We start from the raw sequence: 52,827 nt of genomic DNA on the forward strand, positions 1-52,827 counted from the left end.
GCTTCTTTCAGCGCTTGCCGCAATCACGCGGCGCATCGGTCTGGTCGGCACGGCGTCGACCTCGTTCAACGAGCCTTATCACATCGCGCGCAAGTTCGCGTCGCTCGATCACATCAGCGGCGGGCGCGCGGGCTGGAACCTGGTCACGTCATCGAGCGAGCATGAAGCGCGCAACTTCGGCTTCGACGAGCATCTCGCGCATGCAAGGCGCTACGAGCGTGCGGACGAATTCGCGGATGTGGTGTCGGGTCTCTGGGATAGCTGGGACGAAGACGCCTTCCTGCGCGACAAGGCGTCGGGGCGTTACTTCGATCCGGACAAGCGCCACGTGCTCGATCATCGCGGGGCGTTTTTCAAGGTGCGCGGGCCATTGAACGTCGCGCGCTCGCCGCAGGGACATCCGGTGACCGTGCAGGCGGGCTCGTCGGAGGCGGGCAAGGAACTCGCCGCCCGCACCGCGGAAGTGATATTCACGGCGCAACAGACGCTCGACGACGCCGTCGCGTTCTACGCCGACGTCAAGGGCCGCATGGCCCGCCACGGTCGCCATCCGGACTCGCTCAGGATCATGCCGGGCGTCATGCCGATCGTCGGCCGCACGGAGGCGGAGGCGCGCGCGAAGTTCGACGAGCTGCAGACGCTCATCGATCCTGTCGTGGGCCTCGCGATGGTCTCGACGCTGACGGGCGGCTTCGATCTGTCGGCGTATCCGCTCGACGGACCGATTCCCGAATTGCCCGAGACCAACGCAAGCAGAAGCCGGCAGACGCTAATGATCGAACTGGCGCGCCGCGAGAATCTGACGATCCGCGAGCTATATCGCCGGATCGCCGGCGCGCGCGGACACTGGCAACTCGTCGGCACGCCTGCGCAGATCGCGGATGCGCTGGAAGAGCGGTTCGTGCACTACGGCGCGGACGGATTCAACGTGATGCCCGCGCTGCTGCCCGATTCGCTGAACGATTTCATCGAACTGGTGCTTCCGGAGTTGCGGCGGCGCGGACGTTTTCGCAGTGAATATGAAGGCCACACGCTGCGCGAGCATCTCGGTCTAAAGCGGCCGGTGTCGCGTTACGCGAGGCGGGATGACCCTCTTTCACGTCGGCCGGAGACTGACGACAGGCTTCACGCCGTCTGACCTACCGAAGCATCGTCGGCGCGCGTCCTACTTGCGGGAACGATAACGCCGATCGAGAAAACTTCTGACCAGTGCCGCAATCTCGTTCGGTTTATCGTTGAGCGCGAAGTGCCCCGCCTCGATTATGTGAACGTCGGCGTCGGGCAGATCGCGCTCGTAGGCGGGAACCTCGGCGAGTTGAAAGGACGGATCGTACTTGCCCCACACGATCAGAGTCGGCGGCTGATGCTCGCGCAGCCACGCCTGCCATGCCGGATAACTCGCGACATTGGTCTGATACGAATAGAACAGATCGGTCTGGATATCGGCCTGGCCCGGACGGCTCAGGAACGCATATTCATCGGTCCAGCGATCCGGATCAATCTGCTCCGGATGCGGGTTCGTTCCCACATGACGCTGGCGCGTCGCTTCGAGCGAAAGAAAGTTCTTGCGAAGCGCCGCCTCGTTCGATACGCGATCCTTCCAGAATGCCCGACGCGGTTCCTACAACGGACCGAGCCCTTCTTCGTGCGCGACGGCGTTCTGAACGATCAGCGCATCGACGCGCTCCGGATTGCGCACGGCGAGGCGCATGCCGATCCGGCCGCCGTAATCCTGCACGTAGAGCGTGTAATGCGTGAGTCCGACCGCTTCGGTGAAATGCGCCGTGATCTCGGCGAGATGATCGAAGGTATAGGCGAAAGTCTTCGCATCGGGTGCATCGCTGTGGCCGAAACCCGGGTAGTCGGGTGCGATCAGATGGTAGCGATCCGACAGGCGCGACAGCAAAGGCTCATACATGCGCGACGACGATGGAAAGCCATGCAGCAGAAGCAGCGTCGGCGCATCGGGATTGCCCGCTTCCCTGTAGAAGATCGAAAGCCCATCGACCTGCTTCGTTCGGTAGAGGATGGAGCGGTCGGTTGCCGTGCGCTTTGCAGCCGACGATGCGGCCTCGCTTGCCGGGCTGATCATGGCAAGCATCGCGCAAAGCGCAGTTAGTTTGAGAGCACGGTACATATGAAGTCCCTTGAAGGATGATTGAAACCTGGACCGCCTCGAGTCCATGCGCCAACCGCTCGCTTCGCCCAATTCAGCGTAGCGTCGTCGCAGGCGTAATTCGATCGTCGCACGCCTCGCGGCCGTCGTGCAGCGGTCCCGCAAAACTCTGATTCGGTGCACGCATTGATAGCCACGGAACATCAATAGTTGAAAAAATTGCACTTTTGGTTTCAGCCGGTTTGCGTGAGTATCCGTACTCAAGATTCCAGCGAAATTGGAACGTAAGTAAAACGCATCGGAGACACGCCATGCACGTCGCACGACACATTCAACGCGGCTAACGATTGCCGCTCGAGGCCGCCCGGTCTCGCGGCCCAGCCTTAACGCATACCAGACATCCGAACCCGAGCGTCAAATGGCGCGGCGGCCGCGTCGTCACGTCTGGCTCTCGTCCAAACACCCGTTTCTTTTCTATCGCAATGCCTTCAGGAGACAAACTTCATGCAAATTACCGGAATGTTGCACGGCGCGCGCCTGTTGCAATTCGTCGGATTCCCGGCGAGTGAAATCCTCGGTCCGAGCGCCAGCGAAGAGGAGATCAAGACGTTGATCGATCGTCATCGGCAGATCTTCATCAAGCCCGTCTTCAAGGGAGGCGTCGGAAAGAAGGGCAAAGCGGGCTTGCTCGGCCGCGCTACGGATCTCAAGACCGCGTTGAGCGAAAAAGAACGGTTGTACTTCGCCGAACACACTGTCGGCCATCTGAAAGCGAAGGCAAATGGTGTGACGTTCGAAGCCGGCGTGCCGGCCGAGCACGAAGTTTATTTCTCGATCACCGATTCAACCCGCTTTCGCGCACCGACGATGACCCTCTCGCACAAGGGCGGCATGGACATCGAAGAGGTCGATCCGAAGCATGTGGCGATGGTGCCTTTCGACGCGTTGACGGGCCTGAAGGCGTTCGTCGTGGCAAATGCGCTGAGCGAGATCGGCGCGCCGAAGGAGATCATCTCGCCGCTCGTGCAGCAGTTGCCGAAACTCTGGGAGCTCTTTCACGACTTCGGCATGACGACGCTGGAGCTCAATCCGATCCGCATGCGCGAGGACAGGAACGGACGCCTGACGCCGGTCGCATGCGACTTCAAGTGCGGCTTCGATCGCGACGATCCGCGCTGGACGCGCCTTGGACTCCCGCAACACCTGTTCGCCGCCGACTACTCCGACTTCGAGCAGGAGATCAATCAGTTGCGCACGCATCAGGGCCAAAGCGATGTGTACGTGATCAACGACAAGGGAACGATCCTCGCGCCGACCTTTGGCGGGGGCGCCAACTCGCTCGTCACCGAAATGCTCGGCGACGCCGCGATCATTTCGTCGGATTTCGGTGGCAATCCACCTTACGCGAAGATGAAGGAAGTGGCCCGTATCTGCTTCAGGCATTGGCTCAGGCAATCGAACGTGCTTTTCATCATCGGCGGCAAGTCGAACAACACCGACATCTTCGAGACGTTGCGAGCGATGGCCGATGCCCTTCGCGAACACTTCAGCGAGCATGGACCGACGCCGCTCTACGTGGTGCTCGGCCGTGGCGGGCCGAACCTTGTGCGCGGCATGGCGGCGTTGAGAGACACCTGCGACTCGCTCGGGTTGCCTTACAGACTTTTCGGATTCGACTCCGACATCAGCGAAGTCATCCAGTACGCCCGAAAGGCGGATGCGTGGATGCGTGAGGGTGGCCGGGCCGAGATCGCAGCACGGATCGGCGCGACCGTGAAGACAGCCGAAACGGCTCAGGCTTGAGGAGTACGACATGCATAAGCAACACAGCAAACCGTTCAAGTATTTCGTCGGCGTCAACTCGCTCGCGCAGATCGCCACACGCGACGATCGCGTGTGCGTGCTCAACATTCTGGGGGGCGAGTCGTCGGACGTGACGCCCGTCAGCCACGCCTTCTCGGGCGGCAATATCGTCTTCGGTACGGCACCGGGGAAGGGCGGGAAAACGCTCGCGACACCGATCGGCGATATCCCGGTGTACAACAACGTCCGCGAAGGGCTGGAGGCCGGGCACCGTTTCAATTGCGGCGTGGTGTACCTGCCGCCATCGGCTGCGCGCGACGGCGTCGCCGAACTGATTCGCGTCAATCCAGAGCTTAAGAAGATTTTCATCATCACCGAGAAGATCGCTGTGCACGACGCCCGCGAAATTCGAGCGATGGGCCAGCAAGCCGGCATCGACATCTTTGGGGCGAACGGGCTGGGGGTCGCGGACTCGTGGAATCGCGTGAGGATCGGCGGAGCGCTCGGCGGCGACAATCCGGACGATTCGCTGCGCAAAGGGTCGATCGCGATCTTCTCCAACTCAGGCGGATTCAGCACGACGATCGCGCAATATTTGCGCATGAGCGGCTGGGGCACATCGACCGTCATTTCGAGCGGCAAGGATGTCTACATCCACTACGCCGCGCCGGAGTTTGCATTTGCACTCGCCAACGACGCGCGCAGCAAGGCCGCCGTGCTCTATTGCGAACCGGGCGGCTATTACGAAGCCGACGCGACGTTCACGAAGCCGGTAGTCGCCTGCGTGGTGGGCCGATGGAAGGGCCGCCTGACGCGTGCGGTCGGTCATGCAGGCGCGATGGCCGGCGGTTCCGATGACGCGCAGGCGAAAGAACGCTGGTTCATGGAGAAGTTCGGCGTCGACCGGCTCTTCACGCCTGACGATCCTTGCTGCTCGGCAAAAGGCGCGGTCGTGACGAACATCGCGCATATCCCGGCGGCGCTGACGGCCGTCATGCGCGCCAACGCGACGATGCCCGACTTCGAGCCCGAAGGCAGCCTCGCGCTCAAGCCGTGGTTCGGCTCAGACCAGGGCATCGAGCTGCCCTCCGGTCTTGCGATTCCCGTGGTCGGTGCGGTCGCTCCGTACGACGAGCAAGTCTTGCAGGTCAACAGCCAGATCGGGGCGGTCGCGCCGCGTCAATCGCTCAAGGACGCATCGGGCGCATCGCAGATGGATGCGAAGACGCAAGTCAGCAGCCTGCACGGAACGTCGATGCTCGACGCCGCGACGCGCTCACTCGAAGCGAACGTGAATCTCGCGCTGCTGCACGAACCCGGCGGCGAGAACGACGAAAAGCTGATCAACGTGGCGGTCGCGGCATCGGTCAATCTGCATGGAACGCCGGAGCTCGTCGCGGCTCAGGCGGCGCGAGAGGCGGGCAATGCACCCAACGCGATTCTGGCGGCTGCGGCATCGATCGTCGGGCCGAATCGTCAGCGCGCCGCGCGCGATGCCGCCCAATGGTTGATCGACCACTTCTCGGCTGCGGGCCTCACGAATGCGCTCGACGACAGCTTCGATATCGGCCAGATCGACGGCACCGGCAGCGAGCCGCTCTTCACGGACGCTCGCGATCCGCGCGCCGAGGCGATGCTCGCGGGACTTGCGAGGCGCGGCGCCAAGTCCGTATTGATCCGCTGGCTCACGTCGCAGCCGGCGCACCCGACGGCGGACGCCGTGCTCGCCGCGATCACGACCACGCTGGCGTGGGGGCCGCTCATGCGCAAGCGCGTGTCGCGCGTGACCGCCGAGAGCCTGCCTTGGTGGACCATGTTGTTCGGACGATTGATCGGCGCTTCGGCCGATGCATCTCGTCACGCCCCGGGAGGCTTCTGCGGCTTCACCACCGAATCGCTCCTGAACGAACGCAGCCTCACCGAAATTTGCTTCGCCGCATTGCTCGATCTCGAACCCGGCCCCGACGATCTGTTCGCCTTCAAAACGCTCGCGGGGCTGCTGCTCACCAACGGTCCCGGAGCCATTTCGGCGCAAGGGGCGAAAGGCGCCGTATCCGCCGACGGTCCCGAAAGCCCCGAGCGCGTGCAACTCAACAAGGCGCTCGTCGGCTTCCTTTCGCATACCGGCTATACGCATGGCGGCAACGGCTACGAGGGAATCGCCTTTTTGATCGAAGCGTTCCGCGACACGCCGCTCAGCGATCCGTCGGACGCCGGCCACGGCGTGGATCTGCGCAAGCTGGCCGCGCGCGCGGTGGAGCATTACGCGCAATACAAGGCGCGCAAGAAGAACGCGGGCAGCCTGGACATCGCGAAGCTGCCAGGGGTCAATCATCCGGTGTTCAAGGACAGGCCCGTCAATCATGACCCGCGCGAAGTGTTCATCGCAAATCTGTGCGAGCAACGCGGGGAATACAACGCGTTCCATGCGTTCTATCGCGAGCTCGTGCAGGCGCTGTTCGATGCCGGCGTGTCGCGCAACGTGTATTGCGTGAACGTCGATGCGGTGATCGCGGCGCTGCTGCTCAAGATGCTGTGGCAACCGCTGCGACGCGGCGATCTGGCGGAGTCGGATCTGGAAACTGCCGCGTTCACGATCTTCCTGTATCCCAGGATGCTCGGCTGCGCGGCGGAAATCGACGATCACCTGAACCGTGGACGCAACATGGACACGCGCACGCCCGCTTCCCAGTGCCGCTTCGTCGCCTGAACGGGAAGCCGGCAGCGATGCGTGCATTGATAACCAGCGCACATCAATCGTTCCGAAAATAGCACTTATCGTTTTGCGCCGTTCGGGCGAGTATTCGACAAACAATAAATCGCCCGGACACCAAGTCGAAATTTCTGGAGACACCTCGATGCATCCCTCTTCAACCACCTCTGCCCCCGGCCAATCGAAGACATCCGCCGTACTGCGCGTGACGGCCGGCAACTTCCTGGAGCAGTTCGATTTCTTCCTGTTCGGGTTCTACGCCACGCAGATCGCCGCGGTCTTTTTTCCCGCGGGAAGCGAGTTCGCTTCGCTGATGATGACGTTTGCCGTGTTCGGCGCCGGTTTCCTGATGCGTCCGCTGGGCGCGGTCATTCTCGGCGCGTATATCGACGATGTGGGCCGGCGCAAGGGCCTGATCGTCACGCTGTCGATCATGGCGAGCGGCACCATCCTGATCGCGTTCGTGCCCGGCTATGCGACGATCGGACTCTTCGCGCCGGCGCTGGTTCTGATCGGCCGTCTGCTGCAAGGCTTCTCGGCGGGTGCGGAACTGGGCGGCGTATCGGTCTATCTCGCCGAAATGGCGACACCGGGACGCAAGGGCTTCTTCACGAGCTGGCAGTCCGCCAGCCAGCAAGTTGCGATCGTGGTGGCGGCAGCGCTCGGCTTCGCGCTCAATCAATGGCTCGACACGGCGACGATCGCCGCGTGGGGATGGCGCGTGCCGTTTTTCGTCGGCTGCATGATCGTGCCTTTCATCTTCATTCTTCGGCGCAATCTCGAGGAAACGCGGGAATTCAAGCAGCGCCAGCATCGACCGAGCATGAAGGAAGTCTTTGCGACGCTCGTGCAGAACTGGACTGTCGTGATCGCCGGGGTGCTGCTGGTCGCAATGACCACCACGAGCTTCTATCTCATCACCGTCTATGCGCCGACCTTCGGCAAGACGGTCCTGCATCTGAGCACCGCCGACAGTCTGCTCGTCACGCTGTGCGTGGGCATCTCCAACTTCATCTGGCTGCCGATTGGCGGCGCGCTGTCAGACCGCATCGGACGCCGTCCGCTTCTTCTTGGAATGACGATCCTCGCTATTGCGACCGCCTATCCGGCGCTTTCGCTCCTCGCTCACGCGCCGAGCTTCGTCAACATGCTGCTCGTGCTGTTGTGGCTCTCGTTCATGTACGGCATGTACAACGGCGCGATGGTTGTCGCGCTCACCGAAGTGATGCCGGTCGACGTGCGTGTCGCCGGATTCTCGCTTGCCTACAGCCTCGCGACGGCGGTTTTCGGCGGCTTCACGCCAGTCATCTCGACCGCGCTCATTCACATGACAGGCGACAAGGCCGCGCCCGGCTACTGGATGAGCTTCGCCGCGGTGTGCGGACTCGGAGCAACGCTGGCACTGTATCGTCGCCGTTCCGTTCCGCTGCATGCGGCGTCCTGAATCATCGCATCTCTTCCAGACATGAAATCCATCCTTCTGAAATTCTGCACCGCCGCGCTGCTCGGCAACGCCGTCGCCGCGGCGAACGTACAGGCCGCCGATCTGCATGTGATGAGTTCGGGTGGCTTTACCGCGGCGTACAAGCTGCTCGGACCGAAGTTCTCGGCATCGACGGGCGATACCCTAGACACCGCGCTCGGCCCGTCGATGGGCAAGTCGCCGGAGGCCATTCCAAACCGTCTTCAGCGCGGCGAGCCTGCGGACGTGGTGATCATGGTCGGCTATGCACTCGACGACCTGATCAGGCAGGGCAAGGTAATGCCCGACTCGCGTGTGGAGCTCGCGGACTCGCGCATCGGCATGGTTGTGCGCGACGGTGCGCCGAAGCCTGACATCGGGTCCGAGGCGGCGCTCAAGGAGACCCTGCTGCGCGCCCGGTCGATCGCGTATTCGGACAGCGCGAGCGGCGTCTATATCGAGCGCGAGTTGTTCAAGCGGCTCGGTATCGAAGAGCAGGTGAAGGCCAAGGCGAAGATGATCCCGAAGATCCCGGTGGCCTCCGTGGTGGCGACCGGCGATTACGAAGTGGGCTTTCAGCAGGTGAGCGAGTTGCTTCCGGTGAAGGGCGCCGCGTACGTCGGCAAGATTCCGGAGTCGATGCAGTCCGTCACGCGCTTTGCGGCCGGCATTCCCGTTGGCGCGCAACATCCGAAGGAAGCGAAGGCGCTGCTCGACTATCTCGCGTCGCCCGCCGTGCAGCCGGAGGTGATATCGACCGGACTCGATTCCGTCGCCGCGCATTGAGAAGAGCGCAACGATTCAGCCCGGCAGGTCGGCGGGCTGATCGAAGTCTTCTTCAGGCTCGTGCGCGAGGCTCAGTGCTTCTTTCAGGCGCGCTCGGTCGCACGCGCGCTCCCACATCGATACGAAGATCACCGCGCACGCGTTGCTGATCACGCTCGTCAGGGCGCGCGACTCGGACATGAACCGATCGATGCCCACGAGCAGCGCGACGCCCGCCAGCGGCAGGTCCGGAATGACGGCGAGCGTCGCGACGAGCGCAACGAGTCCGCTGCCCGATACGCCTGCCGCGCCCTTCGACGTGAGCAGCATGACCGCGAGCATCGTCGCGATTTGTCCGCCGGAGAGGTGGACGTCGCATGCTTGAGCGATGAACATCGAAGCGAGCGTCAGGTAGATTGCCGTTCCGTCGAGGTTGAAGGAATAGCCGGCGGGCAGCACGAGCCCGACGATCCCCTTGTCGCAGCCAAGCGCTTCCAGCTTGACGATGAGGCGCGGCAACACGGGTTCTGTCGACGACGTCGCGAGCACGATGATGAGTTCCTCGCGAATGTAGCGCAGCAGCCGCCAGAGCGAGAAGCCGTGCAGGCGCGCGAGCGGGCCGAGCACGCAGACGACGAACAGCAGGCACGCCGCATAGAACGACACCATCAGCATGCCGAGCGAGCCGATCGAGCGGATGCCGAACCGGCCTACCGTGAAAGCCATCGCGCCGAATGCGCCGGCCGGCGCGAGCCGCATGATCAGCGCGAGAATGCCGAACAGCACGTGCGCGATTCCATCGATGAATTCCTGTACCCGCCGCCCCGTGCCTCGACTGGCGTTCAATGCGAAGCCGAACAGAAGGGCGAGCAGCAGGACCGGCAGCACTTCGCCTTTCTCGAACGCGCCGACGAGCGTCTCCGGAATCACGTGCAGCGCGAATTCCACGAGTCCGTGCGGCTGTGCGCGCGTCGAATACTGGGCGAGGACGGCCGTGTCGAGATGGTGCGGGTCGATGTGCAGTCCTGCGCCGGGATGCAGCGCGAAGGCGGTTGCGAGCCCCAGGACGAGCGCGACGATCGTGAGAAAGTAAAACAGCGCCAGCGCTTTCAAAATGGCGCGGCCGATCTTCGAGCCGCTCGACAGCGACGTGATGCCGGTCACGATCGTGCAGAAGACGATGGGCGCGATCATCATGCGCACCAGCGCGACGAATGCATCGCTGAGCGGCTTGAGCGACGCACCGGCCTGCGGCCAGAAGTGCCCGACGATCACGCCGAGCCCCATGCAGAGCAGGACCTGGACGTAGAGCAGATTGAAAGGCCTCGGCAGGGTCATTTCGCGGTCTTCTTTGCTGCAGCGGCCATGCCGCTGCGCTTGGTGTCGAGGATGGTTTGATAGAACTGCTGCGCGGCCGGCGCGAGCGGACGCCCCCTGCGCCGCACGATGCCGACTCGCCTCGTTACGACCGGATCGACGAGCGGCACGCTGGTCAGGATCGGATGGTCGCGCATGGGCATTGCCATCGAAGGCACGGCGGCCACGCCGAGGCCCGCTTCGATCAGGCCGAGCATCGTGGTGACATGGCGTGTCTCGCAGATGCTCGGCACAGCCGGCGCCACGGTGGTCAATGCCTGATCGAGCAGCAGGCGGTTGCCGGAAGTCTTGTCGACGGATACGTATTCGTGTTCGTACAGCTCGCTCCAGGACACACGGGTCTTTCGGGCAAGCGGATGATCGCGGCGGCACGCGGCCACGAACTTTTCCTGCAGCAGGACCTTGAACTCGACCTCGGTCTCCTGGCTGCCCATGAAGCTGACGCCGAAATCGGCTTCGCCGCTGATGACCGAGCCGAGGACTTCGTTCGCGCTCGTGTCGAGCAGCTTGACCCGGATGCGCGGATAGCGGGCGTGGTAGGCAGCAACGACGCTCGGCAGGAAGTAGTAGGCTACCGACGGCACGCACGCGATGGTCACATGGCCCAGGCGGCTGGTGGACACGTCGCGGATGCCGAGCAACGCGACATCGAGATCGTCGAGAAGCTGTTCCGCACTTGGGGCGAACACGCGGCCTACGGTCGTGAGTGTCACACTACGGGTGGTGCGCTCGAAAAGTCGCACGCCGAGCGCCGCTTCCAACTTCTCGATGCGCCGGCTCAGTGCCGGCTGCGAGATGTTGACTGAGTCCGCAGCCTTGCGAAAGCTGCCCAACTCCACGACGGCTCGAAACGCCTGCAAATCGTTCAGATCGAAGTTGACGCCCACAAGCTGTCTCCGCATATCAGAAGCGGGTATTTTGCATGACGTGGAGCCAGGCGCCCATCGAGGAGAGTACTCGTTGCTCGTGAAGATACATCAGAGTGATTGCCGCGAGTAGGCGCAAAGTCGCCTGAGACATTCGGGCGGATTGAAGCGCTGCTCGGGATAGCGAATGCCGCGCCGGACACGAGCAGCATGTTCCCTGCAATGGAAGCGCTGCGTGCAAGGCGACGAAAGCGATAATCAACTCCGCCGCGTTGCCGAACGTCGCATCAAGAACTCGGCCGTTCGTGGAGCATCAGAAGCGGTGCCTCAGGCCGACGGTCGCTTCAACCTGAGTACTCGTGGAAGACGGCGCGGCGACGCCGTTGATCCATGCCACGCCCAATGGCGAAGTGCCGCTTGGACTCGACCGTTGCCACGCGCTTTGAATGTAGATATCGGTGCGCCGCGAGAAGCGATAGTCGGCCATCGCGCTTAGCTGGTTCCAATGGGGAATGCCGCCTCCGCCGTTTCCGCCGGCGCGCGAATAGGTGTACGCGCCCGATAGTTCGACCGCCGGTGTCAGCGCATAACGAAAGTTTCCTTCGAAGTTCTGGAAAGTGCCGCTCAGCCCGGACTGAAAGAATTGGGTGAGCTTGGTGTGCGAGTAGACGAAACCCGCCACAGCCGGACCGAAGGTGTAGTTCACGCCGGCGCCGAAGGTCTTCTGATTGCTCGCCAGCACGCCTAGAGGCACACCCGTCGGCGCGAGCGCGCCCTGCAGGGACGCGCCGGTCGTATCGGTGACTGCGCCGCCCGTATTCAACTGTGCCGGCGTGCGCGCGGAACTGCTGAGCCCGAGGTAACCAGCACCAAAATTCAGCGCTCCCCAGGCATAGGACATACCAAAGCTATATGCGCGATTATTCGTGAATCCGCCAGCCTGATTGGAAAAGCCGTACAGCGCACCGATCCTGAGGCCGCCGAAATTCGGACTCAGATACTTGACCGAGTTATTGATCTGAAACGAATCGTTCAGGTTGTCATTGTCCAGCGGATGCGCGAAGTGCGTGCCGCCGAATTCCGTACCCGTCAATGAAAGCGGCGCGACGAAATCGACCATGCTGTCGGTTTGGCGGCCCAGCGTGAGCGCACCGTAATCGCGGCTCGACAAGCCGATATACGCTTGGCGATTGAAGATGCGGTTGCTCGACGAGAACTGCCCGTTGTTCAGATTGAAGCCGCTCTCCAGGGTGAAGATGGCCTTCACTCCCGCACCGAGGTCTTCAACTCCGCGCAAACCCCAGCGACCGTACTGGACCGCGCCGCTCGTCATCTCCCAGTTGCTGTGGCCGCCGCCCGTTCCGCTGATCTGGTTGTTGGTGTAGGTGAGGCCTGCGTCGATCAGGCCATAAAGCGTGATACTGCTTTGCGCATGCGCTACTCCGGCAACTGTGACAATCGCCGTCGCGCCGATTCCAAGCATCTTGTTCATTTGCCTGCTCCAGCCAAGACCGAGAGATTCAATTCTCCCGGAACGCTTTCTACACAGACCTCGATGTCTTTCAGGCGCGCAGCCGTGCGAATCATCGACACGAAAAGGCGCGATGTGTTCCTCTCACTTTATGCGACCGCAGTCGAACCCGCCAACTTCAAATGGGCATTGCGAACATCGGGGTGAGGCAAAGCCTGACGAGCCTCCTCGAGGTGAAGGAACAACGCAGCGGTTCAAGGCGCCTCCTTTTCCCACCCCGCTCCGGGATCGAATGACTTCATCGCTGCGACCTTTTTGTCACCGTCCGGGCCAAGATCGCGCTCATAGACCTGTCCGTCGTGACTGACCATAAAGCTCTTGATGCCCGTTTCGCCATACTGGGCGGGCCATGCGACCACGGCAAAGCCGCCCAACAGACGGCCGTTGACCATGTAGTCGTATGCGCCACCCGGTGCATGAGGCCCTTGGGCGCGTAGCAGCTTGTAGTGGTAACCGTAGTAGCCGGCCTCCGATCTGGCGCGAGCGCCAGCCGTCATGAAGGCGGGACCGAGCGGGCTCGGTTCTTCATCCGCGCCGGTCGGCCAATACAGCCCGTCATGTTTGCCGTCGCTGCTGACGAACTTGTCTGCATAGACGTAAACCTTGTTGCCGTCGTGATACTTCGATGCGTACTCGCGTTGTGCATCGTAGATTGCGAGCATCGTCTGAATCACGGCGAGCTCGTTGCGCCCGATCTGCCGAAGGCGCATTTCGTCGGCGCCTGCGCGCATGTCGAATTCCCAGCCTTGCTGCCTTTTCACGAGCGGGATGGGCAGCGTCCAGCCGTCGTTGCCGACGACGATTCGGGCGTGCTCGCTGTCGGTCGTCTGAATCGCGTGGGAAGCCTTCCAGGCGGTCAGGAACTTGTTCCGGAGCTCGGCGCCGACCGAAGGAATCACGTTGCGGAAATCGGCGCCCAGCAAAGCCTTGAGTTCGCCTTCGTCGTTGTCGGCGACGGCGGTCCCGAAGGCGTTCATCGCCGCTTCAGGTGTCTGGAAGAACTTCTGTGCGCTCAACGCCGGAACCGGAATGACGGCGAGCGCGAGCGCGACGGTCATCGTGCTTCCGGCCACGGCGAGGAGCGCGACAATCTCCGATAGTCTCTTCATGGTCGCTCTCCTCAACGCCGTCCGCCGCCGCGTCCACCGCCACCACCACCGCCACGCGCGCCGCCACCGCCGCCACGGTTGAAGTTCGACGACTGAAAGCTCGACTGGCCACGGTTGAAATCGCGTTGCGCCGCGCCACCGCCGCCGACGCCCTGGAATGCGGTATCGCGCGCGCCGCCGGCGTACGCCCCCCGATTGCCCGCCTGCGTGCTCCCTGCGTTGCCGCGGGCCGGTGACTGAGCGCGGTCTGGCATTTGAGCCGTCCGATTGGCGGTCTGAGGACGATTGCCCGCGACCGCATTGCGGTTCGCCGTCTGCGCTCGATCGCCTGCTGCCGCCTGACGATTGGGCGCATTCGCGCGATTGCCGGCGCCGGTGGCATTCGCGCCTGCGCGGTTGGCGACCGATGCGTTGTTTGCGCGACCCTGCCGGCTGGCCGTTCCCTGGTTGCGTGCCGCCGTCCGATCGGCCGTGCTCACGCGCTCGGGCGTGGCGCCGTTGCGTCCGCGATAGTCGCGCCGGGAATCTGCGCCTTGCACGCCGCGTGAGTACTTGTCGCGCGTCGCGTTGTCGCGATAGGCAACTCCCTGGCGGTGCCGCGCGTCATGCTGCCACTTGCCGCTCTCGACCTTGGTGCGGTCGAAGTTGCGATCGATGTTCGTGGCCTTGTTGATGTTGACGTTGACGTCGTTGCTGTTCCAGTTGCAATCGCTAAAAATCGCGCCCGCCGCGGCGATGCCGAGGCCCCATGCAAATCCGCTCGCAAGGGCGGCTCCGGGGTAATAGGCCGGTGGCGGCGGCCAGTACGTCGGCGGGTAGGCCGGCGCGGGCCAGCCCCCATAGACGACGGTCGGATTGTAGGAGGGCACGTAGATGACCTGCGGGTCGGCCGGTTCGATGCGCACGATGCTCTGCGTGGGAGGCGCTTGGCCCGGCTGGCCGGTCTGGCTCGTGGCGGAACGTGCTTCGACGCTCACTTTCTGCTGCGGAGTCGACTTCAGATGTCCGGTATCCTGCGCGCGAATCCTCAGACGCTGCACGGCGGCCAGCACGTCATTCGGCTGAGCGAGAAACGCATCCCCGAGTCGTTGGGTCGAGTCGAGCTTGTCGTTCATGGGTACGAGCACTTGGGGAAACGCCACCAGGGATTTGACGCTGACGTCCCATGACTGATCCTGGACAGCTATCACCGCGGCGTCGCCCTTCACATTCGGATGCGACTTGACCCACCGGGCGGCGTGCACGATCTCCAGCGGATACGTCGACGCCATCAGCACCTGCGACAACAACGAATCAGGATAAAGCGCGACCGGCGCGACCAGCGCCTCCAGTTCTTCGGGCGGATATTGCTGGGCCGCAGGCTGCGTCGCAGATGCGGGCAAGGGAGGCAAGGCCGCAACGGACGCGGGGGCCGCTGCAGAGGCAAGAGCCGCGATGGAGGCGGGAGCTGCTGCTGAAGCATTAGCGGGCGCCGACGCGGCCGCGGGCGGGTTCTGAGCCGGCTGATCCTGTTGTTTCGAGGGGCAGCCTGCCAGCAAGACGAGGAGGCTCGCGCTAAGGAGCCGTCCACTCCGTGTCGTCATGACCGCCCCCGTTCGTTACGCCCTTCGAATCCAGCGCCGATGTTGCTGCAATTGACGCGAACTTCATCGGCGCTCCGCGATTAAAACGGCCACACCCATTCCGCGATTTCCGGCTTATCGGTGCCGTGCGTGTGCGCGTAATCCAGATGAGAGATGACCGCGTTCTTCATGTCCTCTCTCAGGTGCGCGGTTCTTCCGCGCAGGCGAGGCACGCGATCGAGCACATCGATCACGAGATTGAAACGATCGACCTGATTGAGTATTGCCAGTTCGAGCGGCGTGTTGATGTTGCCCTTCTCCTTGTAACCGCGCACGTGCAGGTTTTCATGATTTCGGAACCGGTAGGCGAGCCTGTGGATCAGCCATGGATAGCCGTGGAAATTGAAGATCACGGGCTTGTCGATGGTGAACAGGCTTTCGAAATTGCGCACGCTCGATCCATGCGGATGCTCCGTGTTCGGCTGCATCTTGAAGAGATCGACGACGTTCACGAAGCGCACCTTCAGCTCTGGCAAACGCTCACGGAGAATAGCGGTCGCGGCGAGCGCTTCCTGCGTCGCAACATCGCCGCAGGAAGCCATGACGACGTCGGGTTCTTCGTGTTCGTCGTTGCTCGCGCGCCGCCACACGCCGATGCCCTTCGCGCAGTGGACGATCGCTTCGTCGATGGTCATGAACTGCAAATGCTTCTGCTTGTCCGCGACGATCACATTGATGCAATCGCTCGAGCGCAGGCATTGATCGGCCACGACGAGCAGCGTGTTGGCATCGGGCGGGAGATACACGCGCGTCACCGACGGGCTCTTGTTGGTGACGAGATCGATGAAGCCGGGGTCCTGATGCGAGAAGCCATTGTGATCCTGCCGCCATACGGTCGACGAGAGCAGGATGGTTTCCGACGAAACCGACGCGCGCCACGGCACATGGTTCTTGCAGATGTCGAGCCATTTCGCATGCTGATTGAACATCGAATCGATGACATGCGCGAATGCTTCGTACGTATGGAAGAAGCCATGTCGCCCCGACAGCAGATAGCCTTCGAGCCAGCCGAGAAGCGTGTGCTCGGAGAGCATTTCCATCACGCGGCCGTCGCGCGACAACTCGCCGCCGTCCTCGTCTTCCGGAAGGAGATCGGCCATCCAGACTTTCTTGCTGACTTCATAGATGGCCTGTAGGCGATTCGATGCCGTCTCGTCGGGGCCGAACACGCGAAACCTGTCCATATTGCAACGCATCACGTCGCGCAGGAAGGCGCCCAGCGGACGCGTGTTCTCATGCTGGATCTTGCCTGCCTGACCGACATCGACGGCGTAGTCGCGAAAATCCGGCAGCTTCAGTTCCTTGCGCAGCACGCCGCCGTTAGTGTGGGGATTCGCGCTCATGCGGCGCGTACCGGTGGGCGCGATCGCCCGAATCTCCGCGCGCAGCCGGCCGTCGGCGTCGAAAAGTTCTTCGGGCTGGTAGCTCTGCATCCAGCGTTCGAGCACCGCGAGATTCGCGGGATTGCCGTGCACATCGGAGAATGGGACCTGATGCGCGCGCCACGAGCCTTCGACCTTGTGACCGTTGATTTCCTTCGGGCCGGTCCAGCCTTTCGGCGTGCGCAGGACGATCATCGGCCAGCGCGGCCGCTCGACGTCCTTATTGCTGCGCGCCTCGTCCCAGATCGCGCGGATCTCGGCGGTGGCGGCATCGAGTGTTTCCGCCATCTTTTGATGCATCTCGACGGGATCCGATCCTTCGACGAAATACGGTCGATAGCCATAGCCGACGAACAACGCCTCGAGTTCGTCATGGCTGATGCGCGCGAGGATCGTCGGATTGGCGATCTTGTAGCCGTTCAGATTCAGGATCGGCAGCACGGCGCCGTCGCGCGCGGGATTGATGAACTTGTTCGAGTGCCAGGCCGTCGCGAGCGGGCCGGTCTCAGCTTCGCCGTCGCCGACGACGCAGGCGACGATCAAGCGCGGATTGTCCAGTGCCGCCCCATACGCGTGAGAAAGGCTATACCCAAGCTCCCCGCCTTCATGAATGGAGCCCGGGGTTTCCGGCGTCACGTGCGAGCCGATATGCCCGGGAAAAGAGAACTGCTTGAAGAACTTCTGCATGCCTTCTTCATCTTCGCTCTTGTCCGGATACACCTCCGAATAGGTGCCTTCGAGGTACGCCGGACCGAGCACGCCGGGCGCGCCATGACCGGGCCCGGCCATGAAGATCACGTCGAGATCGTCACGCTTGATCACGCGGTTCAGATGCGCCCACACGAACGAGAGAGCGGGGCTCGCGCCCCAGTGACCGAGCAGGCGCTGCTTGACGTGCTCGGGTTTGAGCGGCTCGCGCAGGAGCGGATTGTCAATGAGAAAGATCATGCCCGCGGAAAGGTAGTTGCACGCGCGCCACCACGCATCGACGAGTCGAAGTTCGTCGCTCTCGAGGACAGGCTCTTGCGATGTATCGCCTCTGGAGTGCTTGCTCATTACGACGTCTCCATTCAATGAACGTGCATCGGAACATAGGTGGCATGTATCCGCGCGGCGTTGCGCCGCGCACGGGTCGTCCCTTCGCCGCGAGGACGCTGAGCGTTGCCGGTGTCATGTACAGCTTTAACTGACCCTTCGTTATAGAGTCGATATCACGCACGCGCACCAAATTCAAGTAGCACGAGGCCTTGCTTAAGTCAGTACTTAAAGTTTCCTTCAGGACGACGCTCTTGCTGCCACCACGGTGTCATGTCTGTTGCGTTGCGGTCGTCGCGTGTGGCCAGGCGCTAAGGAATACTGCCGCGGATAGTGCAATGAGGAGGCGAATCGTTTTCGAAAAGCTGGAATGCTTTGGACGGTCGCGTATCGAGTTTTTAATCGATTGCGCTCATCGCTCTGGCTGAACTATCTTGAAAGCGAAGCCCTCGCGACCGGATCGAACGCGAAGGGCGTTCATCGGGCGCGGAGGGGGACATGAATGCCTTGTTCGGTAGCCTGATCGCCTGTCTGGTTGTGGCAATGTACGCGTCTCAAGTCCATGCTGCGTTCAGATATGATGAGCTTTGGCTCGGCACTTCGACCGTGCTCGATCACTCGCCAGCGCTTTCCGCAGCAAACCGTCGACCCGTCTACGACGAGATGCTGGTTGCAAACGGCGTCGATCCCGCTTCCGATAAAGGGAAACTCATCCTCGCCTGGGTCTCGCGCATCAATGCCGATTCCATGGTCGCCGGAAACGCCCGTCGTTCGAGCAAAATCTATTTGAATCCACGCGCCCGTGCCGAACTGATGTCGGACGGCCTCGAACGACTGTCGCCGGCGCTACGGCTGCAATATGTCTCGCTCATATCGAAGTTCCTCGACACGCTGGTTCCATCCGATTGCTTCGGTTTGAACGAAATGAGCGAAGTCGTCGATCGAATCTCGCTGAGTGCGATATCTGAAGCCGATATCGACGCGTATTTTCATGTGTTGTCGGCCGCCCTTCGAGCAGCCGGGTCTGAAACACGGCCGGATGTGCCCACCGCCCAGCAATACGCGCATGCCGACGAGAGCCTGAAGCGGTCTTTGCTGAATGAGCTTGGTTATATTCCAGCGAACATCGCGCGTTACCTGGCTTATTCCCGAGACCCGAGAGCCGCGGCACCCGTCGAAGCATGCTGGGCGATGCGAGTGACAATGCACGCGATCCTTGCGCTGCCCGATCCCGAACGCGACATCGTATTGCGGAGAACGGTCCGGTCGGAGGGCGTATCGCATTGAGCAATCCAGTCAGTCGCCGATTTCTTTAATTGCTGACTACGGCGACAGGCTCGCCGAGGATTTTTTCCTCACATTCGAAACGAGCGATCGATTCGAGCTTCAAAGCGTCCGGATCCAACGAGACACGCACGCGTCCGGTTCCTTGAATTCACTTTGGAGTTCGCATACTGTGACCACAGCGGCATTCTGCTTTTTGTCTTGGGATTGCCTCGCTCCAGTTGAATTGTGACTGGGCGGGCCCCGCGGTGTAGAACTCGCCGGTAATGCGGATTCGGTTGTGTACCTCATGAAGTTGCCCTGATTCCGAAGTCAGGCGCACGGCCCACAAACGGCACACCAACCGTCGTGGCACACCGCGATGACTTCCCCGAAGGAGATGAACGTGCGAGCTTCCGACATCATGACAACCCGGATCATTACGGCCAGTCCGGACATGTCCATACGGCACGCCGCGGGGATGATGGTGTTCGCTGGCATCAGCGGGATGCCTGTGGTCGACGAGTCCGGCAGGCTACTTGGTATGGTCACGGAGGGCGATCTGATGCGGCGCGCGGAGATCGGGACCGGCGTCAAACAGCGCTCGTGGTGGCTGGAGCTTGCTGCGTCCACGACTGAACTCGCAAACCAGTATGTGAAGGAACACGCGAGGAAGGTCGAAGATGTGATGACGACCGACGTCTCGACGGTGACTGAAACATGTCCCGTCGCCGATATCGCCGAGCTGCTCGATCGTCGCCGTATCAAACGTGTGCCGGTCATGCGCGACGGAAAAGTTGTCGGCGTGGTGAGCCGGGCCAACCTGATTCGCGCGCTCGTGACCATGGCGCCCGACGTGTCCACTGCGGCGGAGAGCGGCGATAACGCGATCCGCGAAGACGTGCTCGCGGCCATGAAAGATCATCCTTGGGCGCTCGCGCGGGAAAACGTCACCGTTGAGAACGGAACCGTTCATCTCTGGGGGCCCGTGATTCCTTCGGAAGAAGGCAACGCGATCCGCGTTGCGGCCGAGAACGTCCCGGGCGTGAGAGACGTCAAAACGCACTTCGGGCTTCCGCCGTCCGTTTCGTCGTCGCGCTAGCAACAACGAACGGTTCTCGCAGCGTGCAGTGCACGGAACTGTGCAGGACAGGCGCATGAGTGCCAATGGCCTCGGACGGAGGCACGCCGCGTCTGCTGTACACGCCGGGAGAATGAGTCATGGAACCAATCAAGGATGCGCCGCCGCAACCCCGCGGCTCTCAGCATATCGTTCTCTGCCTGGATTCTTTGGAAGTGTCTCGATGCGCCGCCGGGTTCGCGCGGCGACTTGCAACCCCCGACACCAAACTGACGATTCTCTCCCTGGCGCTCGATCCGCACGAGTACGCATCGAACACGGCTCGCTCGGAGCCGGATCGCGGCATGGAGCACAGGGAACTGATGGAACGAGCGGAACGCGCGATCACCGAGGCGAGCACTGTGCTTGCAAAGTCGGTTGCTGCAGTGCGAAGTCGCGTAATCGATCTCGCGAAGGAAGGTGATAGCGTCGTACATGAACTTGCCGCAGAGGCGGGCGAGGATCGCGCGGGCCTGCTGATTCTTGGTATCCGCCAGCATCACGGATTGGTAAGGTGGTTCGACCCAGCGGTGATGGACAGGCTCAGCCGGTTCGCGACATGCGCATTGATCGTCGTGCCGGCCGTATACGAAAGTACATACGACGCCGGCGTGCAGCGCGTCCTCTTCGCGGTCGATGGCAGCGTAACGTCGCTTGTGGCAGTGGGCGTCGGAGCGAGGTTCGCAGCCGCCGACACGCAGATACGCGTGGTCTATGTCGTGGACCGCGCGATATGTCCCGGCGGATTGATGCCGGCGACCCCGCTCGAGCTGGCTTTGGTCAAGGAGGGAACCTTGGCGATCGCGGCCGCGGCCAAGGAGCTTGAATGCCTGCACAACGTAACGCCTTCACTGGTCTCGACCGCTCTGATCAGCACAGAGACCGGCACCGACGACATAGCGAGCGCCACATTGCGTGAAGCACAACGCTGCGATGCGGATCTCATCGTGATGGGAACGCACGGCAGGCGCGGCGGCGCGCGAGCCTATCTTGGCAGCGTTCCCAATCGGGTAGCCAGTCTCGTCGAGATCCCGCTGATGCTGGTTAGGGAGCGACACAACGTGTAAGCCCCCCACAAAAAACTAATGACAAACAATGCACAATCGACTATCTGAGAGATTGAGATAGTTGAACTGGTCCGGTGTTGCCTCGCGCGGCGCGCAGCACACTTCGTGATACGCAGGCAAGACAATTGGGCGCATCGAGGGCACGGCGCGCAAAGCCCGCCCGTCGCCGTCGCGACCGATATCAAGTTCATTCGGATTGTCGGTTGCGGGCGCATCATCACGGCGACCACCGGGAGCAGGCTTTTCGTTTCACTGAAGAATGTCGACGATGCCAGAGGCCCCGGCATGCGATGCTCATCGTCCGGTCCCGCAGAATAAGACGAGATCGGTCGCGCTCCAATAGGGCACGCCGCCTACGTCTCGCGCGTTCGGTGCTCCGGTGCCATCCGTTGAGCCGGTTCGGGTGCCCCATGCGCGTTCATCGCGTGCCGGTTCGGGAGGTCGACGCATGACGAAGCTGCTGATCGACGTGGTCATCTTTCTTGCGTCGGCGCTGATCACCGTGCCGCTGGCTGTTCGCTTCGGCTTTGGCGCGGTGCTCGGCTACCTGCTGGCAGGCATCATGATCGGCCCCTGGGTACTGAAGCTCGTGACCGACGTCGACGCCATCCTCCACTTTTCCGAGTTGGGCATCGTGTTGATGATGTTCGTGATCGGCCTCGAAATGAAGGTCGACGCGCTGTGGGCGATGCGCCGCACCATCTTTGGCTACGGCACGATGCAGATGACCGTCTGTGCCGCTGCTTTGCTGGGGATTTTCATGATGCTGGGACTGCCCTGGCGAGTCGCACTGACTGGCGGCCTCGCGCTGTCGCTGTCATCGACCGCAATGGTCATGTCCGAGCTTCAGGCGCGCAAGCTCATGGACATGCCGACGGGCCGCGCCGGATTCGGCATTCTGCTGTTCCAGGACATGGCCGCCATCCCGCTGATCGCGCTGCTGCCATTGCTCGGTACGACGGTGCCCGTACCCGCGGCGGAATCGGGCTGGCTCGTCGCCCTGAAGGCACTTGCCATGCTGGGCGCGATAGCGCTCGTCGGCCGCTATCTGCTGAACGTCGTGCTGCGGCTGATCACCAGCACCGGCGTCGCCGAGATCTTCACTGCGTTCGCACTGCTCTGGATCATCGGCATTGCACTGCTCATGCAAAGCGTGCATCTGTCGATGTCCCTGGGCGCCTTCGTCGCGGGCGTACTGCTCGCCGATTCCGATTACCGCCATGAAGTCGAAGTCGACATGGCGCCATTCAAGGGCTTGCTGCTCGGCCTGTTTTTCATTGCGGTGGGTATGTCGATGGATTTCAGCGTGCTGATGCGTGAGCCGGTGCGCGTTGCGGTGCTCGTCGTGGCGGTGGTCAGCGTGAAGGCGGCCGCGCAGTGGTTTCTTGCGAGCCGCTTTGAAGTGCCGGATTCGCAGCGCGGCTACTTCGCCATTTTGCTGTCACAGGGCGGCGAGTTCGCGTTCGTCGTTATGGCCGCGTCACTGGCCGCCGGTGTCATCGATCAACGCCAGGCATCGCTCGTCACGCTGGTCGTCGCGCTGTCGATGGTCTCGACGCCTCTTTTGCTGCTCGTTCACCGGCGGCTCTTCGAGGCGACTGCGCAGGCTCGAACAGAGTAGACGTCATTTCGCGATTACGGTGCCCATATGGTGATCGCGGGCACCATGCACCGATTCGTTTGTGAAGTCGTGCTGCCCGTCCTAGACTTGGACGGGTGAGCGCATTCTCGGGAGCGCATATCTTCTGGCATGCAGTCTTTGCGTGCGTATTCATCGGCACGTCCTGAACGTGAGCGGCACGACTCAGTGAGTGGCGATGCCGCCGCGCGAGCGATTGAGAAGTTGCGTCCGGTTACCAAGTTGATCCCTGGCAAGCATGGTTTGCCCACGGAAATGCTCGCGGCAAACTGCGAGGAGGCACGAGATGCTATCGCCGATTCCCGAGCGCACGCTCTCCAGAGAGCTGCTCGACGTCCTGATTCGCGCCGGACTCGTTGCCGTTCTGGCCGTCTTCTGTTTCCGGGTTTTCGTCCCGTTCCTCGACCTGATGGTCTGGGCGCTGATCCTTGCGGTCACGCTCTATCCGCTTCAGCTCAGACTCCGCAACGTACTTTCAGGCAAGGATGGCCTCACCGCCTCGCTGATCGTCCTCGTCGCCTTCGTCGTCATCCTCGTGCCGACGTATTTGCTGGGCGTGGCGGTGGCCAATTCGATCGAGCGTGCGATGGCCGTCATCAGGAGCGGTAACTTCCAGATTCCGCCTCCTGCAGAATCGGTGGCCGCGTGGCCTCTGGTGGGGCAGCGAATATACGGCTTCTGGGCGCAGGCATCCACGGATATCTCAGGTCTCGCGCAGAAGTTCGCGCCCCAGCTCAAGGAGGCCGGTCTTGCCATGCTCGGCACAATCACCGGTCTGGGAGCCGGGCTGCTCGTCTTTTTCCTTGCCCTGATCGTCGCGGGTATTTTCATGGCTCACGGCGAGAAGGGCTATCGTAGCGCCGTGCAGATCGCTTCGCGCATCTCCGGGCCCGAAAACGGCCAGCAGATCGCCGATCTGTGCACGGCTACCATCCGGGCCGTGGCGCAGGGTGTGGTCGGGATCGCGTTCATCCAGATGCTGTTGATCGGCATCGGTTTCATCGTCATGGGCATTCCTGGCGCGGGCCTGCTTGCCCTCGCCGTGCTACTGATCGGCATCATGCAGTTGCCCGCCACATTGATCACCGTTCCGGTCATCATCTTCGTGATTGTCACCGAGGGAGTGAGCACGGCGACGATCATCTTCTCGGTCTATATTTTCGTCGCGGGACTGGCCGATAACGTGCTCAAGCCGCTCTTGCTGGGGCGAGGCGTCGCCGTACCGATGCCCGTCGTGTTGATCGGCGCGCTCGGCGGGATGGTGACGGGCGGGGTGATCGGCCTCTTCATCGGTCCCGTGATGCTCGCAGTCGCCTACAAGTTGTTCTGGCGGTGGGTGAGAGACCAGCCGGCCCCCGAAACCGCGCAACAACGGGAGCCTCAGTGAAGGGCGCCGCGGAGACGGCGCCATGTCCCCATCAATGCACGCGAGCGGGATGAGACGGCTGCGGCGGGCCGCCCGCGTCAGCGTGAGCCTCGCGTGGTTCCTGAGCGGCTGCATGCGCGTGGGGCCGGACTTTCATCCGCAGCACGAGAGGTGGAGCGAGCACTGGAGCAGCGCGTCGCTCGAGCAGGTCACGCAGCAGGCGCCGCAGCCCGACGTTCGGCAGTGGTGGGCGGTTTTCAGCGATGAGAACCTCGAACGCTTGATGGCACAAGCCGATGCGGGAAATGGTGATCTGCAGATCGCCGGTTTGCGCGTGATCGAGGCTCGCGCGCAACTCGGCATCGCGCTCGCGGGGCGCTACCCGCAGGTGCAACAGGCCAGCGGCGAGGTGCTCGTGTCGGCACGCAAGCGCTCGGACGGATTCGAGCCCCGCTCGGGCGTCTATCTGCAATATGGCGCGGGCTTCGTCGTCGGATGGGAACTCGACTTCTGGGGGCGTTTCGCGCGCGCGATCGAGTCGGCGGACGCCGGGTTCTTCGCCGCGCAGGCGAACCGCGATGCCGCGCTGGTCCTGTTGCACGCGCAGGTGGCCGACACTTATTTCACGCTGCGCACTGCCGAGGCGCGCCTGCGCATCGCCCGCGAGAACGCCCGGTTGCAGAAGCGCAGCTACGACATCGCGCAAAAGCTCTTCAAGGCCGGCGAGACGGACGAACTCGATCTCCAGCAGGCGAGGACTCAGTACCTGGGCACGCTGAGCAGCATTCCGGATCTGGAGAGCCAGATCGTGCTCGCCAGGCACGCGCTGTCCCTGCTGATGGGGCGACCGCCCGGCCCGTTGCCGGAACTCGATGTGTCGTCCGGCAAGGAAGGCGTGATTCCGCTCGTGGACCATGCCGTCCTTCAGGACGTGCCCGCCGATCTGCTGCTGCGCCGCCCCGACGTGCGCGCCGCCGAATATCAGATGGCCGCGCAGTCGGCACTCATCGGCGTGGCTGAGGCGGACTTTTATCCGTCGGTGTCCCTGCTCGGCACGCTCGGCTTCAGCGCGAGCTCGCTCGCCGGCTCACCGAGCACGCTTGCCGTGGCGACCGGCCCGAGCGTCGTCTGGAACGTCTTCGATCACGGCAGGATCACGAACAACGTGCGTGTTCAGGACGCGCGGCTGCAGCAGTTGACCGTCGCCTACCAGAACACCGTGCGCGAGGCGGCGCGCGAGGCGGATGATGCCGCCACGGCCATGAACGCCGCGTTGCGGCGCGACGCCATCCTGAACGAGGCACAGTTGGCTGCGCGGCGCTCGCTGACGCTCGCGAGCACGATTTATCGGGAAGGATATTCGGACTTCCAGCGGGTACTCGATGCACAGCGCGCGCTGTTCGCCCAGCAGGACGCGTATGTCGTCAACCGGCGCAATGCGGTCGGCAGTCTGATCGCGCTCTACAAGGCGCTGGGCGGTGGCTGGACCACGCGCCAGCCGCTCATCGACCCCGCGACACGCCAGCAAATGCAGCAACGCACAAACTGGGGCGACCTGCTAAACGAGGTGAGCGTGCCCCCGGCGGCGAACGCGCCGTCCGAAGGAGCGTTCCGATGAGCGAGAAGTCCGAGCCGTCCGATACCGCATCGGCGCGGACGCCGTCGGCGCCACCGTCACCCGCTCCGCCGCCGCCACCGGCCGACGATCCGTCGGGCAGGACGGTGAAGTGGGTCGTCGCTTTGATCGTCGTGAGCCTGATCTGGTATCTGCTTGCCGACCGCATCACGCCCTATACGCAGCAGGCGCGCGTGCAGGCCTATGTGGTGCCCGTGGCCGCGGAAGTATCGGGTCGGGTGACGCGCGTGCTGGTGCGTGACAATCAAGAGGTCAACGCGGGCGACGTGCTCTTCGAGATCGAAGGCGAGCAATATCGCATCGCCGCCGACCGTGCGCGGGCCGATCTCGAAACCATGCGCCGCCAGATCGGCGCGAGCACGGCTGCCATCGATTCGGCGCGTGCGTCATTGCGTGCGGCCATCGCAAACGAGGTCAAGGCGCGGCAGGACAGCGAGCGGCTCGAAAGGCTGTATCGCGAGGACGAGGGCACGATCTCGCTGCGGCGTCTCGAAGTGGCGCGAGCGACGTACGAGCAAGCGCAAAGTCAGGTTGTCGCGGCGCGTGCGGAAGTCGAGCGTGCGCGCGAACAGCAGGGCGGAATCGAGGCGGAGAACGCGCAGTTGCGCAGCGCCGCCGCAGCGCTCGAGAGGGCCGAACTCGATCTCGCCAACACGCGCATCAGGGCGCGCACCGGCGGCGTCATTACCGATCTCGGCACCGAAGTCGGCCAGTTCGCCTCGGCAGGCAAGGCGGTGATGACGCTCATTGCAATCCGCGACGTGTGGATCAGCGCGGACATGACCGAAAACAATCTCGGCCGCCTCAGGCCCGGCACACCGGTGTCTATCGTGCTGGATGCGCTCCCGGGCAAAGTTTTCAAAGGGCGGATTCGCAGCATCGGGTTCGGTGTGAGCGTGGGGCAGAGCACGCCACCCGGCAGTCTGCCTAGTGTGCAGACAAGCCGCGATTGGCTGCGACCGGCTCAGCGCTTCCCCGTGATCGTCGAGTTCGATAAGGACGAGCGCGCGCGCCTGAGCAACATGCGTGTGGGCGGGCAGGCCGAGGTGATGGCGTTTCCGAGCGAAGGCAATCCGCTCAATCCGCTCGGTCGCATTTTCCTGCGTGCGATGAGCTGGCTGGCCTACGTCTATTGATGACGCCATGGAAAACAGGCTCCCGCTTCGAGATGGTCGTACGCTGCGCATGGCGACGGGGACGGCGTTGTGCCTCGCGATCAGTTTCGCGCTGGATTTCCCGGTTCCCGTGATCGCGCCGGTGTTCGCGGTCTTTCTGCTCGCGACACAGAACCGGCCGCTTTCGTTCAAGGCAGCCGCGATGTTGGCGCTGATCGTGATGCTGACCACCGGCAGCGGCCTGCTGCTCGTTCCGCTGCTTCGACATTACGCGCTTGCCGGCGTGATGCTCGTCGGCCTGTTGCTATTCCTTGCGTTCCTCTACGGGGTACGTGGGGGCAACAATCTGGTCGCGACCTTTCTGGTGGCGGGGCTCACGATGATCTCCGCGGCCGGCACGGCCGACTTCCAGGTGGGCGTAACGGTGGTCGGCGCGCTGGTGAAGGGGTTGCTGCTCGCCTTGCTGGTGTCCGCGCTCATGCACGGCCTGTTTCCCGAGCCAGCGAGCGCGCAGCCACCGCCTGCGGCGAGGGCCGTGTCCTCCGGTCAGGCGAGACGCATTGCGCTGCGCGCCGCGCTCGTGGTCATGCCAGCGTACCTTCTCGCATTGACCGATCCGACAAGCTATATGCCGATCATCATGAAGTCAGTCAGCCTCGGCAGACAGAGCTGCACGACGACCGCGCGTGGGGCGGCGCGCGATCTCATCGGCTCGACACTGCTCGGTGGACTGCTCGCGATCATATTTTGGTTCGCGCTGAAACTCTCCGTGCACCTTTGGATGTTCTTCCTATGGATGCTGCTGTTCGGTTTGATGGTCGGGCGCAGGCTCTATGGCATAAGGATGACGCGCTACTCGCCGGGCGTCTGGGTGAACGGCCTCGTCACGATGATCATCCTGCTCGGCCAGTCAGTGCAGGACAGCATCGCGGGCAAAGACGTCTATGCCGCGTTCGCGGTGCGCATGGGGCTTTTTCTCGCGGTTTCCTTTTATGCGTGCTTGATGCTGCTGGTTTTCGATCGGCCGCGCAGCCTTCGTTGGCAATCCGACGCAAACTAGCGCTTCCGATGCGGGCCCACGCAAAGAGAATGCTCGCATCGGCCCCATGGACGCATGCCCGGACGTCAGCGGCTTGCGCATGAGCGGCTTGTCGACGGGAAAAGTCATGCCCGCTGAGAAATGGTTGCACGCGTGCCGCCATGCACGAGCGCATCATCGCTCAGGCAGCATGTTTCGGACGGCGTTGCGCCGCGCGTGAAATGCAGGCCAGTTGTCGTCAGTGGGCGCGTCTCGCGTAGTCAGTATTTGATGTCTCTTGCAGCTTGACGCCCGTGCTGCTTTGTCTGCCGCTTGTCGTGTCGGCAATGCGCGTTTGCTTGCTGATTGGCGGCGCGGCAGTCCTGCTTGGTGTGCCGGGCGTTCTGGCGCGTATCCTGACGGACGTCGCGGCCGGCGCGACGTTGTTGCGCCTGCTCCGTTGCAAAAGACACGTCCGGCCAGGAGCAGACGAGCATGCCAGTGAGCAACGCGATCAGCCTGAGTTTGCGAGCGAGCATGATGTGAGTTCCGGACGACGAGTCGAGACATCTTGGATGTGGTGTGTGCATCAAGATAGCGGCATCCTCGACCGTTGTGAATCGACTTTTGCAACGACGACGCTTGGCGATCGGTGGCACGACAATTCGATCGGTTAAAAAAAAATCGAAATGCCGCCGGGCAGGCGGGGTTATCGCGCAATATAACTTCGGAAGCCGGACCGGATTCCAGTGGGGAGCGGCTTTCGCGCTTTGTCCAGGACGAAGGAAGGTCGACGACCCGGTCGTGTCGCAAGTTCACGACGTCTCCACCACGCTGGAAGGCAACGGTACGTCGGCTACGAGTACAGTCACGTCGGCGACGTGCCCTCTACACGGTGCGTGCACCTCTGTGAATACGAGCGCATGGTTTAATGCGCGACATTTTCCTTCTTGTTGTTTCGGGCACGCGCGACGGCTTTCTTGAATTCACGAACGCGTTCGCATACTGTGAGCAGAGCAGAGTGCGGTTTTTATCGCGTTGTCGTTCCTGGAAATGTTTGCGCGGAGAGGAACGGCCGGCACACCTCGGATCTCCGTGAAGAAGTTGGTGGCAGTCAACGAGAGGAGGCAGTCATGAATCGTCTCAACGGAGCTGTAGTGCTGATGTCGATCGCGCTCGCAACGAATGCGTGGGCACAAACCGATCAGGGCGCGGCTCAACCTGCGAATAACGACGAAATCGTCAAGATGCGAATGGAAATCTCCGCAGCCAACAAAAAATATAATCAGAAAGTCGCAGCGGCCAAGAAAGTCTTCGAGCACAAGAAGGCGGAAGCCGCCAAAGAGCGCGACGCGGCGATCGCAGCAGCACATGGCGGTGCGAGCGCGCAATGACCGCTTGCGTCGAACGAGATTTGCAATCTGATGTTCTTCGGAACTGAGACACGCGCGGTATAGCCAATGTCGGTGGTGCTGGACATGCGTGAGTGCTTTAGCGTGATCGTGATCGCATCCGCGCTGTGCGCAGGCGGGTGCGCAGTCCCTCAGACGCCGCCGGAAAGCGGTGCGCAAACGGTCGCTCCGACACCTGTCGCAAGCGGTACGCAAACCATGGCTCAGGCGTCGGAGGCAGGACCTGCGCCACCGGTAGCGATGGATTCGGGTTCGCTGGACAAGCTCGTCGGTCCGATCGCACTCTATCCCGATGACCTCGTCGCGATCATTCTTCCGGCATCGACTTATCCGGTGGAAGTAGTGCAGGCAGACCGGTTCCTTGATCGCAGAAAAACCGAGAAGGACTTGCCGGTCAACGAAGCATGGCAGGACCCGATCAAGGCGCTGCTGAATTACCCCGAAGTGCTGAAGAAAATGAGCAACGACCTCGACTGGACCGTGGCGCTCGGCGAAGCGGTGGTCGCGGATCAAAGCGCCGTGCTGCAGGCCGTGCAGCGTTTCCGACGTCAGACCCAGTCAGTGGGAAATCTCAAGACGGATGACAAGCAGACGGTGGTGGTCGAGAAGGAAGTCATCAAGATTGTTCCGTCGAATCCCGAAGTCATCTACGTGCCTCAGTACAACCCGTCGACGGTTGTCATCAGCAGCCCGACGCCGGTATATAGCTACTGGCCGGCGCCTTATCCGGTCTACTACTATCCCTACGCGCCGGGGGCGGCGTTCGCGACCGGCCTTATCTGGGGCGCGGCGATCACTGCGGCGTGGCACGGCGGGCATTACGAAGCGAACTACAGCGGCGGCAACAACACGATCAACATCAACCGCGAAGGCAATGTCAACCGGGCCGAGGTCAAGAACGAGCTGAGCAATCGCGCTGCGAACCGCTCGGCGAACGGAAGCTCTGCGTCTCAGGGCTCGACCCAATGGCGCTCGGAAAAGAAGCCCGGACAGGTGTCGGGTGCCAGCACACGCGCATCGGCCCAGCGCGTGGGCGACGCTCCGACTCGCGCCAGCGGCGGCAACTTCGGCGCGGCGGGCGGCGAACGCGCTGGCGCGCACGCCCCGACGGCCGCGCAGTCGCCACGCGCACAGAGCGCCGGCAACCTTCAGGGACGGGGTGGCGACGCGTTCAGCGGCTACGGGTCCGCCCAGGGCGCCAGAGCGGACAGCACGCGCGGCGCAGCGAGCCGGCAGTCGATGTCGGGCGGGCCGGGTGGGCGCAATTTTCAGGGTGGCGGCTTTTCGGGCGGTGCGCGCGGTGGATTCGGCGGGGGCGGCCGCGTCGGCCGCCGATAGGAGACGTTTCGTGAATATCTTGTCCCGCCGGTTCGTCGCATGCTCAGTTGTCGCAATGCTCACCGTTCCTCTGGGTGCTCTCGCCGCCGGGTCGCAGCAGACCTTCAAAACGCCGGACGAAGCGGTCAGTGCACTGGAACAGGCGCTCAAGTCGAACGACGACGCCGCACTCATCGCCATCTTCGGCGATGCGCACAAGGAACTCGTCGTGACGCCGGATGAAGCCGAGAACCGCGAGCTGCGCGCCAACGCGCTCGCTGAGTTCAATGCGTATCACATGCTGGAGGAAACGGCGCCGGACCGCCGCATCCTGCGTATCGGTGATGAAGCGTGGCCCATGCCGATTCCACTCGTTCGCACGCAGGGCGCGTGGCGCTTCGCAACCGAAGAGGGCGAGCAGGAAGTGCTGGATCGGCGCATCGGCGCGAACGAGCGCGAGGCCATCAAGGTGATGCGCGCGTATGTCGATGCGCAACGCGAGTACGCGACGCGCGACCGCGTGGGCGACGGCGTGCTGCAATACGCGCGCAAGCTCGGCAGCACGCCAGGCAAGCGTGACGGGCTGTATTGGCCGGCGGATGAATCGAAGGGTGAAGAGCCGAGTCCGTTCGGGCCGCTGATCGCAGCAAGCGCGAACTATCTCAAGGATCGAAACCCAGGCGATGCATATCACGGATATTACTTCCGCATTCTCACGCGACAGGGAAAGCACGCGCCGGGCGGCCCTTTCAACTACATCATCAACGGGCGCATGCTGGCCGGCTTCGCGATGGCCGCGTACCCCGCGCAGTATGGCGCAAGCGGCGTGATGACTTTCGTCGTCAACAACAACGGCGTCGTGTATCAAAAGAATCGCGGCCCATCGGCACAGCCGCTAACCGAGTTCGATCCCGATGCGTCCTGGACCCGCGTCGAGGAGCCTTGATGGACGAGCTAGCGCACCCTGCTTCGAAGGCCGCTCATCGAAAACAAAAAAGTGTCGCGATGAATGCCAAAAGCGTCAGTGCGGACTGCGCCAGGACGAGTGACGATTAAAGGCGATCGGCCAGCGGCACGATCGCCCATCATTTTCTATTGCTTCTTTGCGGCGTCGACTTTGGCTTCCGCCGCCTTTTTGTTAGCGTCGTTTTGCGCTTCGACCTTTTTCTCGTCGGCCTTCGCTTGTGCTACGTTCGCATCGTTTGCGGCGTCGTGCTTCTTTCTGTCAGCTTTGCTCTGGGCCTGCTGCATTTTTTTATTGGCCTTGGCTTGCGCGTTCGCCGCATCATGTCGAGCGCCGGACGCCTCGGCGGGCGTGGTCGCCTTGGCGCCTTTGGCGGCCTTCTTGTCGGCGTCGGCCTGAGCAGACGCTTTGTCTTCATTAGCTGAGGCCTGCGCCTTCTCGGCATCGGTCTGTGCCTCCGCCTTCTTCTTGTTCGCGGTGGCCTGCGCTTCCATCTTCTCACTGTTTGCCTTCAGCTGAGCTTTTTGCGCATCGTTAGCGTCTGCCGCCGCCGCCGTTTGTTCGAAAACAGTAGTGGCTAGCAATGCGGATGCGATGACAGCTATTAACTTTTTCATGATTGCAATCTCCTGTACGTCTATTTTTAAAGGCAAACTTGCGGCACTCTCGAAGCCGCGATTCCCGGCTGAGCCATAGCAAATTGGCGACTTCCAGCTCGAATCCGATATCGCGACGACTAAAGGAAATCGAAATCCGTCGCCGCCCTTTATTGCGCAAAAAATGTTCCGCTCGCCTTCGTTATTGTTGCGTGCTCTTGCGGCCCGACGATAGTGAATCTCATCTTGCCGAAATGAGAACCGTTGAGCGTCCATTGCAGCTCCGCCAAATCTCGCGGCAAGGCTCGTGCTAACCAACATTGGAGGAACTGCCGTGCAAATCAAATAGTCATTCGCAGGCGACGTTTAAACCTGTCCGCCCAGCGATGTGGAAGGAGGAAAAGTGGCCAGAACTTTAATAGCGAAGTTCTCGAGCGCGGGAGCGGCAGAACATGCGTCAGAGAAACTGATGCTGGGCTATGGAAGCGAAGTGCATGAACTGGATTCAATCAGGCTAGCGCGTTACATTGCGAGCACTGAGTACTGCACGGAACGCGACACTGGCTGCATGGAAGACCACGCAACCTTTGCCGCTCATGGCGAAGATCTAGGACTGTATCCTTCTCTTGCGCCGCATTACGAGTCATTCGGTGCGGCTGCGCTCAAGCACGAAGCGTCGTCGGTTTCGCGCTTGCTCTTTACACTAATCGTGATCGTCGAGGACGCCGCCGGGACGGCCCGCATTAAGGAAGCACTTGCTGATGCTCTTGTCGTCGAGTCTTCTGCTGAAAAAATCTGACGAGCGGTGCAGTTCGACCCGGCGACGCCTAAGGCGCCGCCGATCCTGGAAGGTTATCGTTTAGAACGCCGGCGGAACGTCGCGATATGTTGCATCGTCGCGCTCCAGGCGCTGCCAATATGGCGGCCGGCCATAGTAGCGATGGATCGAATCCGCCCACGAACGGTCCGCCATCGAGGGCCAACCGTCCTTGTCGAATCCCGGCGCATTCCTCACCTGTTCAGTAGTCGCCGCTATCCGGAAGCATTTGTTGTCGGTGTCGAGCGTCAAAGCGCTCCACGGAACCGCCAGCAGCTTATCTCCGATACCGAGGAAGCCGCCGCTCGAGAGAACCGCGTAGGCGACGCGACCAGAAGCGACGTCGAGCATGATCTCTTTGATCTTGCCCACATCGTCCCCATCGGAACTCAGCACGTTATTTCCATCCAGCGTGCTCGCGGCCATGACGTCCGGGCCCGGACCATCTGCCGTTGCCGCGCCTTTGCCAACGATGTTCATATGGTTTGTATCGACTGACATGATGTGTCTCCCACAAAGAAGCCGAATCGCTCTCGGCTTGTCTGGGCTCGCGCAAAGAACGTTCCGGCGCGCGATGCAGTCTGATCGTCGTTCATTGAGTTCATAAAGGCCTGCAGATAAGCTTTTTTCCGCCCCAGGGCGCGTTCGCTGTCGGGATGGAACGCACAGTCGAGAAGCGAGCTCCTGGCGATGTTCCCGAACGGTCGTGTGCAACGCCTGGGGGAACGTCTGGGGGAACGTCGCCGCGCCTCACTCGTCGATATCGGCGTCGCTGAATCCGGTGGGGTCTTCCTTCGCGGCTTCGGTGAACATCGACGTGAACTGGTCGAGTGTGGCGAGCGTGTCGCGCCCGGTTCGCGTGATGCGATAAAACGAAAGCGGAACTTCGGGCCGCAACGCGTCGACACGCACCCTGTAGCGGTAGCAGATATGTTCGCAGAAGGAAGGCATGACCGCGGTGCCGAGCCCTTCCTGCGCCATCGCGATGGCTGTCTGCAAGTGACCCACGACGATGCGGCGGCTCACGGTCACTTCCTCTTTCGATAGTGTCGCCTCGATGAGCCGTTGCAGCGGATTGTCCTTCGGCAGCGTGATGAGCGGCTGATTCTCGAGCGCGGTCCAGCGCATGCCGGAGCCGCGCAGCGGCGCGCCTGCCTGCGCGGGCGATACGGCGACGAGCCGCGTCGGGAAGATCGGCGTGCGGTCGATGCCGGAAAGCTGTGAGAAGAACACGCCGAACGCGGCGTCGAGATGGCCTTCCTCGACCATCTGCACGAGTTCGGTCGGATTGCGGTCGACGAGTTCGATCTGCGCGTTCGGATAGACATTCGAAAAGCGCGCGAGCACCGAGGGCATGAGGCTCGCTGCGATCATCGGCGTGCAGCCGAGCAGCAGCGACGATTGTTTCTGACGCCCCAGCTCGTTGAGTTCGATGACCGATTTCTCGAGCGACTCGACGATCGCCATCGCGGTGGGATAGAACAGGCGGCCGGCTTCGGTCAGCGAGACCGTGCGCGTGGTGCGTTCGAGCAGACGGCAATCGAGCTGCGTTTCGAGTTCACGAATGATCGCGGAAAGCGCCGCCTGGCTGAGATGCATGCTCTGCGCGGTCTTCGTGAAGCTCGACGCATTCGCGACGCCAAGAAAAACCTTGAGTTGCTTGAGGGATAGATTCATCGACGACGGCCGTTTGTTTTTCGGGCGTGGAGCATGCCCGATTCTATCCCGTCCGCAGCAGCGGCTGCCGCACCGCGGGACTTTCCGGTGCGACAGCCCGTGCGTCACGCAAGGACGTAGCGGCCTTCCTCGTCCCGTGTGATCGCGCGCCGTTGCGCCGTGTCTTCGAGCCAGCGGACCACTTCGCGGCCGTCGCGCGTGCCGGTCGCGGCCATCAGTTCGGAAAAGCGCTTCGGTCCGTCTTCGAGCGCCGCTTCGAGCGAGTCGAAGCGCGCGCCGCGATACGCGGGCGGCGTCGGCACGCGATGCTCGAGATCGCGCTCGGCGCCCGGCGCGAGCAACGGCAGCGTGAGATCGAAGCCGGCCTTCGCCGTTTTCGTCGCGCCGAGCAGCGACGGGTCGAGCGGCATCGCGCGCAGGCTGTCCTGGAGCACCAGATCGCGATCGGCCTGAAAGCGCGTGGCGAGCGCCCAGTCCATCTGCTCGTCCGAGAACACGTCGATGTCGGGATCGACCACGAAAACATGCTTCACGTTTGCAAGCGATGCGAACACGGCCGCGATCGCGTTGCGCGCCTCGCCCGGCACGCGCTGCTGCATCGCGACGCGCACGTTGAACATGCCGCCGGTGGCCGGGTTCGCATAGACGGCCTTCACTTCGCGCACGGCGGTTTCGAGCGCGCGCCACACCGTCACTTCGGTGCGCAGCGCGGCGAGCTGCGCGGTATCGGTGCGCGCCATCGAGCGGCCGCCGATCGTGCACGTCTGAAAGACTGCGTCGCGCCGATGCGTGATCGCGGTCAGATGGAACAGCGGATTCGTCTTCACGCCGCCGTAATAGCCGAGGAATTCGCCGTACGGGCCTTCGGGCTCGGCGTGGCCGCGCTCGTCGAGATAGCCTTCCAGGATGAACTCGGCGTCGGCGGGCACGAGCAGGTCGTTCGTCACGCACTTGACCACGCCCATCGGCGCGCCGCGCAGCGCGGCGACGAGTTCGAGCTCGTCGGCGGGAATGCGCATGGTCGCGCCGACATGATCGACCGGATGCGTCCCGACGGCGAATGCGATCGGGGTACGCTCGCCGCGCTTCGCGTGGCCGATGGCGATGGCCCGCAGATCCGACGGCGCGACGAGATCGATGCCCGCCGTGCGGCGCCCGCGCAGCATCAGGCGGCGAATGCCGACGTTGGTCCAGCCCGTGTCCGGATCGACGGCGAAGTCGATCGACGCCGAAATGTACGGCGCGCCGTCGAGATCGTGCTGGAGATGCACGGGCAGGGCGGTGAAGTCGCACGCGTCGCCGGTGAGCACGACTTGCTGCGCGGGTGCTTCCTCACGGCTCACTTCGACGAGCTTGCCTTTCACGCGCAGGCGTTCGCGCACGGTGTCGAGCAGTCGCTGCGGCGTCGTATCGAACGCCTTGGCGAGACGCGATCGGCTCGCGGCGACGCTGCCCGCGAGCGACACGGCGCCGCCGGACGGCCGCCTGAACCACACGGCGCGCGGGTTGCCTTCCATGATGCCGGCGATGTCGGCGAGATCGACGGACGCGTCATGGCGTTCGAGTTCGCTCTCGTCGAGCGATTCGAGGAAGCGGCGCAGGCGGAAGCGTTCGAGGTCGGGCGCGGGCGTGCCATCGACGGTCGAAGGAATGGCGGTGTTGGGTCTCAATCTGGGTTCCTTGATGCTTGGGGGTGACGGCGCACGTGCGCCGTCCTCAGAAGCGCGCGGAAAGCGCTGTCGCCGCGAGATGCGCGGCAAAGCCGCTCGCACCGTTCGCCGGCATTTCGGGCGCGAGATGCAGGAACTGCTTCACCGCGCGCAGCGTGACCGCGCTGCAGCCGAGCAGCGTGTCGGCGAGCGCGTCCGCTTCGGCGTCCAGGTTCGCCGCCGGCACGACACGGCTCACGAGCCCGGCGTGCAGCGCTTCGCTCGCGGACAAGCGCACGCGGCTCAGCACCATGTGTGCGACGGTTTTCAACGGCACGCGGCCGATCAGCGCCGACATCACGAGCGTCGGCGGAATGTCGCGTTCCATTTCGGGGATCTGGAACACGGCATCGTCGGACGCGAGCGCGATGTCGCACACGCCCGCGAGCGCGCAGCCCACGCCGAGCGCATTGCCGCGCACGACCGACGCCACGGGCACGCGCACGGCCTTGAGCGCGTCGTAGAGCGCGAGCGGCGGCGCGGCGACCACGCGGCGCAGCGTTTCGGCGGACGGCTTCGCGTCCTTCGGCGGCATCGGCGAAAGGCGGCCCTTGCAGAAGTCGGGGCCGCTCGCGAGGATGCGCACGAGCTTCACATCGTCGTCGAGCGTCGTGATGCATTCGATGATCGTCTCGCTCATCGGCGCGTCGATCAGATTGCCGTTTTCGGGATGGTCGAGGACCACGTCCACGAGCGGGCCGTGGCGGCGGATCGCAACGTGAGGGCTTGTCATGCCGGTCTCCTTGTCGAGCGTGTTCATGCGTCGCGGTGGATGAATTCCCACACGACTTTCGGCGTGGCGGGCATCGCGAGTTCGTCGGTGCCGTATTCGCTGAGCGCGTCGGCGAGCGCGTTGAAGATCGTCGCCGTGGCGGGCGTGATGCCGCTCTCGCCGCCGCCCTTCACGCGCAGCGGATTGCCGTGGGTCGGGTCTTCGGTCAGTTCGAGGTTGAGTCGGGGAATCACGCCTGCGCGCGGCATGCCGTAATCCATGTACGAGCCGCTCAGCACCTGGCCCGTTTCGCGATCGACATAGCAGGTTTCCGACAGCGCCTGTCCGATACCCTGCGCGAGACCGCCGTGCACCTGGCCTTCGACGATCAGCGGATTGATCGGCTGGCCGACATCGTCGACCGACGTGTAATTGACGAGCTTCACGACGCCCGTGTCCGGGTCCACTTCGAGTTCGCACACGGCCGCGCCCGTCGGATGCGCGGGGACACGCGTGTTCACTTCGGCCTCGGCGTACAGCGTGCGCTTGGCGCGCTCGCCCGGCAGACCGTCGCGCGCGACGTGGGCGGCCACCTCGAAGAGGCCGATTTCACGCGATGAAGCTGCATCGGAAAACACGCCGTTAGCGAAGCTCACGTGCTCCGGCGCGACATCGAACAGCTCGGCTGCGACGCGCTTGCCGAGCATCACGATCTGCGCGGCGGTATCGACGAGCAGCATGCCGCCGAGGCGCATCGAGCGGTCCGAATGACTGCCGCCGCCCACGCTCACGAACGCGGTATCGCCGGTGCGCAGCGCGATCGACGCGATCGGCACGCCGAGATGCTGCGCGATGACCTGCGCAAACGTCGTTTCGTGGCCCTGGCCGGTGGACTGCGTACCGGACACGATATCGATGCGGCCTTCCGGCAGCACGGTCAGTTCGATGCGCTCGCGCGGCGCGCCCACGGGCGACTCGACGTAGTTCGCAAGCCCGATGCCGCGCAGCATGCCGTTCGCGCGCGAGGCGGCGCGCCGCGCCTCGAAGCCGTCCCATTGCGCGAGCTCGAGCGCGCGCGCCATGTTGCGCGCGAATTCGCCGCTGTCGTAGGTGAGGCCCATCGGGCTGCGGTACGGCAGCTTCTCGTGCGCGATCAGATTGCGCCGGCGGATCTCCGCGCGGTCGAGGCCGAGCTCCGCCGCCGCGAGGTCGAGCATGCGCTCGATCACGTGCGTCGCTTCGGGGCGGCCCGCGCCGCGATAGGGCGCGGTCGGCACGGTGTTGGTCATCACCGCGCTGATGTGCACGGCGGCGAGCGGCACGTCATAGACGGTCGTCATGATGCGCGTGCCATTGGACATTGGCACATAGGACACCGTATGCGCGCCGACATTGCCGATCCATTCGTTGTCGATGGCGAGGATGCGGCCGTCCCGCGAAAAACCGAAGGTGGCGCGCACGATCTGGTCGCGGCCCTGATAGTCGGAGAGGAACGCTTCGCTGCGATCGCTCGTCCACTTCACCGGCCGGCCGATGCGGCGCGCGGCCCACACCACGGCAAGCTGCTCGACGTAGATGAACGAACGCGGGCCGAAGCCGCCGCCCGTGTCGGGACAGACGACGCGAACCTGTGACGGCGGCACCTTGAGCGCGGCGGCGAGGCAGAGCTTTTGGCGCACGGCGCCCTGGCTGCCGGAGATCAGCGTGTAAGCGCCGCTTTCGGCATCGAACACGCCGATCGCGGCGCGCGGCTCCATCTGGCAATTCACGACGCGGCTGTGATGAAACTCGCGCGTGAGGACGAACGGCGCATCCGCGATGATGCGGCGCGCTTCGTTGCGATCGCCGATCTGCGTCTGGAAGCACAGGTTGTGCGCCGCGCCCGCCCACAGTCGCGGCGCGCCTTCCTGCATCGCATCGGCTGCATTGACGACGGCGCCGAGCACGTCGTAATCGACCTCGATCATTTCCGTCGCGTTGCGCGCGGCGAGGGCGGTGTCGGCGATCACCATCGCGATCGCCTCGCCGACGTAACGCACGCGGTCGATCGGCAGCGGAACATGCAGCTGGTTGAAGATCTCGCCGGTCGATGAAGTCAGGAAGGCCTTCTTCGTGGCGTCGATAGCATCGATGGGATTGGGCACGTGATCGACGCCCTGAAAGCCGTCGTCGAGATAATCTTGGCCCACGAGCACCGCGATCACGCCGGGCGCCTCGCGCGCGGCCGATACGTCGATCGAGCGCAGCGCGGCGTGAGCGTGCGGCGAGCGCAGGAACGCCGCATGAACCTGGCCCTCGACGCGCAGGTCGTCGGTGTATTGGCCGTTGCCGGTCACGAAGCGCCGGTCTTCGAGGCGCGGGATGGGTTGGCCGATCATCGTGTGGCGTCCTCGGTGGTGGCATCGCCGAGCGACGGATACATCGCGTGCGCCGCATGACGCACGGCCTCGATGATGTTCACATAGCCCGTGCATCGGCAGATGTTGCCTTCGAGCGCGTGGCAGATGCTCTCTTCGTCGAGCGACGGCTCTTGGCGCAGATAGAAGCTCGACGACATGATCATGCCCGGCGTGCAGAAGCCGCATTGCAGGCCGTGGCATTGCACGAACGCGTTCTGCACCGGATGCAGCGGAGCATTCTCGTCTTTACGCAACCCTTCGACCGTCGTGACGGCGCCGCCGCTCGCCTGCGCGGCGAGCACCGTGCACGACTTCACCGAGACGCCGTCGAGATGCACCGTGCACGCGCCGCATTGACTCGTGTCGCAACCGACATGCGTGCCCGTGAGACGCAGCGTTTCGCGCAGAAACTCGACGAGCAACGTCTCGTCGGGCACTTCGCGCGTCACGTCCTCGCCGTTCACCCGTAGTTGGATTTCAGCCATGGTTCACCTCGCTTACTGTGCGGCGGCGGCGCTTGCGTTTGCGCTCATCGTCGCGTTGAAGCGCTTGAAGAACTCCGCCGCGAGCTTGTTCGCCACCGATGTGACGAGGCGCGAGCCGATCTGCGCGAGCTTGCCGCCTACCTGCGCATCGGCGACGTACGTGAGAAGCGTGCCGCCTTCGTCGGCGTCGGCGAGCGTGACCGTCGCACTCATCTTTCCGAAGCCCGCGATGCCGCCTTCGCCCTGGCCGAGAATCTTGTAACCGTTCGGGCCGTCGCGCTCCGACAGCAAGAGCGTGCCCTTGAAGCGCGCCTTGACGGGTCCGACCGACGCGATCACGACGGCCCTGTACTCGTCGTCGTTTTGTGCGACGAACTCTTCGCAGCCGGGCACGCATGCCTGCAGCACCGCGGCATCGTTCAAGCCCTTCCATACCTGCTCGCGCGAGGCGGCAATGGTTTGCGATCCGGTGAACTCCATGTCTTGTCTCCTGAAAACGGTTTAGGCGGGCTGGCGCAGCGGCTGCGCCAGCAGCGCCAGCAATGCGCGGCGCGTGTAGGTTTCGATCAGATGGGCGCGATACGCGGACGAGCCGTTGGCGTCGTCGGGCAGGGTGGCGGCATCCATCTTCAGCGGGATGAGCGCGGCTTCGGACAGATCGGCGGCAAGCGCGGCTTCGGCCTCGAGCCAGCGGAACACCGACGCGCCCGCGCCCGTCACCGCGACGCGAATCGCATCCGCGAACTGCGCGATGAACACGCCCACCACGGCATAACCGGACGCCGGCTGGCGGAACTTCGCATAGGCGGCGCGCAACGGAAGCGGATACTCGAATTCGGTCACGAGCTCGCCGGGTTCGAGCGCGGTCTCGAAGGTGTCGACGAAGAAATCGTCGGCGCCGATGCGGCGCTGCGAAGTGAGCACCTGTGCGTTGAGCGCGAGCACGGCGCTCGGATAATCGGCGGCGGGGTCGTTGTTCGCGACCGAGCCGCCCATCGTGCCGCGGTTGCGCACTTGCGGATCGGCGATCACGCTCGCGAGTTGCGCGAGCGCGGGGATCGCCGCGATCACCACGGGCGAAGCGGCCACTTCCGCATGCTTCGTCAGCGCGCCGACGCGCAGCACGCCGCTTTCGACGCTCACGCCGCGCATCGACTCGATGCGCGTGAGATCGATCAGATGCGAAGGCGCGGCGAGACGCTGCTTGAGCGTGGGAACCAGCGTCATCCCGCCGGAGAGCGGCCGGGCGTCCTCGTGTTCGCGCAGCAGGCCGAGCGCTTCATCGAGCGAGGACGCGCGCAGGTAAAGGGTTTCGTACATGAAGTCTCCCGCGGCCGGTGGCCGTCAGGCCTGTTTCAGCCAGTTTTCCAATGCGGTCGCTAGCGCGACCGGCACTTCGTACATCGGGTAATGTCCCGCGTTCGCGAGCGTTTCGATGCTCGCGCGCGGATACCACGCGAGCCAGGTGCGATCCATGACGTCGGCGGTGAGCGACGGATCGTGCTCGCCGATGAAAAGCTTCACGGGCGTCTCGTTGCCCGTCACCTCGGCGGAAAAATCGCTCGCCGCCCAGTGCGGCAGATAGCCCGCGAATGCCTGCGCGCGCGATTGGCGTTGCGATTCCCGCGCAAGATGCGCGGTGAAACGCGGTGCAAGGCGATTGCCGGTCGAGAACGCGATGATCGCCGCGCGCCGTTCGACATCGTCGACAGCCGCACGAAACCCGGCGAGGCGCGTTTCGTCCATGCGCGAGCCGCACGCGGGCACCGCGCACACGCCCGCCATGCGATCGATGCGTCCGCGCGCGGCGAGCATTACGCGCTGAATCGCGACGCCGCCCATCGAATGACCGATGAGGCTGAAGGTGTCCCAGCCGAGCTGGTCGGCGAGCGCGAGCACGTCCTCTGCGGCTTCTTCGAAGGTGAATGCGCCGTGTCGCTCGCGCGAGCGGCCATAGCCGCGATAGTCGAAGAACACGTAGGTGAAGGCATCCGTATCGAGTGCGGGCACGAGCGGCTGCCAGTCATCGGCGCTGCCGAACCAGCCGTTCATCGCAAGCACCTTGCGAGGGCCGTGGCCGAGCTGCGTGTAACCGTTGAACGCCTGCGTCATGCCGCAACCTCCGTTGGCCGCGGCACGAACGCCGGCGCAATGCGCCCGCGACATTCGCCGAAGCCGATCGACACCGCGCCCGGCTTCGTCGCGCGCGCGCTCAACACGATTTCGTCGCCGTCTTCGAGCGCGGTGCGTGTCTCGCCGTTGGGCAGGCGAAGCGGGTCGCGGCCGGCGTTGGTGAGTTCGGTGAGGCAGGCGCGCGCGGCATCGTCCGCGCCGGAAATCGTGCCGCTGCCGAGCAGGTCGCCCGCGCGCAGATTGCAGCCGTTGCTCGTGTGATGCGCGACCATCTGCGCAAACGTCCAGTACAGATTGTCGAGATGCGTTTTCGTGATGCGCAGGTCCGCGGCGCCGGCTTCGCGCAACTGGCGCGTCGACAAATGCGCGTGCAGTTCCAGATGCAGCCCGCCTTGCTGCCGATCGCGTGCGCCATGCAGATGCGGCATGACGGGCGGATCATCCACGGCGCGCGCGACCGGCGCTTTGCGGAACGGCGCGAGCGCCTCCGACGTGACGATCCACGGCGACACGCTCGAATGAAAGCTCTTGCCGAGAAACGGACCGAGCACTTGTTCGAACCACTGGATGCTTTTTGCGGACCAGTCGTTGAGCAGCGAATAGCCGAAGATGTGCGCGTGTGCATCGTCGACGGCGATCGGTTGCGTGAACGCATTGCCCTCGCCGATCCACGCCGCCAGCTCCAGCTCGAAATCGAGCGCGGGCGCGGGGCCGAACACGATCTGCCCGTTCGCATCGCGATACTGGCCGTTCGGACGGCGCACGTCGCCGCCGCTCACGCGCAGCGACGAAGCGCGGCCGTGATACGCGATCGGCAGCGACTTGAACGCGGGCGGCAGCGGATCGGCGAGGCCCTTGTAGCGGCCGTGGCGCTCGGTGTGATGAAGCGACGTGAGAAAGTCGGTGTAGTCGCCGACTTCGCACGGCAGGCGCAGTTCGAGCGTGTCGATGCGCGGCAGCAGGGCGTCGGCTCGTTGCTGCATGCGCGCGCGCTGCGGCGCATCGCTTTTCAGCAGATCCGACAGCGCGGCGCGCAAAGCGCTCGCGTAGCGCTGCGGCATCGCCATCAGGCGATTCAGCGTGCCGTCACGCGTGGCTTCGCAGGCAATCGCCGCATCGCTGCCGGCCGCGAGCAGACCGCTGTCGAAGAGCGCATGCAAGTCCACCGCATGTTCGCCGATGGCCACGCCCGCACGCGCCGCGCCATCGCGCGAGAACGCGCCGAGCGGCAGGTTCTGGATCGGAAAGTCCGCGTCGGAGAGATTCGCCGAGTCGATCCAGCTGCGCCGGGCCGGATCATGAGTCGAGTTGAGCGCGGTCATGCGACGCTTTTTCCTTTGCTGGCCCAGGCGTCGAGCGCGGGGCGCGCTTCCCTTCGATAGGCAGCGAGCGTTTCAGTCGACGCGACGGGCACCGTCAGTTCGAGCCGCAAGCCGTTCGGATCGAAGAAATAGATCGAGCGCACGAAGTGATGATCGGTGATGCCAAGCACCTCGATGCCGTGAGCCACGAGACGTTGCTTCATCGTTTCGAGATCGTCGAGCGTGGAAAGGCGCAGCGCGATATGGTTCACCCACGGCGGCGTGTTCGGCGAAGGCTCTGCGGCCGTTTCGTCGCCGAGATCGAAGAACGCGATGTTCGAGCCGTCCGCCATCTCGAAGAACAGATGCACGTAAGGGCAATATTCGCCCGTGCTCGGCACGCGGTCGAGGCGGATCAGATGAACGAGCGGCAGGCCGAGGATGTCCTCGTAGAAGTGACGCGTTTCTTCGGCATTGCGGCAACGCCAGGCGAAATGATGCAGGCCGCGCACCGGCGGCAAATGGTCGGACATGCTGTGTCTCCTTGAGGCGGCGTGTTGAGGCGAGCTATGCCCGCTCAGACTTCGATGGCGTCGACGTCGTATTCGAACAGCCAGTTGTAGCGCTCTTTCACGCGCTCCTCGCTCCACTCGCGATCGACGTAATCCGCTGCGCCTTGCGCATGCGCGAGCGCCGGATTGTGAAAGCGCTTGGTGTTCGCCGCCGAGCCGCGCACGATGCGCGCCGTGCGCTCGAGGCGCAGCGACTCGTAACGTTCGAGCGCATGCGGCAGATCGTTTGCGTGGCGCGCGAGGCAGCGCGCGATCAGATAACCGTCTTCGAGCGCCATGCCCGCGCCTTGCGCGAGGAACGGCAGCGTGGGATGACAGGCATCGCCGAGCAAGGTGGCGTTGCCCGAGTTCCAGCGTGGCATCGGCTCACGAATCATGAGCGCCCATTTGTACGGGACGTCGATGGCCGAGATCATCGTGCGCACGTCTTCGTGCCAGCCGTCGAAATCGGCGAGACATTCGTCGATGGTGCCGCGCTCCGACCACGACTCGACTTGCCAGCCCTCGCGCTCCACCGCGCCGACGAAGTTGATGAGCTTGTGGCCGCGCAGCGGGTAGTGGATCACGTGGGCGCCCGGTCCAACCCAGTTGGTGCCGTAAGGCGTGCGCAGATGCTCGGGCAGTTTCGTGGCGTCGATCACGCCGCGCCATGCCATCACGCCCGAATAGACCGGCTCGTCCGCGCCGAAGAGCGCGCGGCGCACGCGCGAGTGCACGCCGTCCGCGCCGATCAGCAAATCCGCTTCGAAGGGGGCGCCCGAGACGGTCTGCACTTCGACACGCCCGTCCTTCTGCACGATCGACTCGACCTTGTGATCGAGCCTGACCGCATCGGGGCTACACGCGCGCACCGCATCGACGAGCGCTTCGTGGAGATCCGCGCGGTGCACGGTCAGATAGGGAAAACCGTACACTTCGCGCGATGCCGCCCCGAGATCGAAGAGCGGCCAGGTCTGCCCCGTGTTCCAGAGACGCACGCGCTTGCCGGGCGGCTCGCACGCGAGACTTTCGAGGCGCTCGCCGACGCCGATCCGGTAAAGCACGCGCGTGGCGTTCGGGCTCAGTTGCACGCCCGCGCCGATTTCCCCGAGAGCTTTCGCCTGTTCAAGGATGGTGACGTCGAAACCCGCTCTTAGTAATGCGGCTCCCGCCGTCAAGCCGCCGATACCGGCTCCTGCAATGACGATCTTCATTCGACCTTTCGACCTCTTTCGTATTGACGCTGTCTCTTATCGAGAAGATTTATCATTCGATAGATAAATCTTTTAAATGGGGTTTCGTTTTAAAACGGAACCACTTTAAAGGAACGTCATCCGCTAAAGAAGCAAAAGAATTCGAACGAGTTATCAATGAAAATTGATAATGCGCGAGCGCACGCGCATGAATCTCACATGCCCCAGCGATGCACGACCGCGCTTTCGATGCCGAAGAGATCGAGCACGCGCCCGATGGTGTGATCGACCATGTCGTCGAGCGATTCGGGGTTCGCGTAGAATGCCGGCACCGGCGGATAGACGATTGCTCCGGCTTCGGTCACGCTCGTCATGCTGCGCAAGTGGCCGAGATGCAGCGGCGTTTCCCGAACCATCAGCACGAGCCGGCGGCGCTCCTTGAGCGTGACGTCGGCGGCGCGCGAAAGCAGGCCGCTCGTCACGCCCGTGGCGATTTCCGAGAGCGTGCGGATCGAGCAGGGCGCGACGATCATGCCCATCACAGGGAACGACCCGCTCGAAATCGCCGCGCCGATGTCCGTGTTCGGATAAGTGACCGTGGCGAGCGCGCGAACATCGGCGACGCTGTAGGGCGACTCGTGCGCGAGCGTGACCTGTGCGGAGCGGCTCATCACCAGATGCGATTCGATGTCGAGCTGCCTGAGCAACTGCAGCAGCCGTACACCGTAGACGACGCCCGATGCGCCGCTGATGCCCACGATCATGCGCCTGGGCTGTACTGCGCTGAAATGCATCTGTGCTCTCCGTTTTAACCGTGATGGAATCAAAACGTCGCGGATGTTAGCACGGCGATTCAATCTCCCGGATAACTTATAGGGCTTTTTTGGATCGATCGGTAAAGACCCTGAGTGAATATTCAAGATGTTCTATTGATTGATAAATAACTCGTGATTCAAAACGCGAATTGAAGTGGTTAAACTCGGTTCCGCATCGGGCAGAGCGGGTTCCGAACGATGATCCGCAGCACGGTGGGATGCAGGAAGCCGGCGCCGACGAGCGACCGGCCAACGATAAAAAAATTGGAGACTTCGGTTGAGAACTTGTCTGCTCGTCGGCGGCTGCGCCGCGATACTGACTGGCCCCGTGTGGGCGCAGTCTTCTGTGACGCTGTATGGGAGCATCGACGTCGGTGTCGATTTCGTATCGAACTCTCAGGGCAAGCGCCTGTACCAGGAATCGGCAGGCAAGCGTCAGCCCGATCGCTGGGGACTGTTGATCAAGGAGGACCTCGGTGGCGGCAACACGGCGTTCGCGCGGCTCGAATCTGGCTTTCTGACCAACACCGGCGCGCAGATCAATCCGACGAGCTTCTTCAATCGCGATGCCTACGTGGGCCTGTCGAACGATCGCTGGGGCTCGCTGAGTTTCGGGAACATCAACGACTACATCTATCAATATGTCGGGCGGCTGAACAACTCGGTGCCGGGCATCTCCTCGTACTACACGCCCGGCAATCTGGACGGCCTCGCGAATACGCACGCGCTCAACAACGCCGTGAAGTACGAGTCGATCGATTTCCACGGTTTCCAGCTGGGCGCGATGAACAGTTTCGGCAATCAGGCGGGCGATTTCAGCGCGGGGCGTCAATACAGCATCGGCGCGCAATATTCGGGCGGCGCGGTGAATTTCGGCATCGCGTACACGATGTCCCATAACCGCACGGCCGATATCTTCGGCACCTTCAGCCTGAACTCGCTGCTCGGCCAGCCGTTGAGGCAGGGCACGATGTTCAACGCCAGCCGATACAGCACGCTCGCCGCCGGGGCCTCGGTGAAGATAGGCATCTTCACGCCGCACGTCACGTATTCCGGCGTCAAGCTACAGAACGCGCAAGGCTCGGCCACGCTGAACAACTATCAGGCCGGCGTGAACACGGAACTGGTCGGCAGCCTGGGCTTTTTCATCCTCGGGGTATCCGGGAATCACTCGTTGTTTCAGGGTCTCACGATCAACCAGTACAACCTGTTCCTGACCGATTACCTTTCGAAGCGCACACAGGTGTACGCGGGCGTGGGCCTGCAACGCGCTTCGGGTCCCGGCGCGCGCGCGGCGCAGTTCGGCTATCAGCCCTCGACGAGCGGCAGCCAGACGGTCGCGCGCATCGGCGTCAACCATCTGTTTTGAAGACATGGAGGCGTCATCGTGCGATGAAACGGAGTGCAAACGGCGCGCGAACGAGCGTGCGAGGCGGATTCATCACTTATTTCGATCGCTTCATCGTTTCTTTTTGATTGAGCCGCGCGGGGCCGACTCTTATATTGTCACTCCGGCCACGGCGCCGTCATGAGAGACATTCAGCAGCAGTGCGAGCGGACGCGCCCGACCGGTGCGTCCGTCCGCACGAGGTACACGGGACATACATGCAAGCAGACCGGACTTTCAACATTGCGACATTGATAGAAGAGCAGAAGACGGGGCGCTTCGCCGCCGGTCTGCTCTTCTGGTGTTTCCTGATCATGCTGATGGACGGCTACGATCAGACGGCCGTGTCGTTCGCGGCGCCCGCCATCATCAAGGACTGGCACGTCGCGCGCGGCGGATTCGGACCTGTGTTCGGCGCGGGCCTCTTCGGGACGTTGATCGGCTCGTTCATCTTCGGCTATCTCGGTGACCGGCTCGGGCGCAAGAAGGCGATCATCATCGGCAGCCTTTTCTTCGGTGCGCTGACCTACGCTTCGGTGTGGGTGACTTCGCTTCAGGAACTGATGCTGCTGCGCTTTCTGGCCGGCATCGGCATGGGCGGCGTGGTGCCGAATTCGGTTGCGCTGGTCGCAGAATATGCGCCGAAGCGCCTGCGCGCCACATGGGTCACGCTGATGTTCTCGGGCTTCTCCATCGGTGCGGGGTCGGGCGGCGTGGTGTCGTCGTCGCTGATTCATCGCTTTGGCTGGCCTGTCATGTTCGCGGTCGGCGGCGTCGGCTCGGTGCTCGTTGCGCTGCTGCTGATTTTCATGTTGCCGGAGTCCGCGAAGCTGCTCGTGCTGCGGCAGCGCGATCCGCAGATGCTGCGCAAACTCATGACGCGCCTGCGCCCCGATCTGAAAATTTCCGCCGATGCGCACTTCGTGGCCGGCGAAGTGCGCGAGAAACAGCGCTTCGTGCTGAAGCTGATTTTCTCCGATGGTCTCGCCGCCATCACGCCGCTGCTGTGGATCGTGTTCATCGCAAACTCGATGGCGCTGTATTTCCTGCAGAACTGGCTGCCGATTCTGATGGAGGGCATGGGCATCGACCCGCGCGGCGCGGGGCTCATCACGATGATGTTCTCCGTGGGTGGCGTGATCGGTGGTCTCGTGCTCTGCCGCTTCGTCGATCGTCATGGTGTCGCGGCGATCATTTCGTTGCCCGTCATCGGCCTTCCGGTCGTCGCGGCGCTCGGCCACGGCTCGTCGCAGGGCTGGCTCATGCTCGCCGTGTTCGCTACCGGCTTTTGCGTGGTGGGCGCGCAGTACGGGCTCTATGCGGTGGCCGGCATGATCTATCCCACGTCGTTCCGCTCGGCGGGTGTCGGCAGTGCGATTTCGGTGGGCAAGATAGGCTCGGTGTCCGGGCCCGTGATCGGCGGCCTGCTGCTGTCGATGCACCTGCCCGTCACGCAGCTTTTCTATGCGGCCTCGCTGCTGTTCCTCATTGCCGCCGTGTTCTCGACGATCCTCGCGCTGCTTTATCGCGCGCGCTTCGGCGAACCGCGGAACGTCGAGACGGCCGTCGAACCGGCGCAGGGTTCGCTGGTGCAGGACTCTTGATCACGTAATCTCGCGGCTCGGCGCGCCGCCGGGCCTTCCGCACGGCGGCGCGGCAGATAAATCTCATGGTTGTGGCATCGAAAGGCATGCGACACGGCGTACGCTGCAAGCGCGATGACACTCCGTCAGAAAGCAATGGACATGAGAAGGCTTCCGAAGTGCTGTGCAACGTTGCAAAAGCACAAGCACCACGCGCCTCCGAACGAACGCGTCGCCCGGCGTGCATTTTGAACGCCGCATACAATCACGCGCATTGTCCTTTGCATTCGTAAAACCATGAGCCACTTTCGTCCCGTCAAGCTGGAGCACGCCAGCCGTCTCATCAACCACGGTCCGACCGTCCTCGTCACCAGCGCACATGGCGGGCGCCGCAACGTGATGGCCGCCGCCTGGTCGATGCCGGTGGAGTTCACGCCGCCGCGCGTCGCCGTAGTGATCGACAAACACACCTACACGCGCGAACTGGCTGCCGCGAGTGGCACGTTCGGCCTCATCGTGCCCGGCGCCGCGATGATCGACCTCACCTACGCGGTCGGTTCGACGAGCGGGCGCGAGATCGACAAGTTCGCAGCCTTCGGCATCGAGACGGTAGCCGGGCCGGTGCTCGGCCTGCCGCTCATCGAAACAAACTGCGCGGCGTGGCTCGAATGCAGGCTCATCGACGAGAAGCACACGGAAGACGCCTACGACACCTGCTTCGCGGAAGTCGTCGCCGCCGCCGCGGATGCGCGCGTGTTCGTCGACGGACACTGGGTCATCGACGACTCGAACCAGCCGCTGCATACGATTCACCATCTGGGCGCGGGCAAGTTCGTGCGCGCGTCGTCGATGGAGCAGGCGAAGCCGCTCACGCGCTGATGTCCACCTCAGGGCGTTTAGTGCGCCCGCTCCAGCCCGCATCGAAGGGCTAAAGCTTCCCGTTTCCCCGTCGATAAAGAGACGTCGACCGCGAAAGACCGACAGGCTAATCGCGGCGGCGTTTTCGAGCTTGCGATCCGTCATTCGAATTCGGACGCGGGCGATAGATGGGCGAGGACAGGTCTCGTAAGCGACCGCTCGCACCGTCAGGGGAATGGGGTCGGGTATGAAACAGCGTTTTTCGGTCGTGCGGTTCCTGATTTATCTGGTCGGCTTCACGAGTCTCCCGATGTTGAGGCTCGTCGTTTCGCCGGACGGCCAGGGCGGCATCACCGCGTTCGTCGCGTGCGTGGCGGCGCTCGCGGCGGGGTACATGGTGTATTACGCGTCGTCGGAAGGCTATCTGCGCAATCTGATGAGCGGCGTCGTGATGTATCTCGCGCTCGCAGCCGTGGTGGCTGCGTGTCCGCCTTTCGTGCTCGTGCTCGCGTTCTGGTCGCTCGCGAGCCTCCTGAAGCGGCGGCGCGCGCTGCTCGTTCATGCGATGTCGAGTATTGCGCTCTTCGTTCTGATCTTTCCGATGCCGCTCGCGCAACGCATCGGCATGCCCGAGCTGGCGGGCGCGCCCGCGGCCATCGCGTATATCGGGTTCGCGGTCGCCTGGTCCGCATGGGCATCGTGCAGCCCGCTGAAGCTCGGCCTCTTCAAATTCTCGACGATGCTGCTCGCGGTGCCTCTCATCGCGTCGTTCGTCGCACTGGTGGGCGGCGGCATGTTCAGCCGCCCGGAGCGGCGCGTGCGCAACTCGCTGATGCGCGCGCGCAAGGCGCTGACGCTCACGTTGCCGGCGCCCGAGATGGCCGTGCGGAGCGAGGTTGTCGTCGAATGATCGGAATTCATGCGCGCGAGCGAGGGTGACGCCCTCGATCGCCCTGTGATAAAAACGTGCGACGGCAGCTTGCAGGCGCACGAATAGTCACAGGAGACCCAATGACTTCCCCCCGGCGCAAAGAACTCGACGAAACCGGCAATAAAGCCCCGCACGAGCCGCTCACCGCCTACTATTCCGACGAACCCGGCAGGCGCCTCTGGCTGCGCGCCATGTTCGACCGCACCGCCTCCGATTACGACGCCATCGAGCGCGCAATGGCCTTCGGCTCCGGCGCGTGGTATCGCAACCGGGCGCTGCGGTCGGCGGGTCTCGCGCGCGGCATGCGCGTGCTCGACGTCGGCATGGGCACCGGGCTCGTCACGAAGGAAGCGGTCGCGATCACGGGCGATCCGTCGCTCGTCACGGGTGTCGATCCGAGTCCGGGCATGGTCGGCGAGGCGCATCTGCCGATCGGCGTGGAGACACGCATCGGCACCGCGGAGGATCTGCCGTGCGACAGTGCCGCTTACGACTTCCTCAGCATGGGTTTCGCGCTTCGGCACGTCAGCAATCTCGCAAAAGCCTTCGATGAATATTTTCGCGTGCTCGCGCCCGGCGGACAGCTCTGCGTGCTCGAGATCACGCGGCCAGCGCACGGTGTCGGCGTCGCGGCATTGAAGTTCTACATGCGCGGCGTCGTGCCGATGATCGCCCGCATCGTCGGAAGGAAAGGGGAAAGCGTCGAACTGATGCGCTATTACTGGGACACGATCGAGGCGTGCGTGCCGCCCGCCGCCGTGATCGCTGCCATCGAACGCGCGGGCTTTGCGAACGTGCGCCGCGATGTCGAACTCGGCATCTTCTCCGCTTATTGCGCGACGAAACCGGCGGCCTGAGCCGCGTCGAGGATCACGGCGGCGCGTCCGCTCAACAGCAAGCGTCCCGCGCAATGAACGGTGAAGCGGTACAGCACGGTGTTGTCGTCGCCGCCCATGCGCTCGGCTTCGATATCGAGCGGGCCATCGAGCGTATCGAGCCGCTCGACGTGCGTCTGAACGCCACGCACGCTGGTCAGCATGCCGACGCGCGGCCGCTTGCCTTCATCGCCGACGAGCGCGCCATGCGCCGCCATCGCCTGCGCGGCGTATTCGATGCCGCACACCGGCGCGAGCCGCCCCTTCGAGCGCAGCGGATTGTCCGGGTGAAGATGACTCGTCGCGGCGCAGCGGATGCGTTGCGCATCCCACGCGACGACCGCGTCGAGCAGACACATCGCGCCGCTATGCGGAATGCGCGCGGCGATCCAGTCGTGATCGAGAACCTGAGCCGCCGTCATGACGGGTCGATGTCCACGGCGAGTTGCGTGCCGTCGAGGTAATCGAGGACGACCTGCGATGTTTTCCCGCACGCCAGCGCTTGGAGCAACGGCAGCGCGCGCGCGGCGGGATTCGACAGGCGCAGCGCTTCGATATCGGCATCGGCGAAGGAGGACGCGTTCGCATCCGTGAGACGCGCCTCGATGCGCGCGAGCGTGCGCTCGCTCTTTCGCGGCGCCAGCACCAGCGCGACGCCGAACGCATCCGCGATCGGGCGCACGCGGCGCAATGGCTCCGGATAGTCCGTGTCATAGGCGACGAGCAGCGTCGCGGCGCCATCGACGCTCACTTGCGCGAGGCTTTCCAGCAAGCCCGCCGCGAAGCTGCCGTCGTACGCGCACAGCACGTTCGATGCGGCCATCGCGCGAGTCGCGATGCTCCAGTAGCCCGCGGGCGCATTGTGGACGGAGTTGTGAAAGCGCGTCGGCGAGAGTTGCGGTTCGTCGCTCGCGAGGGTTTCGCAGATCGCATGAAAATTCCCGCCATCGCCGCCCGATGCCGCGAACACGGCGGCGAGCGTCGCGGCGTCGCGGCCGCTTTGCGCGACCGCTTCGTGCGGGGGCGCGCGGGCCCGTCTGTTTTTAAAATATTAGAGTGGCGCCCCGTTAATTAATGTGTTTTTTTTTGTGGGTGGCGGTTTATTTA

The 52,827-nt window shown here is 63.3% G+C and carries 44 protein-coding genes and 2 pseudogenes (1 of these 46 only partly in view); 22 read left to right on the top strand and 24 right to left on the bottom strand.

All coding sequences use genetic code 11. The features are described 5' to 3' along the window. Positions 1-1,138: the 3' portion of an LLM class flavin-dependent oxidoreductase gene (locus tag NCR38_RS26990; RefSeq protein WP_061116421.1), read on the top strand. The gene continues 257 nt to the left of window position 1, outside the view; only the last 1,138 of its 1,395 coding nucleotides appear in the window; its start codon lies off the left edge, out of view; its stop codon occupies positions 1,136-1,138. Between the two features lie 27 nt (positions 1,139-1,165). Here NCR38_RS26990 and NCR38_RS26995 read toward each other — a convergent pair. After that, a pseudogene (locus NCR38_RS26995) lies at positions 1,166-2,101 on the bottom strand (alpha/beta fold hydrolase). Positions 2,102-2,620: 519 nt separating this feature from the next. Here NCR38_RS26995 and NCR38_RS27000 point away from each other — a divergent pair. The 4 genes from NCR38_RS27000 to NCR38_RS27015 all read left to right on the top strand — a co-directional run bounded on the left by NCR38_RS27000 (position 2,621) and on the right by NCR38_RS27015 (position 8,880). Continuing rightward, positions 2,621-3,919, top strand: a complete 1,299-nt coding sequence (locus tag NCR38_RS27000; protein ID WP_061116422.1) for an ATP-grasp domain-containing protein — start codon at positions 2,621-2,623, stop codon at positions 3,917-3,919. A 10-nt stretch (positions 3,920-3,929) separates the two neighbouring features. Then, on the top strand, positions 3,930-6,629 hold the full coding sequence (locus NCR38_RS27005) for a CoA-binding protein (RefSeq protein WP_061116423.1): 2,700 nt from the start codon (positions 3,930-3,932) through the stop codon (positions 6,627-6,629). A gap of 148 nt (positions 6,630-6,777) precedes the next feature. Continuing rightward, positions 6,778-8,076 carry an MFS transporter gene (locus NCR38_RS27010; RefSeq protein WP_061116424.1) on the top strand — a complete coding sequence of 433 codons (1,299 nt, stop codon included), beginning with the start codon at positions 6,778-6,780 and terminating at the stop codon, positions 8,074-8,076. Between the two features lie 21 nt (positions 8,077-8,097). Continuing rightward, complete coding sequence (locus NCR38_RS27015; RefSeq protein ID WP_061116425.1) at positions 8,098-8,880, top strand: substrate-binding domain-containing protein; 783 nt, start codon at positions 8,098-8,100, stop codon at positions 8,878-8,880. Positions 8,881-8,895: 15 nt separating this feature from the next. Here NCR38_RS27015 and dctA read toward each other — a convergent pair whose 3' ends face one another. The 6 genes from dctA to NCR38_RS27045 all read right to left on the bottom strand — a co-directional run bounded on the left by dctA (position 8,896) and on the right by NCR38_RS27045 (position 17,802). Further along, positions 8,896-10,197 carry a C4-dicarboxylate transporter DctA gene (gene dctA, locus NCR38_RS27020; protein ID WP_061116426.1) on the bottom strand — a complete coding sequence of 434 codons (1,302 nt, stop codon included), beginning with the start codon at positions 10,195-10,197 and terminating at the stop codon, positions 8,896-8,898. Next, positions 10,194-11,123, bottom strand: coding sequence for a LysR family transcriptional regulator (locus NCR38_RS27025; protein WP_061116543.1), 930 nt, complete (start codon positions 11,121-11,123; stop codon positions 10,194-10,196). Before NCR38_RS27025 ends, dctA begins: the two co-directional genes overlap by 4 nt. Before the next feature lie 292 nt (positions 11,124-11,415). Further along, the gene (locus tag NCR38_RS27030; protein WP_061116427.1) at positions 11,416-12,594 is read right to left on the bottom strand and encodes a porin; all 1,179 of its coding nucleotides are present in this window, start codon (positions 12,592-12,594) and stop codon (positions 11,416-11,418) included. Positions 12,595-12,827: 233 nt separating this feature from the next. Continuing rightward, on the bottom strand, positions 12,828-13,742 hold the full coding sequence (locus NCR38_RS27035) for a DUF2950 domain-containing protein (RefSeq protein ID WP_061116428.1): 915 nt from the start codon (positions 13,740-13,742) through the stop codon (positions 12,828-12,830). Between the two features lie 11 nt (positions 13,743-13,753). Then, positions 13,754-15,178: a DUF3300 domain-containing protein gene (locus NCR38_RS27040; RefSeq protein WP_409219312.1), complete on the bottom strand. Its 1,425-nt coding sequence runs from the start codon at positions 15,176-15,178 to the stop codon at positions 13,754-13,756. A gap of 227 nt (positions 15,179-15,405) precedes the next feature. Continuing rightward, entirely contained in the window at positions 15,406-17,802 is a 2,397-nt protein-coding gene (locus tag NCR38_RS27045) for a phosphoketolase (RefSeq protein ID WP_250477840.1), read from the bottom strand. Between the two features lie 477 nt (positions 17,803-18,279). Between NCR38_RS27045 and NCR38_RS27050 the strand changes: the two genes are divergently transcribed. The 8 genes from NCR38_RS27050 (at position 18,280) to NCR38_RS27085 (ending at position 28,047) form a co-directional block, all read left to right on the top strand. Further along, on the top strand, positions 18,280-19,068 hold the full coding sequence (locus NCR38_RS27050; RefSeq protein WP_143756276.1) for a hypothetical protein: 789 nt from the start codon (positions 18,280-18,282) through the stop codon (positions 19,066-19,068). A 376-nt stretch (positions 19,069-19,444) separates the two neighbouring features. Then, complete coding sequence (locus NCR38_RS27055; RefSeq protein ID WP_086960724.1) at positions 19,445-20,146, top strand: CBS domain-containing protein; 702 nt, start codon at positions 19,445-19,447, stop codon at positions 20,144-20,146. 119 nt (positions 20,147-20,265) lie between these two features. Then, entirely contained in the window at positions 20,266-21,231 is a 966-nt protein-coding gene (locus NCR38_RS27060; protein WP_086960726.1) for a universal stress protein, read from the top strand. Positions 21,232-21,679: 448 nt separating this feature from the next. Continuing rightward, positions 21,680-22,852: a monovalent cation:proton antiporter-2 (CPA2) family protein gene (locus tag NCR38_RS27065; protein ID WP_061116432.1), complete on the top strand. Its 1,173-nt coding sequence runs from the start codon at positions 21,680-21,682 to the stop codon at positions 22,850-22,852. Positions 22,853-23,156: 304 nt separating this feature from the next. Continuing rightward, positions 23,157-24,257: an AI-2E family transporter gene (locus NCR38_RS27070; protein WP_061116433.1), complete on the top strand. Its 1,101-nt coding sequence runs from the start codon at positions 23,157-23,159 to the stop codon at positions 24,255-24,257. Positions 24,258-24,306: 49 nt separating this feature from the next. After that, positions 24,307-25,854 carry a TolC family protein gene (locus tag NCR38_RS27075; RefSeq protein ID WP_061116434.1) on the top strand — a complete coding sequence of 516 codons (1,548 nt, stop codon included), beginning with the start codon at positions 24,307-24,309 and terminating at the stop codon, positions 25,852-25,854. Further along, a complete protein-coding gene (locus NCR38_RS27080; RefSeq protein WP_061116435.1) occupies positions 25,851-27,008 on the top strand; it encodes an HlyD family secretion protein in 1,158 nt (385 codons plus the stop codon). Before NCR38_RS27075 ends, NCR38_RS27080 begins: the two co-directional genes overlap by 4 nt. A gap of 7 nt (positions 27,009-27,015) precedes the next feature. Continuing rightward, on the top strand, positions 27,016-28,047 hold the full coding sequence (locus NCR38_RS27085; protein WP_061116436.1) for a DUF2955 domain-containing protein: 1,032 nt from the start codon (positions 27,016-27,018) through the stop codon (positions 28,045-28,047). 239 nt (positions 28,048-28,286) lie between these two features. On the opposite strand, the gene NCR38_RS27090 is transcribed toward NCR38_RS27085, so the two are convergent. Next, positions 28,287-28,544: a hypothetical protein gene (locus tag NCR38_RS27090; RefSeq protein ID WP_061116437.1), complete on the bottom strand. Its 258-nt coding sequence runs from the start codon at positions 28,542-28,544 to the stop codon at positions 28,287-28,289. A gap of 594 nt (positions 28,545-29,138) precedes the next feature. Between NCR38_RS27090 and NCR38_RS27095 the strand changes: the two genes are divergently transcribed. From NCR38_RS27095 to NCR38_RS27105, 3 genes are all read left to right on the top strand, one after another. Next, complete coding sequence (locus NCR38_RS27095; RefSeq protein ID WP_061116438.1) at positions 29,139-29,399, top strand: hypothetical protein; 261 nt, start codon at positions 29,139-29,141, stop codon at positions 29,397-29,399. Between the two features lie 216 nt (positions 29,400-29,615). Further along, the gene (locus tag NCR38_RS27100; RefSeq protein ID WP_250477841.1) at positions 29,616-30,755 is read left to right on the top strand and encodes a DUF3300 domain-containing protein; all 1,140 of its coding nucleotides are present in this window, start codon (positions 29,616-29,618) and stop codon (positions 30,753-30,755) included. Between the two features lie 10 nt (positions 30,756-30,765). Then, positions 30,766-31,680: a DUF2950 domain-containing protein gene (locus NCR38_RS27105; protein WP_250477842.1), complete on the top strand. Its 915-nt coding sequence runs from the start codon at positions 30,766-30,768 to the stop codon at positions 31,678-31,680. A 146-nt stretch (positions 31,681-31,826) separates the two neighbouring features. Here NCR38_RS27105 and NCR38_RS27110 read toward each other — a convergent pair whose 3' ends face one another. Next, positions 31,827-32,570 (bottom strand): hypothetical protein, encoded by a 744-nt coding sequence (locus NCR38_RS27110; RefSeq protein WP_250477843.1) that lies wholly within the window; start codon positions 32,568-32,570, stop codon positions 31,827-31,829. Between the two features lie 127 nt (positions 32,571-32,697). On the opposite strand from NCR38_RS27110, the gene NCR38_RS27115 reads away from it, so the two are divergent. Then, entirely contained in the window at positions 32,698-33,093 is a 396-nt protein-coding gene (locus tag NCR38_RS27115; RefSeq protein WP_143756278.1) for a hypothetical protein, read from the top strand. 60 nt (positions 33,094-33,153) lie between these two features. Here NCR38_RS27115 and NCR38_RS27120 read toward each other — a convergent pair whose 3' ends face one another. The 13 genes from NCR38_RS27120 to NCR38_RS27180 form a co-directional block, all read right to left on the bottom strand. Next, positions 33,154-33,612 (bottom strand): PRC-barrel domain-containing protein, encoded by a 459-nt coding sequence (locus NCR38_RS27120; protein WP_061116442.1) that lies wholly within the window; start codon positions 33,610-33,612, stop codon positions 33,154-33,156. Between the two features lie 249 nt (positions 33,613-33,861). Next, positions 33,862-34,788, bottom strand: a complete 927-nt coding sequence (locus tag NCR38_RS27125) for a LysR family transcriptional regulator (RefSeq protein WP_061116443.1) — start codon at positions 34,786-34,788, stop codon at positions 33,862-33,864. A 104-nt stretch (positions 34,789-34,892) separates the two neighbouring features. Next, positions 34,893-36,458 (bottom strand): UbiD family decarboxylase, encoded by a 1,566-nt coding sequence (locus tag NCR38_RS27130; protein WP_061116444.1) that lies wholly within the window; start codon positions 36,456-36,458, stop codon positions 34,893-34,895. A 46-nt stretch (positions 36,459-36,504) separates the two neighbouring features. After that, positions 36,505-37,230 carry an enoyl-CoA hydratase/isomerase family protein gene (locus tag NCR38_RS27135; RefSeq protein WP_250477844.1) on the bottom strand — a complete coding sequence of 242 codons (726 nt, stop codon included), beginning with the start codon at positions 37,228-37,230 and terminating at the stop codon, positions 36,505-36,507. A 23-nt stretch (positions 37,231-37,253) separates the two neighbouring features. After that, on the bottom strand, positions 37,254-39,587 hold the full coding sequence (locus NCR38_RS27140; RefSeq protein ID WP_061116445.1) for a xanthine dehydrogenase family protein molybdopterin-binding subunit: 2,334 nt from the start codon (positions 39,585-39,587) through the stop codon (positions 37,254-37,256). Continuing rightward, positions 39,584-40,093, bottom strand: coding sequence for a (2Fe-2S)-binding protein (locus NCR38_RS27145; RefSeq protein WP_061116446.1), 510 nt, complete (start codon positions 40,091-40,093; stop codon positions 39,584-39,586). Before NCR38_RS27145 ends, NCR38_RS27140 begins: the two co-directional genes overlap by 4 nt. Positions 40,094-40,105: 12 nt before the next feature. Further along, positions 40,106-40,573, bottom strand: a complete 468-nt coding sequence (locus NCR38_RS27150) for a carbon monoxide dehydrogenase subunit G (RefSeq protein ID WP_061116447.1) — start codon at positions 40,571-40,573, stop codon at positions 40,106-40,108. A 21-nt stretch (positions 40,574-40,594) separates the two neighbouring features. Next, positions 40,595-41,413, bottom strand: a complete 819-nt coding sequence (locus NCR38_RS27155) for a xanthine dehydrogenase family protein subunit M (RefSeq protein WP_250477845.1) — start codon at positions 41,411-41,413, stop codon at positions 40,595-40,597. A gap of 24 nt (positions 41,414-41,437) precedes the next feature. After that, positions 41,438-42,205 (bottom strand): alpha/beta fold hydrolase, encoded by a 768-nt coding sequence (locus tag NCR38_RS27160; protein WP_061116449.1) that lies wholly within the window; start codon positions 42,203-42,205, stop codon positions 41,438-41,440. Beyond that, positions 42,202-43,548, bottom strand: coding sequence for a fumarylacetoacetase (gene fahA, locus NCR38_RS27165; protein ID WP_061116450.1), 1,347 nt, complete (start codon positions 43,546-43,548; stop codon positions 42,202-42,204). The genes NCR38_RS27160 and fahA overlap by 4 nt, the downstream gene beginning before the upstream one ends. Then, positions 43,545-44,060 carry a VOC family protein gene (locus NCR38_RS27170; protein WP_250477846.1) on the bottom strand — a complete coding sequence of 172 codons (516 nt, stop codon included), beginning with the start codon at positions 44,058-44,060 and terminating at the stop codon, positions 43,545-43,547. The genes fahA and NCR38_RS27170 overlap by 4 nt, the downstream gene beginning before the upstream one ends. Positions 44,061-44,104: 44 nt before the next feature. Next, a complete protein-coding gene (locus tag NCR38_RS27175) occupies positions 44,105-45,292 on the bottom strand; it encodes an FAD-dependent monooxygenase (protein WP_061116452.1) in 1,188 nt (395 codons plus the stop codon). 194 nt (positions 45,293-45,486) lie between these two features. Continuing rightward, positions 45,487-46,065 carry a UbiX family flavin prenyltransferase gene (locus tag NCR38_RS27180; RefSeq protein WP_061116453.1) on the bottom strand — a complete coding sequence of 193 codons (579 nt, stop codon included), beginning with the start codon at positions 46,063-46,065 and terminating at the stop codon, positions 45,487-45,489. Between the two features lie 298 nt (positions 46,066-46,363). Between NCR38_RS27180 and NCR38_RS27185 the strand changes: the two genes are divergently transcribed. The 5 genes from NCR38_RS27185 (at position 46,364) to NCR38_RS27205 (ending at position 51,702) form a co-directional block, all read left to right on the top strand. Continuing rightward, positions 46,364-47,455, top strand: coding sequence for a porin (locus NCR38_RS27185; RefSeq protein ID WP_061116454.1), 1,092 nt, complete (start codon positions 46,364-46,366; stop codon positions 47,453-47,455). Between the two features lie 236 nt (positions 47,456-47,691). Further along, complete coding sequence (locus NCR38_RS27190) at positions 47,692-49,077, top strand: MFS transporter (RefSeq protein ID WP_061116455.1); 1,386 nt, start codon at positions 47,692-47,694, stop codon at positions 49,075-49,077. Positions 49,078-49,353: 276 nt separating this feature from the next. Beyond that, positions 49,354-49,935, top strand: coding sequence for a flavin reductase family protein (locus NCR38_RS27195; RefSeq protein ID WP_061116456.1), 582 nt, complete (start codon positions 49,354-49,356; stop codon positions 49,933-49,935). 226 nt (positions 49,936-50,161) lie between these two features. Further along, the gene (locus tag NCR38_RS27200; protein WP_061116457.1) at positions 50,162-50,824 is read left to right on the top strand and encodes a hypothetical protein; all 663 of its coding nucleotides are present in this window, start codon (positions 50,162-50,164) and stop codon (positions 50,822-50,824) included. A 101-nt stretch (positions 50,825-50,925) separates the two neighbouring features. Further along, positions 50,926-51,702 (top strand): class I SAM-dependent methyltransferase, encoded by a 777-nt coding sequence (locus NCR38_RS27205; protein ID WP_061116458.1) that lies wholly within the window; start codon positions 50,926-50,928, stop codon positions 51,700-51,702. Here the strand turns inward: NCR38_RS27205 and NCR38_RS27210 are convergent. Together NCR38_RS27210 and NCR38_RS27215 are read right to left on the bottom strand one after the other, a co-directional pair. Then, a complete protein-coding gene (locus NCR38_RS27210) occupies positions 51,675-52,142 on the bottom strand; it encodes a hypothetical protein (RefSeq protein WP_061116459.1) in 468 nt (155 codons plus the stop codon). The two genes, NCR38_RS27205 and NCR38_RS27210, sit on opposite strands and share 28 nt — an antisense overlap. Next, a pseudogene (locus tag NCR38_RS27215) lies at positions 52,139-52,759 on the bottom strand (beta-ketoacyl synthase chain length factor); the annotation flags it as partial. The pseudogene NCR38_RS27215 and the gene NCR38_RS27210, both read right to left, overlap by 4 nt. Positions 52,760-52,827 lie beyond the last annotated feature (68 nt).

This window comes from Caballeronia sp. INML1 (assembly GCF_023631085.1).
Taxonomy (GTDB): domain Bacteria; phylum Pseudomonadota; class Gammaproteobacteria; order Burkholderiales; family Burkholderiaceae; genus Caballeronia; species Caballeronia turbans.

Excerpts from the sequence above, each read along its gene's own strand:
- NCR38_RS27000 (WP_061116422.1), top strand. The coding sequence starts at position 2,621 with ATGCAAATTACCGGAATGTTGCACGGCGCGCGCCTGTTGCAATTCGTC.
- NCR38_RS27005 (WP_061116423.1), top strand. The coding sequence starts at position 3,930 with ATGCATAAGCAACACAGCAAACCGTTCAAGTATTTCGTCGGCGTCAAC.
- NCR38_RS27010 (WP_061116424.1), top strand. The coding sequence starts at position 6,778 with ATGCATCCCTCTTCAACCACCTCTGCCCCCGGCCAATCGAAGACATCC.
- NCR38_RS27015 (WP_061116425.1), top strand. The coding sequence starts at position 8,098 with ATGAAATCCATCCTTCTGAAATTCTGCACCGCCGCGCTGCTCGGCAAC.
- dctA (WP_061116426.1), bottom strand. The coding sequence starts at position 10,197 with ATGACCCTGCCGAGGCCTTTCAATCTGCTCTACGTCCAGGTCCTGCTC.
- NCR38_RS27030 (WP_061116427.1), bottom strand. The coding sequence starts at position 12,594 with ATGAACAAGATGCTTGGAATCGGCGCGACGGCGATTGTCACAGTTGCC.
- NCR38_RS27035 (WP_061116428.1), bottom strand. The coding sequence starts at position 13,742 with ATGAAGAGACTATCGGAGATTGTCGCGCTCCTCGCCGTGGCCGGAAGC.
- NCR38_RS27045 (WP_250477840.1), bottom strand. The coding sequence starts at position 17,802 with ATGAGCAAGCACTCCAGAGGCGATACATCGCAAGAGCCTGTCCTCGAG.
- NCR38_RS27050 (WP_143756276.1), top strand. The coding sequence starts at position 18,280 with ATGAATGCCTTGTTCGGTAGCCTGATCGCCTGTCTGGTTGTGGCAATG.
- NCR38_RS27055 (WP_086960724.1), top strand. The coding sequence starts at position 19,445 with ATGAACGTGCGAGCTTCCGACATCATGACAACCCGGATCATTACGGCC.
- NCR38_RS27060 (WP_086960726.1), top strand. The coding sequence starts at position 20,266 with ATGGAACCAATCAAGGATGCGCCGCCGCAACCCCGCGGCTCTCAGCAT.
- NCR38_RS27065 (WP_061116432.1), top strand. The coding sequence starts at position 21,680 with ATGACGAAGCTGCTGATCGACGTGGTCATCTTTCTTGCGTCGGCGCTG.
- NCR38_RS27070 (WP_061116433.1), top strand. The coding sequence starts at position 23,157 with ATGCTATCGCCGATTCCCGAGCGCACGCTCTCCAGAGAGCTGCTCGAC.
- NCR38_RS27075 (WP_061116434.1), top strand. The coding sequence starts at position 24,307 with ATGAGACGGCTGCGGCGGGCCGCCCGCGTCAGCGTGAGCCTCGCGTGG.
- NCR38_RS27080 (WP_061116435.1), top strand. The coding sequence starts at position 25,851 with ATGAGCGAGAAGTCCGAGCCGTCCGATACCGCATCGGCGCGGACGCCG.
- NCR38_RS27085 (WP_061116436.1), top strand. The coding sequence starts at position 27,016 with ATGGAAAACAGGCTCCCGCTTCGAGATGGTCGTACGCTGCGCATGGCG.
- NCR38_RS27090 (WP_061116437.1), bottom strand. The coding sequence starts at position 28,544 with ATGCTCGCTCGCAAACTCAGGCTGATCGCGTTGCTCACTGGCATGCTC.
- NCR38_RS27095 (WP_061116438.1), top strand. The coding sequence starts at position 29,139 with ATGAATCGTCTCAACGGAGCTGTAGTGCTGATGTCGATCGCGCTCGCA.
- NCR38_RS27100 (WP_250477841.1), top strand. The coding sequence starts at position 29,616 with ATGGCTCAGGCGTCGGAGGCAGGACCTGCGCCACCGGTAGCGATGGAT.
- NCR38_RS27110 (WP_250477843.1), bottom strand. The coding sequence starts at position 32,570 with ATGGACGCTCAACGGTTCTCATTTCGGCAAGATGAGATTCACTATCGT.
- NCR38_RS27120 (WP_061116442.1), bottom strand. The coding sequence starts at position 33,612 with ATGTCAGTCGATACAAACCATATGAACATCGTTGGCAAAGGCGCGGCA.
- NCR38_RS27125 (WP_061116443.1), bottom strand. The coding sequence starts at position 34,788 with ATGAATCTATCCCTCAAGCAACTCAAGGTTTTTCTTGGCGTCGCGAAT.
- NCR38_RS27135 (WP_250477844.1), bottom strand. The coding sequence starts at position 37,230 with ATGACAAGCCCTCACGTTGCGATCCGCCGCCACGGCCCGCTCGTGGAC.
- NCR38_RS27140 (WP_061116445.1), bottom strand. The coding sequence starts at position 39,587 with ATGATCGGCCAACCCATCCCGCGCCTCGAAGACCGGCGCTTCGTGACC.
- NCR38_RS27145 (WP_061116446.1), bottom strand. The coding sequence starts at position 40,093 with ATGGCTGAAATCCAACTACGGGTGAACGGCGAGGACGTGACGCGCGAA.
- NCR38_RS27150 (WP_061116447.1), bottom strand. The coding sequence starts at position 40,573 with ATGGAGTTCACCGGATCGCAAACCATTGCCGCCTCGCGCGAGCAGGTA.
- NCR38_RS27155 (WP_250477845.1), bottom strand. The coding sequence starts at position 41,413 with ATGTACGAAACCCTTTACCTGCGCGCGTCCTCGCTCGATGAAGCGCTC.
- NCR38_RS27160 (WP_061116449.1), bottom strand. The coding sequence starts at position 42,205 with ATGACGCAGGCGTTCAACGGTTACACGCAGCTCGGCCACGGCCCTCGC.
- fahA (WP_061116450.1), bottom strand. The coding sequence starts at position 43,548 with ATGACCGCGCTCAACTCGACTCATGATCCGGCCCGGCGCAGCTGGATC.
- NCR38_RS27170 (WP_250477846.1), bottom strand. The coding sequence starts at position 44,060 with ATGTCCGACCATTTGCCGCCGGTGCGCGGCCTGCATCATTTCGCCTGG.
- NCR38_RS27175 (WP_061116452.1), bottom strand. The coding sequence starts at position 45,292 with ATGAAGATCGTCATTGCAGGAGCCGGTATCGGCGGCTTGACGGCGGGA.
- NCR38_RS27180 (WP_061116453.1), bottom strand. The coding sequence starts at position 46,065 with ATGCATTTCAGCGCAGTACAGCCCAGGCGCATGATCGTGGGCATCAGC.
- NCR38_RS27190 (WP_061116455.1), top strand. The coding sequence starts at position 47,692 with ATGCAAGCAGACCGGACTTTCAACATTGCGACATTGATAGAAGAGCAG.
- NCR38_RS27195 (WP_061116456.1), top strand. The coding sequence starts at position 49,354 with ATGAGCCACTTTCGTCCCGTCAAGCTGGAGCACGCCAGCCGTCTCATC.
- NCR38_RS27200 (WP_061116457.1), top strand. The coding sequence starts at position 50,162 with ATGAAACAGCGTTTTTCGGTCGTGCGGTTCCTGATTTATCTGGTCGGC.
- NCR38_RS27205 (WP_061116458.1), top strand. The coding sequence starts at position 50,926 with ATGACTTCCCCCCGGCGCAAAGAACTCGACGAAACCGGCAATAAAGCC.
- NCR38_RS27210 (WP_061116459.1), bottom strand. The coding sequence starts at position 52,142 with ATGACGGCGGCTCAGGTTCTCGATCACGACTGGATCGCCGCGCGCATT.